This window comes from Halobellus captivus, from assembly GCF_007655485.1.
GTDB classification, from domain to species: domain Archaea; phylum Halobacteriota; class Halobacteria; order Halobacteriales; family Haloferacaceae; genus Haloquadratum; species Haloquadratum captivum.
Genome location: NZ_VJXQ01000001.1, coordinates 842552 through 897904, shown reverse-complemented (window position 1 = coordinate 897904; position 55353 = coordinate 842552). Strand labels below are relative to the sequence as shown.

60 protein-coding genes (2 of these 60 only partly in view) are annotated in these 55353 nt (G+C 67.0%); 23 read left to right on the top strand and 37 right to left on the bottom strand.

The window, feature by feature from the left end; all coding sequences use genetic code 11:
- A protein-coding gene (locus tag FJT57_RS04480; RefSeq protein WP_238993900.1) for a type II/IV secretion system ATPase subunit crosses the window boundary here: on the bottom strand, positions 1–1683 show its 5' portion. 693 nt of this gene lie to the left of the window's left edge; the window shows 1683 of its 2376 coding nt (coding positions 1–1683); the start codon lies at positions 1681–1683; the stop codon falls past the left edge of the window.
- A 187-nt stretch (positions 1684–1870) separates the two neighbouring features.
- Between FJT57_RS04480 and FJT57_RS04475 the strand changes: the two genes are divergently transcribed.
- Positions 1871–2980: a hypothetical protein gene (locus FJT57_RS04475; RefSeq protein ID WP_144902075.1), complete on the top strand. Its 1110-nt coding sequence runs from the start codon at positions 1871–1873 to the stop codon at positions 2978–2980.
- A gap of 34 nt (positions 2981–3014) precedes the next feature.
- Here the strand turns inward: FJT57_RS04475 and FJT57_RS04470 are convergent, their stop codons facing one another.
- From FJT57_RS04470 to dcd, 8 genes are all read right to left on the bottom strand, one after another.
- The gene (locus FJT57_RS04470; protein WP_144902073.1) at positions 3015–3752 is read right to left on the bottom strand and encodes a hypothetical protein; all 738 of its coding nucleotides are present in this window, start codon (positions 3750–3752) and stop codon (positions 3015–3017) included.
- 106 nt (positions 3753–3858) lie between these two features.
- Positions 3859–4413, bottom strand: coding sequence for a hypothetical protein (locus FJT57_RS04465; protein WP_144902071.1), 555 nt, complete (start codon positions 4411–4413; stop codon positions 3859–3861).
- Between the two features lie 2 nt (positions 4414–4415).
- Positions 4416–5189 carry a nucleotide-binding protein gene (locus FJT57_RS04460; protein WP_144902069.1) on the bottom strand — a complete coding sequence of 258 codons (774 nt, stop codon included), beginning with the start codon at positions 5187–5189 and terminating at the stop codon, positions 4416–4418.
- A 78-nt stretch (positions 5190–5267) separates the two neighbouring features.
- Positions 5268–6971, bottom strand: coding sequence for a cobyric acid synthase (locus tag FJT57_RS04455; protein WP_345775900.1), 1704 nt, complete (start codon positions 6969–6971; stop codon positions 5268–5270).
- A 111-nt stretch (positions 6972–7082) separates the two neighbouring features.
- Positions 7083–7787 carry a cob(I)yrinic acid a,c-diamide adenosyltransferase gene (locus FJT57_RS04450; protein ID WP_144902065.1) on the bottom strand — a complete coding sequence of 235 codons (705 nt, stop codon included), beginning with the start codon at positions 7785–7787 and terminating at the stop codon, positions 7083–7085.
- A gap of 139 nt (positions 7788–7926) precedes the next feature.
- The gene (locus FJT57_RS04445) at positions 7927–8922 is read right to left on the bottom strand and encodes a glutathione S-transferase family protein (protein ID WP_144902063.1); all 996 of its coding nucleotides are present in this window, start codon (positions 8920–8922) and stop codon (positions 7927–7929) included.
- A gap of 281 nt (positions 8923–9203) precedes the next feature.
- Positions 9204–10118, bottom strand: a complete 915-nt coding sequence (locus FJT57_RS04440; RefSeq protein WP_144902061.1) for a thiamine-phosphate synthase family protein — start codon at positions 10116–10118, stop codon at positions 9204–9206.
- Complete coding sequence (dcd, locus tag FJT57_RS04435; protein WP_144902058.1) at positions 10115–10750, bottom strand: dCTP deaminase; 636 nt, start codon at positions 10748–10750, stop codon at positions 10115–10117. The genes FJT57_RS04440 and dcd overlap by 4 nt, the downstream gene beginning before the upstream one ends.
- A 166-nt stretch (positions 10751–10916) precedes the next feature.
- On the opposite strand from dcd, the gene FJT57_RS16595 reads away from it, so the two are divergent.
- The gene (locus FJT57_RS16595; RefSeq protein WP_203229088.1) at positions 10917–11093 is read left to right on the top strand and encodes a hypothetical protein; all 177 of its coding nucleotides are present in this window, start codon (positions 10917–10919) and stop codon (positions 11091–11093) included.
- A 119-nt stretch (positions 11094–11212) separates the two neighbouring features.
- Here FJT57_RS16595 and FJT57_RS04430 read toward each other — a convergent pair whose 3' ends face one another.
- Positions 11213–12784 (bottom strand): (R)-citramalate synthase, encoded by a 1572-nt coding sequence (locus FJT57_RS04430; RefSeq protein WP_144902056.1) that lies wholly within the window; start codon positions 12782–12784, stop codon positions 11213–11215.
- Between the two features lie 165 nt (positions 12785–12949).
- A complete protein-coding gene (locus tag FJT57_RS04425) occupies positions 12950–13300 on the bottom strand; it encodes a DUF192 domain-containing protein (protein WP_144902054.1) in 351 nt (116 codons plus the stop codon).
- 103 nt (positions 13301–13403) lie between these two features.
- On the opposite strand from FJT57_RS04425, the gene FJT57_RS04420 reads away from it, so the two are divergent.
- From FJT57_RS04420 to FJT57_RS04410, 3 genes are all read left to right on the top strand, one after another.
- A complete protein-coding gene (locus FJT57_RS04420; RefSeq protein WP_144902052.1) occupies positions 13404–13961 on the top strand; it encodes a DUF7097 family protein in 558 nt (185 codons plus the stop codon).
- A gap of 143 nt (positions 13962–14104) precedes the next feature.
- Positions 14105–14653, top strand: coding sequence for a GMP synthase subunit A (locus FJT57_RS04415; RefSeq protein ID WP_144902050.1), 549 nt, complete (start codon positions 14105–14107; stop codon positions 14651–14653).
- Positions 14654–14692: 39 nt separating this feature from the next.
- Entirely contained in the window at positions 14693–16765 is a 2073-nt protein-coding gene (locus FJT57_RS04410; protein WP_144902048.1) for a DUF2070 family protein, read from the top strand.
- Positions 16766–16819: 54 nt separating this feature from the next.
- Here the strand turns inward: FJT57_RS04410 and FJT57_RS04405 are convergent, their stop codons facing one another.
- The 13 genes from FJT57_RS04405 to FJT57_RS04345 all read right to left on the bottom strand — a co-directional run bounded on the left by FJT57_RS04405 (position 16820) and on the right by FJT57_RS04345 (position 26267).
- A complete protein-coding gene (locus tag FJT57_RS04405) occupies positions 16820–17068 on the bottom strand; it encodes a DUF3194 domain-containing protein (protein ID WP_144902046.1) in 249 nt (82 codons plus the stop codon).
- 4 nt (positions 17069–17072) lie between these two features.
- Entirely contained in the window at positions 17073–17459 is a 387-nt protein-coding gene (locus tag FJT57_RS04400) for a prefoldin subunit beta (RefSeq protein WP_144902044.1), read from the bottom strand.
- A 150-nt stretch (positions 17460–17609) separates the two neighbouring features.
- Complete coding sequence (locus FJT57_RS04395) at positions 17610–17900, bottom strand: KEOPS complex subunit Pcc1 (protein ID WP_144902042.1); 291 nt, start codon at positions 17898–17900, stop codon at positions 17610–17612.
- Positions 17901–17915: 15 nt separating this feature from the next.
- Positions 17916–18050 carry a DNA-directed RNA polymerase subunit P gene (locus FJT57_RS04390; RefSeq protein WP_049986784.1) on the bottom strand — a complete coding sequence of 45 codons (135 nt, stop codon included), beginning with the start codon at positions 18048–18050 and terminating at the stop codon, positions 17916–17918.
- 73 nt (positions 18051–18123) lie between these two features.
- Positions 18124–18396, bottom strand: coding sequence for an eL43 family ribosomal protein (locus FJT57_RS04385; protein ID WP_144902040.1), 273 nt, complete (start codon positions 18394–18396; stop codon positions 18124–18126).
- A gap of 89 nt (positions 18397–18485) precedes the next feature.
- Positions 18486–19817 (bottom strand): cobyrinate a,c-diamide synthase, encoded by a 1332-nt coding sequence (locus FJT57_RS04380; RefSeq protein WP_144902038.1) that lies wholly within the window; start codon positions 19815–19817, stop codon positions 18486–18488.
- Between the two features lie 298 nt (positions 19818–20115).
- Positions 20116–21006 carry an adenosylcobinamide amidohydrolase gene (locus FJT57_RS04375; protein WP_144902036.1) on the bottom strand — a complete coding sequence of 297 codons (891 nt, stop codon included), beginning with the start codon at positions 21004–21006 and terminating at the stop codon, positions 20116–20118.
- Positions 21003–22055, bottom strand: coding sequence for an aminotransferase class I/II-fold pyridoxal phosphate-dependent enzyme (locus FJT57_RS04370; protein WP_144902034.1), 1053 nt, complete (start codon positions 22053–22055; stop codon positions 21003–21005). Before FJT57_RS04370 ends, FJT57_RS04375 begins: the two co-directional genes overlap by 4 nt.
- Positions 22045–23064, bottom strand: a complete 1020-nt coding sequence (locus tag FJT57_RS04365) for a nicotinate-nucleotide--dimethylbenzimidazole phosphoribosyltransferase (protein ID WP_144902032.1) — start codon at positions 23062–23064, stop codon at positions 22045–22047. Before FJT57_RS04365 ends, FJT57_RS04370 begins: the two co-directional genes overlap by 11 nt.
- Positions 23055–23765, bottom strand: coding sequence for an NTP transferase domain-containing protein (locus FJT57_RS04360; RefSeq protein WP_144902574.1), 711 nt, complete (start codon positions 23763–23765; stop codon positions 23055–23057). Before FJT57_RS04360 ends, FJT57_RS04365 begins: the two co-directional genes overlap by 10 nt.
- A complete protein-coding gene (cobS, locus tag FJT57_RS16910; RefSeq protein ID WP_238993899.1) occupies positions 23765–24568 on the bottom strand; it encodes an adenosylcobinamide-GDP ribazoletransferase in 804 nt (267 codons plus the stop codon). Before cobS ends, FJT57_RS04360 begins: the two co-directional genes overlap by 1 nt.
- A complete protein-coding gene (locus FJT57_RS16905; RefSeq protein ID WP_144902030.1) occupies positions 24559–25629 on the bottom strand; it encodes a CobD/CbiB family cobalamin biosynthesis protein in 1071 nt (356 codons plus the stop codon). The genes cobS and FJT57_RS16905 overlap by 10 nt, the downstream gene beginning before the upstream one ends.
- Positions 25620–26267, bottom strand: coding sequence for an HAD family hydrolase (locus tag FJT57_RS04345; RefSeq protein ID WP_144902028.1), 648 nt, complete (start codon positions 26265–26267; stop codon positions 25620–25622). The genes FJT57_RS16905 and FJT57_RS04345 overlap by 10 nt, the downstream gene beginning before the upstream one ends.
- 143 nt (positions 26268–26410) lie before the next feature.
- Here FJT57_RS04345 and FJT57_RS04340 point away from each other — a divergent pair, with 143 nt between their 5' ends.
- From FJT57_RS04340 to ftsZ, 3 genes are all read left to right on the top strand, one after another.
- A complete protein-coding gene (locus FJT57_RS04340; protein WP_144902026.1) occupies positions 26411–27025 on the top strand; it encodes a double zinc ribbon domain-containing protein in 615 nt (204 codons plus the stop codon).
- A 210-nt stretch (positions 27026–27235) separates the two neighbouring features.
- Complete coding sequence (locus tag FJT57_RS04335) at positions 27236–27415, top strand: ribbon-helix-helix domain-containing protein (RefSeq protein WP_049986518.1); 180 nt, start codon at positions 27236–27238, stop codon at positions 27413–27415.
- Positions 27416–27418: 3 nt separating this feature from the next.
- A complete protein-coding gene (gene ftsZ, locus FJT57_RS04330) occupies positions 27419–28618 on the top strand; it encodes a cell division protein FtsZ (protein ID WP_144902024.1) in 1200 nt (399 codons plus the stop codon).
- A 117-nt stretch (positions 28619–28735) separates the two neighbouring features.
- On the opposite strand, the gene ncsA is transcribed toward ftsZ, so the two are convergent.
- Positions 28736–29701: a tRNA 2-thiolation protein NcsA gene (gene ncsA / locus FJT57_RS04325; RefSeq protein ID WP_144902023.1), complete on the bottom strand. Its 966-nt coding sequence runs from the start codon at positions 29699–29701 to the stop codon at positions 28736–28738.
- Positions 29702–30005: 304 nt separating this feature from the next.
- Between ncsA and FJT57_RS04320 the strand changes: the two genes are divergently transcribed.
- Entirely contained in the window at positions 30006–30650 is a 645-nt protein-coding gene (locus FJT57_RS04320; RefSeq protein ID WP_144902022.1) for a DUF7095 family protein, read from the top strand.
- Positions 30651–30795: 145 nt separating this feature from the next.
- On the opposite strand, the gene FJT57_RS04315 is transcribed toward FJT57_RS04320, so the two are convergent.
- The 3 genes from FJT57_RS04315 to FJT57_RS04305 all read right to left on the bottom strand — a co-directional run bounded on the left by FJT57_RS04315 (position 30796) and on the right by FJT57_RS04305 (position 33395).
- Positions 30796–31605, bottom strand: a complete 810-nt coding sequence (locus FJT57_RS04315) for a class I SAM-dependent methyltransferase (protein WP_144902020.1) — start codon at positions 31603–31605, stop codon at positions 30796–30798.
- A 60-nt stretch (positions 31606–31665) separates the two neighbouring features.
- Positions 31666–32496: a deoxyribonuclease IV gene (locus FJT57_RS04310; protein ID WP_144902018.1), complete on the bottom strand. Its 831-nt coding sequence runs from the start codon at positions 32494–32496 to the stop codon at positions 31666–31668.
- A gap of 74 nt (positions 32497–32570) precedes the next feature.
- Positions 32571–33395, bottom strand: a complete 825-nt coding sequence (locus FJT57_RS04305; RefSeq protein WP_144902016.1) for a lipoate--protein ligase family protein — start codon at positions 33393–33395, stop codon at positions 32571–32573.
- Between the two features lie 132 nt (positions 33396–33527).
- Between FJT57_RS04305 and FJT57_RS04300 the strand changes: the two genes are divergently transcribed.
- The 3 genes from FJT57_RS04300 (at position 33528) to FJT57_RS04290 (ending at position 35906) form a co-directional block, all read left to right on the top strand.
- Positions 33528–34436, top strand: a complete 909-nt coding sequence (locus FJT57_RS04300; protein ID WP_144902014.1) for a serine/threonine-protein kinase RIO2 — start codon at positions 33528–33530, stop codon at positions 34434–34436.
- Between the two features lie 323 nt (positions 34437–34759).
- Positions 34760–35230 (top strand): DUF5793 family protein, encoded by a 471-nt coding sequence (locus FJT57_RS04295; RefSeq protein ID WP_144902012.1) that lies wholly within the window; start codon positions 34760–34762, stop codon positions 35228–35230.
- Positions 35231–35276: 46 nt separating this feature from the next.
- Entirely contained in the window at positions 35277–35906 is a 630-nt protein-coding gene (locus FJT57_RS04290; RefSeq protein WP_203229086.1) for a uracil-DNA glycosylase family protein, read from the top strand.
- A 341-nt stretch (positions 35907–36247) separates the two neighbouring features.
- On the opposite strand, the gene FJT57_RS04285 is transcribed toward FJT57_RS04290, so the two are convergent.
- The gene (locus FJT57_RS04285) at positions 36248–37363 is read right to left on the bottom strand and encodes a DnaJ domain-containing protein (protein WP_144902010.1); all 1116 of its coding nucleotides are present in this window, start codon (positions 37361–37363) and stop codon (positions 36248–36250) included.
- 169 nt (positions 37364–37532) lie between these two features.
- Between FJT57_RS04285 and FJT57_RS04280 the strand changes: the two genes are divergently transcribed.
- Positions 37533–38573, top strand: coding sequence for an MBL fold metallo-hydrolase (locus tag FJT57_RS04280; protein WP_144902008.1), 1041 nt, complete (start codon positions 37533–37535; stop codon positions 38571–38573).
- A gap of 26 nt (positions 38574–38599) precedes the next feature.
- Complete coding sequence (locus tag FJT57_RS04275; protein ID WP_144902006.1) at positions 38600–38887, top strand: DNA-directed RNA polymerase subunit L; 288 nt, start codon at positions 38600–38602, stop codon at positions 38885–38887.
- Between the two features lie 57 nt (positions 38888–38944).
- Here the strand turns inward: FJT57_RS04275 and hisF are convergent, their stop codons facing one another.
- The gene (gene hisF / locus FJT57_RS04270; RefSeq protein ID WP_144902004.1) at positions 38945–39757 is read right to left on the bottom strand and encodes an imidazole glycerol phosphate synthase subunit HisF; all 813 of its coding nucleotides are present in this window, start codon (positions 39755–39757) and stop codon (positions 38945–38947) included.
- Positions 39758–40199: 442 nt separating this feature from the next.
- On the opposite strand from hisF, the gene FJT57_RS04265 reads away from it, so the two are divergent.
- On the top strand, positions 40200–40403 hold the full coding sequence (locus FJT57_RS04265; protein ID WP_144902002.1) for a DUF7550 family protein: 204 nt from the start codon (positions 40200–40202) through the stop codon (positions 40401–40403).
- Positions 40404–40482: 79 nt separating this feature from the next.
- Here FJT57_RS04265 and purL read toward each other — a convergent pair whose 3' ends face one another.
- Complete coding sequence (purL, locus tag FJT57_RS04260) at positions 40483–42612, bottom strand: phosphoribosylformylglycinamidine synthase subunit PurL (RefSeq protein ID WP_144902000.1); 2130 nt, start codon at positions 42610–42612, stop codon at positions 40483–40485.
- A gap of 139 nt (positions 42613–42751) precedes the next feature.
- On the opposite strand from purL, the gene FJT57_RS04255 reads away from it, so the two are divergent.
- Both FJT57_RS04255 and FJT57_RS04250 read left to right on the top strand, forming a co-directional pair.
- Positions 42752–43435, top strand: coding sequence for a PHP domain-containing protein (locus tag FJT57_RS04255; protein ID WP_144901998.1), 684 nt, complete (start codon positions 42752–42754; stop codon positions 43433–43435).
- Positions 43436–44623: an asparagine synthase C-terminal domain-containing protein gene (locus tag FJT57_RS04250; protein WP_144901996.1), complete on the top strand. Its 1188-nt coding sequence runs from the start codon at positions 43436–43438 to the stop codon at positions 44621–44623. It begins immediately after the preceding gene.
- An 18-nt stretch (positions 44624–44641) separates the two neighbouring features.
- Here the strand turns inward: FJT57_RS04250 and FJT57_RS04245 are convergent, their stop codons facing one another.
- Positions 44642–45133: an NUDIX hydrolase gene (locus FJT57_RS04245; RefSeq protein ID WP_144901994.1), complete on the bottom strand. Its 492-nt coding sequence runs from the start codon at positions 45131–45133 to the stop codon at positions 44642–44644.
- Positions 45134–45393: 260 nt separating this feature from the next.
- Here FJT57_RS04245 and gatC point away from each other — a divergent pair, with 260 nt between their 5' ends.
- Both gatC and gatA read left to right on the top strand, forming a co-directional pair.
- Complete coding sequence (gatC, locus tag FJT57_RS04240) at positions 45394–45672, top strand: Asp-tRNA(Asn)/Glu-tRNA(Gln) amidotransferase subunit GatC (protein WP_144901992.1); 279 nt, start codon at positions 45394–45396, stop codon at positions 45670–45672.
- Positions 45672–46994, top strand: coding sequence for an Asp-tRNA(Asn)/Glu-tRNA(Gln) amidotransferase subunit GatA (gatA, locus tag FJT57_RS04235; RefSeq protein ID WP_144901990.1), 1323 nt, complete (start codon positions 45672–45674; stop codon positions 46992–46994). The genes gatC and gatA overlap by 1 nt, the downstream gene beginning before the upstream one ends.
- Before the next feature lie 84 nt (positions 46995–47078).
- Here gatA and FJT57_RS04230 read toward each other — a convergent pair whose 3' ends face one another.
- From FJT57_RS04230 to FJT57_RS04220, 3 genes are all read right to left on the bottom strand, one after another.
- Entirely contained in the window at positions 47079–48686 is a 1608-nt protein-coding gene (locus FJT57_RS04230) for a TrkH family potassium uptake protein (RefSeq protein ID WP_144901988.1), read from the bottom strand.
- Positions 48683–50020: a Trk system potassium transporter TrkA gene (trkA, locus tag FJT57_RS04225; RefSeq protein WP_144901986.1), complete on the bottom strand. Its 1338-nt coding sequence runs from the start codon at positions 50018–50020 to the stop codon at positions 48683–48685. Before trkA ends, FJT57_RS04230 begins: the two co-directional genes overlap by 4 nt.
- 195 nt (positions 50021–50215) lie before the next feature.
- On the bottom strand, positions 50216–50749 hold the full coding sequence (locus FJT57_RS04220; RefSeq protein WP_144902566.1) for a type II toxin-antitoxin system RatA family toxin: 534 nt from the start codon (positions 50747–50749) through the stop codon (positions 50216–50218).
- A 124-nt stretch (positions 50750–50873) separates the two neighbouring features.
- Between FJT57_RS04220 and FJT57_RS04215 the strand changes: the two genes are divergently transcribed.
- From FJT57_RS04215 to coaBC, 4 genes are all read left to right on the top strand, one after another.
- Positions 50874–51758 carry a DUF7551 domain-containing protein gene (locus FJT57_RS04215; RefSeq protein ID WP_144901984.1) on the top strand — a complete coding sequence of 295 codons (885 nt, stop codon included), beginning with the start codon at positions 50874–50876 and terminating at the stop codon, positions 51756–51758.
- A gap of 207 nt (positions 51759–51965) precedes the next feature.
- On the top strand, positions 51966–52895 hold the full coding sequence (locus tag FJT57_RS04210) for an FAD-dependent oxidoreductase (protein WP_144901982.1): 930 nt from the start codon (positions 51966–51968) through the stop codon (positions 52893–52895).
- Between the two features lie 228 nt (positions 52896–53123).
- Positions 53124–53372, top strand: a complete 249-nt coding sequence (locus FJT57_RS04205; RefSeq protein ID WP_203229085.1) for a HalOD1 output domain-containing protein — start codon at positions 53124–53126, stop codon at positions 53370–53372.
- A gap of 165 nt (positions 53373–53537) precedes the next feature.
- Positions 53538–54716 (top strand): bifunctional phosphopantothenoylcysteine decarboxylase/phosphopantothenate--cysteine ligase CoaBC, encoded by a 1179-nt coding sequence (coaBC, locus tag FJT57_RS04200; protein WP_144901978.1) that lies wholly within the window; start codon positions 53538–53540, stop codon positions 54714–54716.
- A gap of 107 nt (positions 54717–54823) precedes the next feature.
- On the opposite strand, the gene FJT57_RS04195 is transcribed toward coaBC, so the two are convergent.
- Together FJT57_RS04195 and FJT57_RS04190 are read right to left on the bottom strand one after the other, a co-directional pair.
- On the bottom strand, positions 54824–55093 hold the full coding sequence (locus FJT57_RS04195; protein WP_144901976.1) for a hypothetical protein: 270 nt from the start codon (positions 55091–55093) through the stop codon (positions 54824–54826).
- 79 nt (positions 55094–55172) lie between these two features.
- Positions 55173–55353: the final stretch of an Lrp/AsnC family transcriptional regulator gene (locus FJT57_RS04190; protein ID WP_144901975.1), read on the bottom strand. Its footprint extends 314 nt past the window's final position; only the last 181 of its 495 coding nucleotides appear in the window; its start codon lies beyond the right edge, outside the window; the stop codon is at positions 55173–55175.

Sequence of the window (55353 nt, the reverse complement as noted above, 5' to 3'; positions counted from 1 at the left end):
GAACGTCTCGAACGACTCCGGCGTGTTGACCTCGGCGATGACCTCGACGTCGGGGTTGAGGTAATTCGCCTCCGTCATCAGGTCCGCCATCGTGACGCGCTTGTACTCGTTCTCGTGTTCGCGCGTCGTCAGCGACACGCCCGTCTCGTGCGGCAGGTACACCTCCCTGGATCCCTCGTCGATGCTGATCGGGCGGTGATCGTACGGGATGAACGGCATATGCGCGTTCATCAGCGTCGTCTTCCCGGCCCCTGTCGGCCCCGAGAACAGCACGACGCGGTGGTGTTCGTACAGTAACCACAGCAGCGTCACGAGCTCGGTCGGGATCGAGCCGAATTCGACGAGGTCGATCGGCGTCAGCGGCGACGACGCCTGTTTGCGGATGGAGACGTGCGGTCCGTCCTCCGAGATGACGGGCAGGGCGACGGCGCAGCGGATCGTCTCGCCGTGTCCGGACGCGCCGGGTGCGACACCCTCCGGGCGAAGGTTCACCTTCGCCGACGGCTGGCTCGCGCTGAGTTCGACCCCATCGGCGGCCGCCAGTTGCGTGACGACGTTGACGAAGCTCGTCTCGTCCTCGAACGTGAGGTTGGTCGGGACCCGCTCGCCAGCGCGGACGACGTCCGCGCGTGGGACCACCTTCACGCGCTCGCCGACCCGGTTCGCCTCGACGTCTTCGAGGTGCGGATCGCGAATCGGGACCGTGAGGACGCCCTCGCCGACGTAGTCTCTGAGCACGTAGTAGACGAGGTCGTCGAGGCGGTCCTGCGCGTACCGGCGGTCGACCGGCGGGACGCCGACCCCGTACGCCGAGAGCGCATTGCGGACGCGATAGCGAGTCGCTTCGAGCCACGCGCGGGTGTTGCGAGCGGTGAGCCGCCGCGAGAGGAAGCTCCGCGCCCGCTCGCGGATGAACGTCGTCCGGTCGTCCACCACCTCGTCGACGTTCGCCTCCCAGATCCGCTCTTTGCACTCGGCGATCAGTTCCTCGTCGCCGGGTAGCAGATCGGGTTCGAGCACGGCGTACTTGGCGTCGAAGCGGTCGTCGCCGAGGAGCCGATCGCGGTGGACGACCACGCTGACGTCGAACCCGGCGAAGGTGACGCTGTAATCCCGCAGGCGCTCTCCGGCGACGCGCGTCGCGAACGCGGCGTCGGCGCGGAACTCCGTGACTGCGGGGGCGTAGTCCTCCGTGTGAACGACGAGCGCGCCGTCGGTCTCGCCCTCGACGTCGACCACGTCCACGCGGTCGTCGAGCGCGATCGGTGTCACGGAACTGAGCAGGCGTAGCTCGCACATCGCGTAGTACTCGATCCGACGTCGCGCGGGCGGCGAAACGTCCAACAAGCGGTCGAGCACGCGACGGTACTTCGCGGGGATTCCGGCCGCCGCGCGTTCGGCGGTCCCCTGTCGAGTGAGCGGACGGCGAACCTCAACGTCGGAAAAGTACGCCCGCACCGACGCCAGCGCGCGTTCGGCCGCGGCACCGAGTGCTGGTTCTCGGATCCGATACGCGAATCCGACACCGTCGCTCGCGTCCGCGATCGTCGTGACCACGCCGGGCGTCACTTCGTACTGCGCGCGAACCGTCGGCGCGTACCACGCCTCGGAGCTATCGGGCGTCTCGGGGCTCGGAACGGGCGGAATACCAGACGCGACCTCGGTCGCCTCCGTATCCGACATCATCCGCGCGCCCCGGGTGACCGTCGGTCAATCATACCGTGGCTTCCCTCGTGTTCGTATTTAAAATCTCTCGGTAGTTATCCATCGAGATAATCAGCGGACGGCACGCGGATCCCCACGTGGGGAATTTTCCTATCAAGGTTGTCGATACCACATCGCTTAGGTAGGATGATGGGTACTGTCAATCGTGACACGCGGAAGCCCCGCCCAGTGCGTCGTTCAGTCTCTCGACGCCGACCGTGCGGCCGCTCTCCTCAGTTCCGTACGCGACCACGATCTTCCGCCCGCACTGCACGACCTCGTCGCGGAGTATCAGTCGTTCGACGGCGCTCGGCCCTGGTTCATCTGGCGGTGGGTGCATCGACTCGCTCCGAAGAACACGATGCCCGCCGTCGACGCCGAGCACCGGGAAACGGTCGCGACGAACAAGACCATTCTCGTCCTCTTCATCACGATTCTCGACGACCTCGTCGAGAAGCGGCGGGATTACGAGACGTTCGACGCGATCGTCCGGCTGATTCGTCTCAACGGTGGCGGTGCGACGTCTGGCACCGGGCCGGGTACCCAGTCTCCCGGCGCTGCGGACAACCAGTCTCTCGGCGTTACCGACAACCCGTCTTTCGACGCTAGGTACGGCCCGTCGGTCGACGAGGCGTACGTCGATTTCGCGCGAACGGTCTGGGAAACGCTCTGCGGCAGGCTCGAACGGAGTCCGTCGTACGAACGGTACGCGCCGCTGTTTCGATTCGACGCCAGACAGATCGTGACGGCCATCGAGTACAGCACGCTCGCGATCGACCGTCCGGACTTGGCGACGGAAGCGGATCTCCGCCGCTATGAGACGCACAACATGGGGATGTACAGCTATCTGGACATCGATCTGATGTACGCCACCGCGGATTACACCGGAGATCTCGAAGCGCTTCGGAGCGTTGTCGACCCCGCACAACGGATGGCCCGTATCGGAAACTGGCTCAGCACGTGGGAGCGAGAACTCCGGGAGGGCGACGTCAGTTCCGGCGTCGCCGTCGCCGCGATCGAACGGGGTCTCATCGAGCCGGCGGAGGTGCAGGATCGATGTGATCTGCGAGACGGCGACCACTCGGAGGCCGTCGATCGCGCGATCGAGCGTATCCGCGCGAGCGGCCTCGAAGCGGAGTTCCTCGAGGAGTGGGACGAGGAGTATCGGCGACTCGTCTCCCTGAGCCACCGGACCGACGTGGTCGACCTCGACCCGTTCGTCGAGGGGACGAAAGACGTCCTCAGATACCACTTGGCGAGTCGCGGATTCAAGTAGCGGCCGCGGAATCGATGTAGGCCGTGAAACCGACTCACACGCTGCCAAACCGCTCGCGCTCGCGGCGACACACGCGTTCCCACACCGAGAAGAGCGAACTGTCGAGTCCGTACCGCTCGTCTATCGCGCGGACCCACTCGTCGTCGGTGAAGAGCAGGTACTGGAGGCGGCGCACGGAGGGATCGAGGTCGGCCATCGAGAGTTCGCCGACGTAGTATCCGACCGTCTGTGACCGAGCCTCGGCGATCAGTTCGGGGGGCACGTCGATCCCCACTTCCGTCGCGACGTAATCGAACCACTCCAGATGCAGGACGGCGTCGGCGAAGGCGAATCGATCGGCGAATCCCGACACCGATCCGACCGCTGGCGCGCCGCGCGAGACGACGTCGTCGGGTCGGCTGAACCGCGGCACAGAGAGGTGATCGATCGTCTCGGCGTACTGATCTGCGACGCGCCGGAGTCGCCACTCGGCGTACGCCGTGGGAAGCGTCAGCGGCAGTTCGTACCAGACGGGCGTCCACTCGATGAACGGGAGGCCGAACGCGGCGTCGGCGTACAGGTCGGCGGCGATCAGTCGATTCACCGCGGGCGCGACGTCGGGCCCCGTTCGGCCCGCCCGCATCGCGGTGTCGGCCTCGTCGATAACCCCCGCGAGGTCGCCCGTGTAAAAGCCCATCCCCTCTGCGACCCGCAGGAGGTACGCGCCGCCGGGTTCGAACCAGTCGGCGAAGTCCGCGGGCGTTCGTGCGCGGAGCAGCGAAAACACGCTCACACCCACTTTAGGCCGCCCCACCGTATATATTGTCTCGGATCGATCGAAATCGACTCGGGCACAGAGAACCGCCCGCGTACCCGAACGCGGTCTGGGCCGCCCGCCCTCACTGGCTCTCGTCGAGCTGCTCGTGGAGGCCCCACTCGGAGGCACGCGCCTGTGCCTCCGCGCGCGCTTCCGACCTGATCTCCTCGATCCGGTCCGCGTCCGCGAGGAACTCCTCGACTGCGCTCGTATCGCGCTCGTCGGAGAGTCGGCCCTCGGGTGCGGCCTCGCGGGTCCGGTCCACGAGCGCCTCGTCGTCGGCCAACCGCCTCGCGGGCGCTGTCGGATCGACGCGCAGGTCCACGACCTCGTGTGCCGCCTCCAGCGCGTCGAGCGGCAGTTCGTACACCGCGGCGTGGAAGAGTTGCCCGGAGAGAACATCCAGCGCGCCGTCGCCGCCGGTGTCGCTCGCGGGGTGGTATGCGAGCACGGGGACTCCGTCCTCGAACGTGAGCACCGCGCGCTCGTCGTCGCCGAGGAGGATCGATCCCTGCGGTTCGAAGACGACGTATCCCGTGAGTTCGCGGTCGAGAACGCCCGCGAGCGTGTCGCCGACGTCGGCGTCGGTGCGCGACCGACACAACTCGCCCTCGGGGATCTGGCCGTCGGCGATCATTCTCAGAGCCGATCCGGAACGACGGCGCTCCGGAAGCGATCCGCGACGTCGTCCGCGTCGCCCGTTCGGACGTCGAGGGTCGACGCCGCTTCGTGGAACGCGTCGGCCGCGGGATCGTCCGGCGCGTGCGCGAGCAGCGGTTCTCCGGCGCGACGGGCCGCGCGCACCGCGTCGCTCTCGGGCACGCTCGCCAGGGTTGTCCCGCCGAAGTACCGCGCCGCCTGTTCGGCGATCGTTTCGACGTCCTCGTCGGGTCGGACGCGGTTGAACAGCACGCCCGCGGTCTCGGTGCCGTACGAGCGGGCGTACTCCTGGACCTTCAGACCGTCCGAGAGCGAGGGAACCGTCGGCTGGAGGACGACGACGACGCGGTCAGCGAGGACGACGGGGAGCACCGCGCTCTTCGACCCGAGCGCGGCGGGGGAGTCCAGGAGGAGTACGTCGGTGTCGGCGGCGAGTTCGGCGACGACCTTCCGGAGTCGGCCCGGATCGGCCGCCTCGAACGCCGTGAGGCTCGTCCCGCAGGGGACGACGGACATCCCGAACCGGTCGTACACCGCTTCTTCGACCGGAACGTCGCGCTCGGCGACCAGCAAGTCGTGCAGGGTGACGTCCGCGTCGTCCAACCCGGCGTGAAAGAGGAGGTTCGCCATCCCGGTGTCCGCGTCGATGACGGTGACGTCGTACCGCGCTGCGAGCGCCATCCCGAGCGCCAGCGTGCTCGTCGTTTTCCCGGTGCCGCCCTTGCCGCTGGCGACGGCGAACGCCTCGACCATACCTGAGCATCGCGACACCCCCTCAAAAGTCTTCGACTCCGATTCTCGGGGCTGATTCTATCGAGCGACCAAAACGACTTACGGCGCGTGGGCCGGGCAGAGAACGTCCAGCGGAAGCGATTCGACGAGCGCTGCCGCGTTCGCGTACGGATCGTCCGATTCAGACGCGCTTGCACCGGCTGTCGGCCGCGACACGCCAGCGTGCGCGAAGACGTTGTCGACGAACGCCTCCCGGACCCCGTCGTTCTCGAACAGCCCGTGGAGGTACGTGCCGAGCACTCCCGCCGCCGCCGCGCCGAGCGCCACCGGCTCCCGACCGGGGGCGGAGAACGGCGTCAGAACGGGAGTACTCGCCCGCCCGACGCCGTCGGAAGGGACAACTCGCGTCTCTCCGGCGTGGATTTCGTAGCCCGAGACAGGTCCAGACGCGTCGGACAGGGGTCCGGACCCGTCGAGATCCCATTCCACGGGGGCAACCCGCTTCCGAGGCGAAAACGCGGTTTCGACCGCAAGCAGTCCGATTCCCGGGACCGTCGACGCGTGGCCGCCGCTCTCGCCGCTCTCTGCGGGCTCGACGTCGACATCCTCGACCGCTTCGTTGTCGGTTCCTTTGGTCGCCTCGACGTGGACATCGGCAGCTTCGACATCGGCGTCGACGAGCCGTTCTCCGAGGAGTTGATAGCCGCCGCAGAGCCCGATGACGGGGCCGTCGAACGCGCGGAGTCGCTCGTGGAGGCCCGCCCGACGGACCGCACGCAGGTCGTCGGCGGTGTTCTTCGTCCCCGTGAGGACGACCGCGTCGGCGTCCGATAGCGGCGCGCCGAGGGGGACGAACGCCACGCGGACGCCGGGAACGTCGACGAGCGGGTCGACGTCGGCGGTGTTCGAGGCGCGCGGGAGTCGGGGGACGGCGATCGTCACTGACTGCGAGCCGTCGACGCCGTCGTCGCCCCCGCGGACCTCGCACTCGTCCGCCGCCGGGAGTGACACGCTGTCCTCGTCGGGCAGGCCCGGATCGTCGTAGGGGAGCACCGCGAGCACGGGGACGCCGGTCCGGGATTCGATCTCCTCGATGCCGGGATCGAGCAGCGACCGATCGCCCCGGAATTTCGCGATCGCGACGCCGACGACTCGCTCGCGGACGTCCTCGGGAAGCAGCTCCAGCGTGCCGAGGATCGACGCGAAGACGCCGCCGCGCTCGATGTCGGCGACGAGGAGGATCCGCGCGTCGGCGAACCGCGCGGTCTCGACGTTCGCGAGGTCGCGCTCGTGGAAGTTGATCTCGGCGATCGACCCAGCACCCTCGGCGATGACGACGTCGTGATCGGCGGCGAGGCGCGCGTGGGCCGCTTCGGCCGCGTTTCTCGCCGCTTCCCAGTGGTCGGCGTAGTAGTCGCCCGCCGCGTAGTGACCGACGGCGACGCCGTCGACGACGAGCTGTGATTCCTGGCCGCCGCGCGGTTTCAGGAGCACCGGGTTGTGATCGGTCGTCGGGCGGACGTCGGCGGCGCGCGCTTGCACGTACTGGGAGACGCCGATCTCGCCGAATGCGGAGTCGGTGAGACCCGCTGCGTCCGCGGGAGCCGCGCGGTGGTCCGCGTCGACGCCGCCGACCGCGGCCGGACGAACGACCGCCCGCGCCTCGTTGCTCATATTCTGCGCCTTGAACGGCGCGACGTCGACACCGGCGTCTGCGAGCCGCCGACTCAGTCCGGCGGCGACGGTGCTCTTGCCGACGTGGCTGGCCGTGCCCGCGACGAGGATCGTCTCGGCGGCGGTCAGTTCAGCGGCAGTCTGTTTACCGGTGCCCATATCTGTGAGGAATCGTCTCAGCGGGCGTTCGAACGGAATTCGGGCGGGTATTTGCGTACGGTTCCGATGGCGTAGTCGCCATCAGAACTCCGTTCCCTTCCGCGCTCGAACCCCCTCGTCGAAGGGGTGTTTCACCTTCCGGACCTCGGTCACGAGATCGGTCGCGTCGAGCAGGTACGTCGGCTCGGTGTGGCTCCCGGTCAGGACGAGTTCGAGGTTCGCGGGCTTCACGTCGATCAGATCTAGGACGTCCGATTCGTCGAGGAGTCCCTGATCGACGGCGTAGAGGATCTCGTCGAGGACGAGCAGGTGGACCCCTGAAGCGGGATCCCCGTCGAGGTCGAGCGGCTCGGTCAGATCGACCGCACCCGCGGCGGCGACGAGTTCCTCCGCCCGAGCGAGCGCGCCACGGGCCTTCGCGAGGTGTTCGTCCTCGTCGGACCCGTCCAGCAGGCCGTGCCAGCCGTAGTGCCCGGTGTTCTCGTAGGAGACGCTGGGGACCGCCGCGATGGCGTTGTACTCGCCGCGGACGCTCTCGACGGAGTCAGCGCCGCCCTTCATAAACTGGAGAATGTGCACGCGGTAGCCGTGCCCGGCCGCGCGGAACGCCATCCCGAGCGATGCGGTGGTTTTTCCCTTCCCGTCGCCCCACCACGCCTGCACGAGGCCGAACTCCTCGGGCGCGGCCGGTTCGATGTCGGTCGCTCCGGGGCGGACGCCGCCGCCGGGCGTGGCCCGCCGCGTCTCGGACGGTGTCTGCGCGCTTGCGTCGTCGCCGTTGGTCATAACCGGGGGGTCGCGCCGGGCGGACAAGAAGGCGACGGGACAGTCGGAACGAGAAATCAGTTGTTGGTACGATCAGCCGTCGTTGGCGGAGGAATCTGTCGGTCGTTGCTGGCGATGTCAGTCGTCGTTTGCGGAGGTATCAGTCGTCAGCGGCCGTGGCGTCGGCCCGCAGCGCGGGCGGCAGATCGGCCGGAAGCCGGTCGCGGTTGTGCGGCGCTGAGAAGTCGATGTCGGGGCCCGTCGGAACGAGCCGCTTCGGATTCAGGTCCGCGTGGCTCATGTAGTAGTGACGCGTGATGTGATCGACGTTCACCGTCTCGGCGATGCCCGGGATCTGGTACAGGTCCTTCGTGTAGTTCCAGAGGTTCGGGTACTCGTGGATCGCCTGTCGGTTACACTTGAAGTGGGTGTGATAGACGTGATCGAACCGGATCAGCGTCGCGAACATCGCGACGTCGGCCTCGGTGAGCACGTCGCCGACGAGGAAGCGCCGGTCGTCGAGGACCTCTTCCCAGTGGCCGAGCGCGTCGAAGAGATCCTCGACCGCGTTTTCGTAGGCTTCCTGCGCGTCGGCGAAGCCCGCGCGATAGACGCCGTTGTTGATCGTCTCGTAGATGTCGTCGATCGCCGCGTCGACGTCCTCGCGATAGCCCTCCGGCCAGAGGTCGACGCCGTCCGGCCCCTCGAACTCGGTGTCGAGCATCCGCATTATCTCGCGGGACTCGTTGTTGACGATCGTTTCTCTCTCCTTGTCCCACAGCACGGGGACCGTCACGCGGCCCGTGAATTCGGGGTCCGCGCGGGTGTAGACGTCGCGGAGGTACGGCTCTCCGTAGAGCGGGTCGGGGTACTCCTCGGAGAACTCCCAGCCGTCGTCGTAGCGGACGGGTTCGACGATCGACAGCGAGATGTCGTCTTCGAGGCCCTTCAGTCGGCGCGTCATCGCCACTCGGTGCGCCCACGGGCAGGCCCGCGAGATGTACACGTGGTAGCGTCCAGAGTCGGCGGGGAATTCGGCGTCCGGGTCGTCCTGGATCCAGTCGCGGAACGACGTCTCGTCCCTGTCGAACTCTCCGTCTTCGTTCGTCGCCTGATAGGCGTCGGTCCGCCACTCGCCGTCGACGAGCATATTCATCGGACGTCACCTCGGCGGACGTCCATCGGTGCAGTCGCCGTTACGGCGTCGCTGCGTGTACGCGGGGTCATCACTAATAAAAAGGATCTGAGAGGGCTAAATCGTTCTGCATTCTCCCGTCGTCGGCACACGACCGCGTTTTCTGATCGAAGCTCGCGACCGTGCCTTCTGATCGAAGCACACGACGGTGCCGCCTGACCGACGCCGATGGCGGTAGCGACTGCGCCGCCCTGACTGACCGGACCGCGATACCGACACCCGAAGCCGGTCGCGGGGTTCGCTTACCGTCCGAGCAGCGTTTTGACCGCCGTCACGACGGCGTCGGCGTCGGGGCCGAGTACGTAGGTGATCGGTTCGATGCCGAACCCACCCGTCTGATAGCAGACGAACGTCGATGAGAGCGAGTCGGGACCGCGCTCCTCGATCGCCTCCCGGATCGGATCGGTCGGGGCGTCGGGATCGAACTCGACGGCGTCGTATCCCGCGGATTCGAGGTCCGCGACGATCTGCTGGTCGTACCGGACGTTGAGCGCGGCGCGAACGTCCGAATCTGCCTTACGCGCCGACAGGAGTACGGACGCGACGTGCTCGCTGACGCCGAACTCCGGGTCGCCCGGAACCGTCGCGCGTCCCTTGACGTCGACGATGCGACCCGGGACGCCCGCGACGTCGTCGACGGAGGTCGCCTCCGGGAGGCACTCGACGAGGTTCGAGCCGACGTTTGGGATGAGTCCGGCGAACCCGCTGGCGTTCGTGAGTCGGCGGAGCGCCTGCCGCAGCGACGATCGGACCTGTTCGCTCGTTCGAAGCCCGCTCTCGGGGTCGTGGATTCGCGCGTAGCCGTCGTACGCTGCGAGCTCGGGCATCGATTCCTCGTGTAACTGGGCGAGGAGATCGCCCTGCTCTAACCGACGCACGAGCACCTCCGCCTCGACGAGCGCCTGGACGCGGCTCATATCGCCGGTCGCGAGGCCGTCGGCGACGCGCTCGACGAGTTCGACGACGCGCTCGTCGTCGAGCACTTCCCCGCGCCGTGCGACCTCGCCGTGCGCGTATTTCGAGACGGCGCTCTGGCTGATTCCCAGCGCTTCGGCCACTTCGTGCTGCGTCAATCCGCGGTCGCGGAGCGCCTCCGCCAGCATCGACCTGAAGGTCGGGAGGAACTCCTCGACGACGACCTCTTCGATGAACTTCATTCGTCTGTGTCCGTTCCGTCGACCCCGTCGACGGCGGTCTCCTCACTGGGAGTCCCAGCGAACTCGGGATCGGCCCCGATTCGGGAGGCCTGCGGCCCCTTCTGGTTCTGGTACTTCGAACCGCGTTCGGCGCCGTAGGGGCGCGACGACGGTCGCGTCAGCTCGGTAAACACCAGCTGCGAGACGCGCATACCGGGCGTGAGCGCGACCGGCGCGGTGCCGAGGTTCGACAGTTCGAGTGTGATCTGCCCTTTATAGCCGGGATCGACGATGCCCGCCGTCGCGTGGATGACGACCGCGAGGCGGCCGAGCGAGGAGCGCCCCTCGACCGTCGCTAGGAGGTCTGCGGGGATTTCCACGCGCTCTTTGGTCGTTCCGAGGACGAAATCGCCGGGGTGGAGGATGAACTCCTCGCCCTCCGGGACGTGCGTCTCGGTCACGTAGTCGGAGACTTCCGATTCCCTGTTCGGGTGGATACAGGAGATGTTCGTCCGCTGGAACTCCAGAAACTCCTCGCCGAGCCGGAGGTCCAGACTCGCGGGCTGGACCTGCATATCGAGGTCGTCGATGGGTTCGACGACGAGGTCGCCGGTTTCGAGACGAGCGAGGATGTCGTCGTCCGAGAGTATCATCGTTCGGGTGAGTGTGACCGAGCGACGTAAAGCCCTCCGTTCGAGCGGTATCCCGGATCACCGACGCTGAATCTATGCTTCGACCCCGAGGGCGACGCTGTGATTCGGTTTTTACTTTCACTCTACTAGGATCGCTTACATACCAATCCGATCCGATAGCAGAGGTATGCACGCGACGGCATCCGAACGCTCGACGACGAATCGAAATCAAGAGGCCCGACGGATCGACGTCACGGACGTCAAAACCGCGCGGGTCGCTGAGTTCGCCGAAACCCGGTCATCCGACGGCGACGTCCGATTCGAGCGCCGCGGTGGCTGGACGTACCTCGTCGAGGATCGCTGAGCGCGAGTGCGCTGCTTTTGAGGTCGACGCGACACTGGCCGAGAGAGACACGTCTCCGCGACTGCAAGAGACGTCTAAAAGACGTCTAAAAGATGTCTCAGTGACGAAAGACGCTCGCCTCAGTCGTCAGCGAGGGTCGCGTCTTCGGCCTGGGCGTCGCGCTCGACGGCCTCGCTTCCGAGCAGGCGGTCGAGCGCTTCGACCATCGCTTCGACGCTGCAGCGAGTGATGTCCGAGTCCGAGGTGGCGACGGTGACCGTCCGGTCGCCCTTGGACATCTCCACCTCGACGGTGACGACGGCGTCGGTGCCGCCGGTGATCGCGTCGACGTGGTACGATTCCAGCTGCGCGTCGGCGTCGGATCCAAGTGCGGCCTTGACGGCCTTGACGGCGGCGTCGACCGGGCCGCTCCCGGTGCCGGAGGCGACGCGCTCTCGATCGCCGACGCGGAGTCGAACCGAGGCGGTGGGCGTCCCGCCGCCCGAGGCGGCAGTGAGATCCAGCAGTTCGACGTGGCGGTCGCGCTCGCGACCTTGGACGTCTTCGGCGATCGCCAGCAGATCCGCGTCGGTGACGCGCTTGTCGCGGTCGCCGAGTCGCTTCACGCGCTCGACGACCGCGGCGAGCTCTTCCTCGGAGACCTCGACGTCGTGCTCATCCAGCGCGGCGCGGACGCCAGCGCGCCCGGCGTGCTTGCCGAGGACGAGTCGACGCTCTCGACCGACCAGTTCCGGCGGGTAGGGCTCGTACATCGTGTCGTCCTTGAGCGTGCCGTCGGTGTGGATGCCGCTCTCGTGCGTGAAGGCGTTCTCGCCGACGACCGCCTTGTTCGGCGGGAGCGGAACGCCCGTGGCGTGTGAGACCTGCTGAGCGAGATCGTAGAGATCCTCCAGCTTAGCGGTCTCGACGCCGTATCCGTGTGCGAGCGCGATCGCGACCTCTTCGAGCGCGACGTTTCCGGCGCGCTCGCCGATGCCGTTGATCGTGCCGTGGACGAGGTCCGCACCGGCCGCGAGGCTGGCCCAGACGTTCGTCATCCCCAGTCCGAGGTCGTCGTGGGTGTGCGTCGATACCGGGCCGAGCTCCGCCAATCGGGAGACGTACTCGTAGGCCGTCTCCGGCGTCGCGTGCCCGACGGTGTCGGCGAAGCACGACCGGTCGGCTCCGGCGTCGAGCGCCTCGCGCATCAGCCGTTCGAGGAAGTCGAGGTCGGCGCGGGAGCCGTCCTCGCCGATGACCTCGACCCAGAGGCCGTGGTCCTTCGCGTAGGCGACGAGGTCGGCGGTCTTCTCGACCACCTCGTCGTGAGTCGTTCCGACCTTCCGTTCGATGTGCTTGTCGCTGGCGGGGACGACGATCGTCACGCCGTCGACGTCGCAGTCGAGGGCGAGGTCGATGTCGTTCTGGACGCCGCGGGCGAAGCTCGTCACCGTCGCGTCGAGGTCGAGCGCGGTGACCTGCCTGATCGTCTCGCGCTCGCCCTCGCCGGTGCAGGCGCTGCCGGCCTCGATGAACTCGATGTTCGCCCCGTCGAGCGATCGAGCGATGTCGGCCTTCTGATCGGGCGTCAGCGAGACACCCGGCGCTTGCTCGCCGTCGCGCAGCGTCGTATCTAGTAGCTGTACAGAGTCGTCAGAATCCACGGTGGATGCAAAGGGGTTGTTGGGGTTACCCCCGAATAAATCGACCACGAGTCATGTGCTCACACGGGTTGTGGTCGTGCAGATATATAAATTGACGCTTCTCGCGGTGTGGTGGGACGGCACGCCCCGACGGGTGTCGGCCGGTTCTTCCGATGACGACACTCCGCTTCACTCGACGTATCCTCGCTCGACCCACCTTCACCCCACGTACTCTCACTCGACGATCCGAACCGTATCTCCGACGTCGAGGCCGTCCGCCGCTCCGGCCGGGAGTTCGATGATCGTGTCCGCGGTGGCGGCACCGAATCCGCGCCACGCGCGCAGTCGCTTCTTCTCTCGTACTTCGCCGTCGACGAGCCACAGCGCGTCGAGGTCGAACGGCACGAACACCATGTGGAGGTTGCGCTCGGCGGCCTCTCCGAACGTGAACACCATCGCGTAGTCGTCTGGGATCGACTCTCTGAACATCAGCCCCCGCGCCCGCGAGAGAAACGTATCCGCGACGTCGACATCGCTTGCGAGCGTCCGAGCGCTCCCGTCTCCGTCGTCGTGTTCGATTCGCACAGGTTCCGCTCTGTGTCCGAGTGTATAAAACGCCCGGCGCGATGCGGTCCGAACGACGTTTCCGACCGTCGGATTCAATTCCGTCGCGGGCGACCGCTCGCGTATGGAGGAGACGCCAACCGGGACGCCAGTCGGCGTCGACGACCCCTACGAGCACGCTGGCGTCTGCGATCACCTCACCGGCGACGGGCGCTGTCGCTTCGCGCTCAACCACGCGGGCCGCGACCCCGAGTTTTCGGCCGCTCGACGCGCCGCGGGGTACGACTGCGTCGCGGCCGATGACGAGGGGGAGTTCCGCGACTGCCCGCACTACCGCTCGACGACGGACGCCCGCGAGTGCGTCCGCTGCGGCCTCGAGGCGGTTCGGATCGCCCACGACGACTCCCGTTCCCTGCTCGAAGAGCACCACCTCTCGTACGGAGAAAGCGGTCAGCGAAGCGCCCGCGACGACGCGGGAGTCGGTCGGGAGATTTCCCACGAGATCACTGTTGCGCTCTGCCGGTGGTGTCACGCGAAGATCCACCGGTCGTTCGCCCGGATTGACGACGACGTCGAACCCGATCCGGAAGCGTTCGCCGCGCGGGAGGCGCGCCGCTCGAAGGAGCACTCGGAGTTCGGATTCGACACCGCGCGCGAACGGCGCGACTCTGACGCGCAGTGAGTCCAACGCGCAGAGATCCCAACGCACGGTGATCTCTCCACACGGCGATCCCAACGCACGGTGATCCGATCTCCGAAGTGGTTGAGGGCCTCGTTCGCAGACCGGGCGCTTTTTGGCTCTCTTCCCTGTAGGGACTGCAACTGATGACTCGCATCGTCGTCATCGACAACCACGGCCAGTTCACCCACCTCGAACGCCGCGCGCTCCGCGACGTCGACGTCGACGTCGACTTACTCGACAACGCGACTCCCGCGTCCGAGATCGACGCCGACGGGATCGTCCTCTCGGGCGGCCCCGATATGGACCGCATCGGAAACTGCCCCGACTACCTCGACCTCGACGTCCCGGTCTTCGGGATCTGTCTCGGAATGCAGATCCTCGCGGCGGAACTCGGCGGTTCGGTCAGTTCAGGCGACTACGGCGGCTACGCCGACGTCGACGTCGAGATCCTCGACGCCGAGGACCCGCTCGTCGGTTCGCTCGCCCCGAAGACGCGCGTATGGGCCAGCCACGCCGACGAGGTGAAGGAAGTGCCCGACGGCTTCACCCGCACGGCGACCTCCGACGTCTGCCCCGTCGAGGCGATGAGCGACACCGACCGCGATCTCTACGGCGTCCAGTGGCACCCCGAGGTCGCCCACACCGAGCGCGGCGAGGAAGTGTTCCGCAACTTCGTCTCGATCTGCGAGTAGTTCGTTTTCGATCCGCCAGCTCCCGCACCCGATCTCACGATGACCGCAACACAAAGCGACCTGGCAAGCCTGTCCCGGTTCATCTTCCGCGCGCCGAACTGGTACGTCAGCCTCACGTTCGCCCTCCTGCTCGCGGCGCTCGCGGGCGTCGCCGCGTTCGATTCGGGGGCCTACGCGCGAACGTGGCGCGGGCTGTTCTTCCTCGGGCGCGACGCCTGGGAGGGGATCTTCTTCATCGGGATTCCGACCGTCGTCGCCGCGTTCGGCACGACCGGTGTCGACCGGCTGGTCGGCGGGAAGCTGACGCACAACCGATCGTCGCTGCTCGCGCTGGTCTCGGAGATCATCGTGGTGGCGATCGTCACCGGCGCGGCCATCGTCTCGGTGTTCACGGGGCTCGGCCAGCGCTTCGTCTTCGACGCGCTCGTCGTCGCGCTCGCGTCCGTATTCGCGTTTCGGCTCCTCGTCGTGATGGCCGTGTCCGGTTCGTCCGTGCTCGCCGCGTCGATTCCGGCGAGCATCCAGACCCTCGCCGCGGCCGTGCTGTTGTTCGTCTACGGCGGGACGCTCCGACTGCTGACGGTCGGCGGGCCCGTCGTCGACGCGTATCTGACGGAACTGCTCGCGCGCTCCGAGAGCGCGCCCGCCGAGTTCTCGGCCATCTCCGCGGAGCACTTCTACCTCCTCGCGATCACCTGCGGCATCTACGCGCTGGGCGTCTACGTGTTCATCGTCGCCGTCGACCGACCGTGGAAGCGGAGCCTCGGCGTCTCGCTCTTGGACTTCCTCCGGGGCTTCGTCGGCCACGTCGCCGAGGGCTCCCGCGAACTGGAGGAGTTCTTCCAGCAGCTCGGCGAGGAAGCGATCATTCCCGTCTCGGTGCTCTCGTTTCGCCGACTCGACGCGGACGGGAATGAACGAGACGTCGCGGACGAGAACGGACGAGATGTCGCCGACGACGGCGGCACAAAGGGGGAAGGGGCCAACGAGCGCGCGGAGAAAGCCCGCTTCGTCCTCCCGATGATCCACCCCGGTCCGATGGGCGAAATCGGCGGCGGTAACTTCCCCGAGCGCGTCGCCGACGACTGCACGGGGCTCGTCTTCCCGCCGCACGCCACCGCGGGTCACGACTTCAACCTCGTGACCGAGCGGGAGGTGGACACGATTCTCGACGCCGCCCGGAGGGCGGCCGACCGGATCGTCTACGACGCCGAGGCGACCCCGAGCGTCCGCGTCAAATCCGGAGAGGCGTCGATGCTGGGGCAGGCGTTCGGCGATGACGCGCTCCTCGTCAACACGTTCGCGCCAGGTTTCGCCGACGACGTGGAGTACGGCGTCGGGCTCTCCGCGGCCGCGGAGGCCCGAACCAGCGACTTGGATCACGTGCTCCTCGCGGACGCGCACAACTCGAACGACGGCCTGAGCGGACCGGATCTCGGACACGTCACGCCGGGCTCCCAGCGCGCGTTCGATATGATCGGCGCGGCCGGAATCTCCGGACAGCGGCTCTCCGCGGCCGGTCGGCGCGACCTCGAACTCGGCGTCGCGTGGGACGAAACGCCGTGGACGCCGACGGAGGGAATCGGCCCGCTCGGCATCCGTGTTGCGGTCACTGCCGTCGGCGGGCAGGAGACGGCGTACGTGCTGATCGACGGTAACAATATGGAACCCGGGCTCCGCGGCGAACTCGTCTCGGCGCTCGTCGACGGCGAAACTCCGGACGAGTCCCGAGCGGCTGGCGGATCCGGCGCCGATGGTTCCGACGACGATGATCCCGACGACGACGACGGTACCGTCGACGAGGCGGAGGTGATGACGACCGACACGCATATCGTCAACACCGTCGACGCCGACAACCAGGTCGGGGCGGCCATCGATTGGGGCGAACTCCGGGCGCTCGTCTGCGACCTCCTCGAGGCCGCCCGCGCGGATCTCGAACCCGTCGAGGCAGGCGTCGCCGTCGAGCGCGCGGAGGTAACGGTCTTCGGCAACGATCGGACTGAGACGCTGGCCAGCCACGCGAACGCTGTCGTCGCGATGGGCGGGGTCTTCGCCGTCTCGATCATCCTCGCAGCCGTCGCTGTCAGCGTCCTGATCTTCCTGTTCGCGTGAAAAGGAATCGCGTCCCCGACGAGGCTGTCCCGCGCGTTTCGGCAGACGGGCCGTCTAGGCGTCGTCGTCGGCGAACAACTCGTCGACGGCGTCTCCGGCAGCGCGCGCCGCCTCGTCGGCGACGTCTTCCGCGTTCGCGTCGGCGTCGTCGGGCGCGTTGACGTAGACGTCGACGTCGAGAACGCCCTCCTCGAACGTGACGGTCACGTCGAAATCTTTCAGCGCCGACTGTTTGTAGTGGGCGAAGATCACGCCCTCTGCGGCCTCGGCGGCCGTCTGGACGACCTTCTCGTCTGTCGGCATCGGCTTATGCGCCGGCGCCGCCGGGGCCCATCGGACCGCCGCCCGCGCCGCCCTGGAGCATCTGCTGGAGCTCTTCCTGCAGGCTCTCGAACTGCTCTTCGACGCGCTGCTCTTGCTTTTTCAGCTGCTCGACGCGGATCTCGAGCGTGTCGACCTTCTCCGAGAGGCTCTCGTAGGCCTCGTCGTAGTCGGCCTCGACGAGCAGTTCGCCGACCTCGCGGTACATCGTCGTGTCCTCGTCGATGTCCTCGAGCGCCTCGAGCGCCGTCTGCGATTCGGTGAGCGTCGATTCGGCTCCTTCCTTTTGGGCGGCCACCTTCTGGGCGGTCTCCTGAAGGTCCTGCAGTTCTTCGAGTTTCTCCTGTGCTTCCGGCGGTAGATTGCCCTGCATACCCGTGGCGAAGTGACCCGGACGGAAAAAGACCCGTATTCTCCGCGCAGCGATTGGGACTCCTCTACGAACCACTGTCAAGGCCACTCATCAGCGGGCGGTCCGCTCATCTCCACCACCCGAACCAGACGAGCCACGCCGTCGACAGCGCTACCGGTCAACGAGTCGCCGCCCGATCGATTCGACGTCCTCTGCGACTTCCAACAGCCTGATCCAGGTGTTTTGCGCCGCTCGAAGCGCGGTCAGGTCAGCCGCTTCCACGGTCACGCGCACGACGCGTCCGTCGCGTGCGGCGTCTGCGCGCGAGCGGTCGTCCGCGATCTCGTCGACCTCGACGCGAACGCTCTCGAACACCGCGCGAGCGGTCCGCTCCTCGTCGTACGTGAATTCGAATTCGGCCGTGTGTGCGGCCCCGACGGCGGGCGTCTCTCGACTCGCCATCGATTTCGAAAAGGGTTATTCGACCGGGACTTCCTTGACGTCCGGCGCGCGCTCCTTCAGCAGGATGCGGTGGCCGCAGTACGGGCAGCGGACGCCGCCGTACTCGTCAAGTTCGACGTCTCGCTTGCACCGAGAACACTTGTAGCTCATTAGTGGGTACGTTGGGTGTGGGTGTGTTGGCTCTTTCGTGTGGGAGCGTCTGATTCGGCGTCGCGCTCGGCGACTACTCCTCGCCGTCGCCGGAGAGCGCGGCGCGGATCGAGCGACGGACCTGCGTTCCACCGGGCGTCTGCGGTCGGTAGGTGCCGCCGGTGAAGATCTCGCCGGTCTCGTCGTTCTGCCAGATGCCGGGCTCGAGACGGGTGACGCTGTCCTCGTCGACCGTCGCGTTCCGCATCTCCGCTTCGATTTCCTTCACGCGTCGACGAGCGACACGCCCGTATCGCGCACCGAATCGACCGGCGCTGCCGGTCTTTCGTGCCTTCTGTTCGGCCATAGTATCGCGTGATACCCCCGGCGGAGCCATAAACCCTGCGAGATGGGTTCGGGACCGCGAGCACCGAGAAGGGAACCCAATCGACCGTATCAGACCGTCTCCAGCAGATAGTCGAACGCTTCCGATCCGACGTGAACGTGCGCGTACGTCGCGAGCGTCCGGTACTCCCGAAGGCCGTCGTTCGCCCCGTCGATGCCAGCGCCGCGCACCATCTCGAGGGCGAACCGGGCGTCCGGTGCGGCCGTCGCGGAGGAGTAATGGAACTCGTGTCCACGGCGTGTTTCGCCCTCCGGGGCGATCAGACAGTCCTCGCGGGCGCGGACCCCGATGTGATCGAGCGCGACGGGCCCGTCGGTCATCCGGGTCTCGACCGGGAGCACGCCAGCCATCGCGTGCTCGTCGCCGTCGGCCGTCGTCAACGACTCCCCGAGAGCCATCAGTCCCCCGCACTCGCCGAATACCGGTAGGCCATCGGCCGCGCGTTCGGCGATCTCATCGAGCGTCCCCGACTCCGCGAGCGCGGCCGCGTGCCGCTCAGGGTAGCCGCCGGGGAGGTAGACGACGTCGCAGTCGGGAACCGGGTCGCCAGCGACGGGCGAAAAGGGTTCGACCGAGCCGCGGACGGCGAGTCGCTCCCGCGTGCTCGGGTAGACGAACCGAAACGCGTCGTCGGCGGCGAGCGCGACCCGCACGCCGGTCTCGTCGTCTGCACGGAGCGAGGGTGCGGTGTCGAGCCGCGGTCGACGCGCGAGGTCGACTACCGCGTCGGCGTCGACCTGTCGGGCCGCGGAATCGAGCGCCTCGTCTTCGACCGGCGATTCGTCGCCGAAGTGGAGGCCGAGGTGCCGATCCGGAATGTCGAGGCCGTCGAGCGACGGCGTACGGCCGACGTACCGGAGTCCCTCGACGGCGTCGCGAATCCCTCGCTCGTGTCGCCCCCCGTGGGCGCGGGCGGCGAGCAGGCCGACGACGTCGATGTCGTAGCCCGCCCGATCGGCGTACTGCTGGAACCCCAGCGCCGTGGCCGCGACGCTCTCCATCCCCCCCGCCGCGTCGACGACGAGGACCACGGGGAGATCGAGCGCCTCCGCGACCGCGGCGGTGCTCACGTCGCCGTCGTACAGCCCCATCATCCCCTCGACGACGCAGATATCGCCGTCGTTCGCCCCGCGGGCGTACGCGCGCCTGATCCCGGTCTCGCCCGACAGCCACGGATCGAGCGTTCGAGACGGCCGTCCGAGTACGGCGGCGTGGTGACTCGGATCGATGAAGTCGGGTCCGGCCTTCGCGGCCACCGGAGTCTGTCCGGCGCGTTCGAGGGCGCGACAGACCGCGAGCGTCGCGACGGTCTTCCCGACGCCCGAAGCCGTCCCCGCGAGGACGACGCCCGGAAGGTCAGAGGGCACCGCATCGGTGGTCATCGACGGACCCTCGTCGACGCAATCGGTTAAGTGATTCCGTCATCCGACGTCTTCGAGTCCGTTTCGGCCGTAGGTTTATACCTGAACCCGCGGCCAGACGGCCCGTGATCTGAGATCCACCCCGCGTCGGGCCGCGGTTGCTCGGCACGTCGGCGCGGGAACCGACGTCGACGACGGTAGAGCGAGGAACGTCGTCGACGGTAGGTGCCGACTGTTCGCTATCAGCGCACGAGTCGTCGCTTCGCCATCAGAGCGCACCAGCCGCCGCTTCGCCATCAGCGCACGAGTCGCCAGTAGGTCACTCACGCGCGTGACCGCTGCTGTCGACCCGACGGACGCGAGCGCGTTCGTCCGTCACAACGCCGTACTCGGCCTGTTCGACCGAATTCGGTGGACTCTCTTCGGCGTAGCGCGAGTCGAGGGACGCGAGGAGTGCGTCGCGAACGCAGGCGCGCGCGGCCGACCCGACAGCCGTCGCGCTCCCCGAGAACGCCGCCGCCTCGCCGTCGGGGTCGCAGCCGACGAGCACGGCGTCGGAGGTCGTTCCCGGAAAGCCCGTCAGCGCGAGGAGCGTCGCCGTTTTCGCCTCCGCGGCGACGGCGACGAGGTTCGCGAGCGCTCCCGGCGCGAGCGACCGCGTCGTCCCGACGACGACGTTGACGGTTCCGGTGGGTGGTCGATCGTCGTCTGGATCGTGTGTCGTCGCTTCGTCGGCGTCCTGGCCTGTCGCTCTCACGACGTTCTGTGCCCTCGCTCCCACAGCGTCGTGCGCCGGTGGCTCGGCCGTCGCTCCGACTGCACCCGACGGCGACTCCACCGCCGTGAGCGGCAGCGCTGCCGGGTTGTTCACGCCCGCGGTGACGACCGCCTCGACGGGACCGAGGCGCGCGCGGCGCGCGTGCCGCATCGAGACGCCAGTCAGCAGCGTCGGCGCGGATTCGACCGGTTGATCCGAATCCCTGAACCCCGCCTCACGGCGACGGCGCGCGGTGTACGCGGACACGTCCACGTCGTCCCAGCCCTCGGGCACCGACACGAGGTACGCACAGTCGCCGACGGACTCGCCGCCGTCGTAGCCCGTCGAGAGCCACCGCGTTCCGGGTCGGCGGAGCCGACAAACCCCGTCTCGGACCGTCGCCTCGAAGACCGTCGTCCCCGGTCGCTCCGGCCCTTCCGCGTCGTCGCTCATCGACTCCCCGTCGTCGCGCATCGGTCCAACAGCGCGTCGAGCAACAGGTCGTTCTCGCGCGGGCGGCGCACCGCCACGCGCACGTGCGAATCCAACCGAGCGAAGGTCCGTGCGTCCCGGACAGCCACGCCGCCTCGGCTCGCCCGTTCGACCACCGAATCGACGGGTTCCTCGCCGACGTCGACGAGCATGAAGGGCGCGTCCGACGGCGCGACGTCGTACCTCGTCGAAAGCGCCTCATACATTCGGGTGCGTTCGCTCGCGACCCGCTCGCGCGTGCGCTCGACGAACTCCGCCTGTCGCAGGCAGTGCGTTCCCACCGCCGTCGCGGGCGTCGACAGTCCCCACGTCGGACGGGCGGTCCGGAGCCGCTCGCCGAGTCGGCCGGTCGCGACGGCGAAGCCCGCGCGGATACCGGGCAGGCCGAACATCTTGGTCAGCGAACGAGCGACGATCGCACCGGCCGCTCCGGCCAGACTCAGCGCGTCGGTGAAGTCGAGGAACGCCTCGTCGACGACGAGCGTCGTGTCGGATTCGCGGCACGCGTCCAGGAACGACCGAAGCGCCGACGTATCGGCGAGTTCGCCAGTCGGGTTGTTCGGCGTGCAGACGACGGCGGCGGCGTAGTCTCCGGGATCGCGGTCGAGCAGTTCGTCGTGCGCGACGCCGACGGGCTCGCCGCCCTGGAGCCGGGTCTCGCGGGCGTATTCGCCGAAGCTCGGTTCGGGGACGAGCACGCGGTCGCCCGGAGCCACGCTGACACCGAACGCGAGCCGAAGCGCCGCGAGGCCCCCGGCGGTCGGAACGACATCGGCGGCGCTGCAGGTTCCGATGGCGTCGAAACCGCAGTCGACGTAATCGGCGGCGGCCGCTCGGAAGTCGTCGAATCCGTCGGCGTAGCGCGTCGCATCGGCGAGGGCTCCCTCGTACACGTCGGCAATCCCGTCGGGTCGCACCGGGTTCGTGTTCGCGCTAAAATCGATCAGTTCGGTGTCGTCACTGCCGCCGTGCGGGACGCGTTCAACCTCGTCGACGCTCTCAGGGTCCATCCGCGGTCGGTCCCTCCTGCCCGCCCGTCGTCACTCGTTCCAGAACGGTCCGAGTCGCCCCGGTCACCTCGTCGAGCCGACCGGCCTCCTCGGCGAGTTCCAGCGCACCGCCCATCGCCGCGCCTTCCTTGCCGACGCCGTCGGCGTACGCCGACAGCGGTCCCGCGCCCTCGGCGTCGAAGCCCGGATCCGACACTCGGAGATCGAGACCGAGCGCGTCGGCCGCATCGCCGAGCTCCGGAACGTCGGCCGCGAGATACGACGTCGTCGCGAGCGTCGCCCGAGCGGGGACGCCAGCGTGGCGAACGAGCGCGGCGACAGCGAGTAACTGCGTGCCGCCGCCCAGGACCACCTCAGTACCGGATTCGAGCGCACCGGCAGTGAGCCCCGCAGCGACGGCCAAGACCGGGTCACCGACGAACCGAACGGCGAGTTCGGGCGTGTGCGCCGCGCGCCCGGCCTCGAGATCGGACGGCTCGAAGGCCTCCTCGACCACGCGCGATTTCAGGTCGAGCGGGTTCTCCGGCAGCGACGACGACGTCGACTCGATCACGTCCTCTCCGAGCGCGCGGAGTGTCGCCATCGCCGTCGTCGTCCCGCCGGGGATCGTCTCGCCGACGACGACTCGGTCGTCCGGCAGCCCGCGTCCGAACTCCCGTGCGGCCGCGAACGCGCCGGGCGCGGTCTGGACGGGGTCCGCCTCTCGGATGTCGCGACCAGGCCGCGCCCCGACCGAGACGGTCGGTGCACCGGTCGGCCGCGCGAGGCCGCCGTCGACGACGGTGACGTCGAATCCGAGGAGCTCCCGAACCGCGCGCGTCACGACCGCGGGCGTCGGACAGCCCGTCGGACTCACCGGCGTCACGGGCGCGCGGACCGTATCGCCGTACGCGAGGATCTCCGCGTCGGCGCTCGGCGTGTGCAAGAGCAGGTCGCGGGTGGCACCCGCGGCGCTGATGCCGTCGATCTCGGCCGTGCGGGTCGTCCCCGCGACGAGAATCACTCGCACAGCGCCTCCGCGAGCGCTCTGTCTTCGGGTCGATTCACGTTGACCGCGAGGCGGGCGTCGTACGTCAACGCCACGGTGTCGTCGTCACCCGCCACGACGTTCAGCCCCACGGGTTCGACTGCCCGCCCCTCGTGTTCGAAGGACGCATCCACTGACGCGCCGAGGCGGCGCTTCAGCGCGACGGGAACGCAGACGGTGAGGGAGGTCGCCGGAGGAACCGTAGCGGTCGCTCCTGTCCCTTCGGCCTCAAACGTTCGATCGGGCGAGCCGTCGGCTGCAAACGCCTGTGCGCCCTCCCCTTCGGCGGCAAACGCTCGGTCGATCGCGTCGTCGACGTGCTCGGGCGCGAGTAACGGCAGGTCCGCCGGAACGGTGAGAACGGGACGGTTCTCGGATCCGGATCGATCGATTGTTTCGAGTGCGGCGCGCAGGTCACTCACGTAGCCCCCGCCGGGCGTCTCGATGACCGAGAGCGACCGCTTTCTCGCGCGTGCGGCCGTCGCGGGCGTGTACGGCGAGACGACGGCGTGAATCGTTCCGTCCGCTTCCGATCCGGATCCTCCGACCCGACTCGCGGTGAGCGCGTCGACGACGCGATCGAGCATCGGCTCGCCGTCGATCTCGACGAGCGGCTTTTCGCGGTCGGCTGTGCTCTCGGTGTCGTCCGCACCTCGAAGCCGCGTCCCGCGCCCGCCGCACATCACCAGAGCGTCCACGCGATCACCCCCGCGTGGACGCCCGCGACGCGCCCGAGTTCGTTGGCCGCGCCGAGGACGTCACCGGTGACGCCGCCGAGCGCATTGCCCGCCCAGCGGCCGAGGAGCCACGCCGTGACCACTGGGGCGACGAGCGCGCCGAGTGCACCGATTACGACCGCGTACCCGGCTCCCGCCAGCCACGCGACCCCGACCACCGGAAGTACGGCGACAGTGACGGAGAGCAGCTCCGTCGGCGTCGCTGACTCGGTCAACGCGGAGCCGAGTCCGTCGTGAGCGGCCGCGCGCGTGCAGACGAGCAGCGCCATTCCGGCTTTGGCACCGACCTCCGCCGCGAGTGCGAGTGCAAACGCGACGCGTGGGTCCGTTCCGGCCAGACTCAGCACCCCGAGGGCGAGGGTTACGAACGCGAGCGAGACCGCCAGCGCGCCCCCGACGCCGACCTGCGAGTCCTTGAGCACTTCGCGCCTGCGCGCTTCGTCGACGCCGCCGTGCACCGCCGCCGCGTCGCCGAGATCGGCCAACCCGTCGGCGTGGGTGACGCCGGTCAGGAGCACGAGCGCGACGAGGTAGAGCGCGGCCGCACTCGGCCCCGGGAGCGGGAGGGCGAGCGCGAGGAAGAGGGGAAGCGCCGCGAGCGCGCCGACGACGTAGCCGACGAGCGGGATCGAAACGGGCGTTATGCGGAACGCGTTCCAGGAGTCCTCGTCGCCGCCGAGGGGAAGTCGAGTGAGGAAGCCAAGCGCGCCCCGGAGCGCGGACAGTGCCGTTCGGACACTCAGTACCACGCGATCACCCCCGCGAGCGCGAACGCGAGCGTCCCGGCGCCTCGCGTGATCCGGACTGCTCGGGTCGCGCTGGCGACGTCGGGAAGCGTCGCGGATCCGCTTCGTGCTGGATCGAGCTCGTACGCGCCGGGTTTGCGCAACCGCGCGGGAAGCAGTGCTGCCATCGTCGCCATCGGCCACCCGGAGTTCGGCGACGAGGGCTGCCGCGCGAGCGTCCGAATCTGTGCGTCGAACGGGAGCGTTGGAGCCCCGGCGACGACGGCGAGGAGCAGCGCCGTGAGGCGTGCAGGGAGCCACATCACGAGGTCGTCGAGGCGGGCCGGTGCCCACCCGATCGGTACCGAGCGGTAGCCTACCATCGAATCCAACGTGTTGACGGCTTTCACCCACGCGGCCGCCCCCGCACCCGCGACGAGCGGCAGGGTGTCTGTCGCTCCCGCCGGTGCTGTCGGGACGAGTGTGTCCACCGCTCCCGACGCTGTCGTCGGAGCGAGTGCGCCCGCCGCTTCCGTCGTCGCGATCGGACCGTTCGCGCTCGCCGCCGCGGCGGCGAGCGCGAACGCGAAGAGCGGTGCGACGAGGCCGTCGGCGAGGTTCTCCGCGAGGCTCTCGACCGCGGCCGACCGCACGTGTCCCGCGTCCAGCGAGTCGGGATCGCGCCCCGCCAACGCCGGGAGGTCCCCTCGCGCGGCGTCGAGGTCGGCGTCGCTCTCGTCGATCACCGTCCGGGCGCTGTCGAGCAGCAGCCGCAGGCTCGTCGTCGAGAAGAGCGCGCCCGCGGCCAGGAGCGTTGCGACCCACGGCGCGTCCGTCGCGGCGGCTCCGATCCAGACCAGCCCTGCCGCGGCGGCGGCGAACCCGAGCGGAATACAGAGCGCCGCCAGGATCCCGACGGTTCGGGGGGACACCCGTCCGTATGCCGTCCATCCGTCGGACTGGCGCTCGACTCGGGTGACGACGCGACCGAGCAGCGCGACCGGGTGGATTCGAGCGGGCGGTTCCGCGACGAGCGCGTCAAGCGCGGCGGCGACGACGACCGCCGCGGTTGCCGTCACCGGCACGGCGAACCCCCTTCCGGATCCCCGTCTCGAAACCGCTTCGCGAGCGACGGAAGCTCCGTTTCGGTGACGTCGACGAACGTCCCACCCACGTCTCGCACGCTGCCGTCAGTCGCCTCCTCGTCGCCGATGTGGATGAGCGAGCCCGGTCCAGTATCCAGTCGATCGGCGATTGTCTCGAACGCCGCCGGGTGCGGTTTCCGCCACCCGCAGCCGACGCTCGTCACGACGGCGTCGAACGCGGTCCGATCGATCGCCGAGCGGATCAGCGCCCGCGAGGCGAGCTCCGGAACCGAGCAGTTCGAGAGGACGCCCACCGGACCGCACGCGGCGGCGGCTTCGACGGCGTCGACCGCGCCCGCACGGGTTCGGACGGTGGGGTCGAACGCGGCGACGACGGCGCGACGGGCGGCGTTGTTCGGCGCGTCGACGTCGCGGGAACGCAGCGCGGCCGCGACGTGTGCCGGTAACGGGACCTCCGTGCCGCTCGGCGCGTCGACGTGCCGTTCGGCGTAGGCTTTCTCCCAGTCGTCCGGAACGGGTACATCGCGCGCGCGGAGTTCCGCTGCGACCGCGGCGGCCGGATCCTCGGATGCGTCGACCGCGACGAGCGTCCCGAAGAGATCGAACGTGACTGCCACTACAGTTGGAACGATGAAACTCGACTTGAATTTGCCGGAGAGAAGCGACGGTGGTGAATGCGAGGGGTGCGTATGACACGCAACGGCTGACAACCGTCAGACACGAGGATAGATTAAAATACTCCGTTGGTAATATGGAACTGATGAGTAAAATCACGTTCCGCGCCGACGACGACCTCGTCGAGCGGTTGGAGGCGCTCGAAACCTCCAAGAGCGAGGCGATGCGCGAGGCGTTGCGCACGTACCTCGACGGCGTGGACCGTGATACGGACGTCGCGGAGCCTCGCTCTGGCAAACGCAACGACGTGGTTACCGTGCACGACGGTAGCGGGTCCGTCGATGACGTGATCCGCGAACGCGTCGACGAACTGGTCGCCGAACGCGTCGACGAAGCGTTCGCCGGACGTCTCCCGCGCCGAGACCGCACCCGCGATCTCAACGTCAACGTGACAGTCGACGGCGCCCGGACGGTCGAGTCCGACGCACCGGCGGAATCGTCGGCTGTGCGGACCGACCACTCGGCGGGCGAATCCGAACGTAAGACATCTTCCGACGACGACGTACGTGACGTGGGCTCGAAGGCCTGCGAAAAATGCGGCGAGCACGTCGACACCGACCACGTGTACTGCCCGAACTGCGGCGAGAAAGCGTCTCACCGCGTGTTCTGTGAATGCGGTGATGAACTCAGATCCGACTGGGCGTTCTGCCCGGGCTGCGGCCGTCGGACGTCGGCGGCAGACGTGCTCGAACGCACGTAAACGATCTGGTGCGGGTGTATACGGCACTTCCGGTGGTGTTGTCTTACATTCGTCGTTACATTTATATGATGTCGCTCTGTGGTAACTGCCGCGTAAGACGGTTGTCTTACAGTCCGGCTCGGGGGGAGGGACCGTCCCTCTGTCACCCGATTTCGGACGTGTAAGACGTTCGCACGGGGTGTGCGCGCCGTCTTACCGGGGGAATGTAACATGGAGCGTGTGACACTACGAATTCCGAAGCAGCAGATCGAGGAGGTCGAACAGATGGTCGAAACCGGGGAGTTTCCGAACCGGTCAGAGGCGATCCGCTCGGCTGTTCGTGAGATGATTAACGAACAACAGGCCGATGGACGCGAGTCACCGACCAAACACACATGGGCCAAGGTGTAATCAATGCAAGATATTGTTAGAGAGGCTATGCAGCGCGATGAGCAAGAGCGTGAACAGGCCGCCGAGGCCCCGGACGACGACGAATTCGGAAATCCCCGAATCGTCATCGTCGGCTGTGGCGGTGCCGGTAACAACACGGTAAACCGTCTGTACAACATCGGCGTCGACGGTGCTGACACGGTCGCGATCAACACCGACAAACAGCACCTCAAGATGATTGAGGCCGACACGAAGATCCTCGTCGGCAAGTCGCTGACGCAGGGTCTCGGTGCCGGTGGCGACCCCTCGATGGGGGAGCGAGCGACCGAAATGGCGCAGGGGACGATCAAGGAAGTCCTCGGCGAGGCCGACCTCGTCTTCGTCACGGCGGGGATGGGCGGCGGGACCGGTACCGGTGCCGCCCCGGTCGTCTCGAAGATCGCCAAAGAGCAGGGTGCGATCGTCGTCGGGATGGTCTCGACGCCGTTCAACGTCGAGCGCGCGCGGACCGTGAAGGCCGAGGAGGGGCTCGAAAAGCTCCGCAACGAGGCCGATTCGATCATCGTCCTCGACAACAACCGCCTGCTCGACTACGTCCCGAACCTCCCGATCGGCAAGGCGTTCTCGGTGATGGACCAGATCATCGCCGAGACGGTCAAGGGAATCTCCGAGACCATCACGCAGCCGTCGCTGATCAATCTGGACTACGCGGATATGTCCACGATTATGGATCAGGGCGGCGTCGCGGTGATGCTCGTCGGTCAGACGCAGGATAAGAACAAGACCCAGGAGGTCGTCAACGACGCGATGAACCACCCGCTCTTGGACGTGGATTACCGGGGCGCATCCGGTGGTCTGGTCCACATCACGGGCGGTCCGGACCTCACGCTGAAGGAGGCCGAGGGCATCGCGAACAACATCACGGAGCGACTGGAAGCCCGCGCGAACGTCATCTGGGGCGCGCGCATCCGCGACGAGTACAAGGGGAAAGTCCGCGTGATGGCCATTATGACGGGCGTCCAGTCCGCCCAGGTCCTCGGCCCGTCGACGCAGAAGCAGGCCGACAAGTCCCGACAGAGCATCGAAACGACGGACTTCGACGCCAGCGAGAACAGACCGCCCTCTCAGAGCCACAACGGCTCGACCGCGACAGGCGGTTCCTGGCAGTCCGACGGCGGTCAAGAGCAGCGCGAACGGCAGAACGGCCTCGACGTCATCCGATAGCCGTCGAAAAAACTCCGCGAATCGCGTCGATCTGACCACCGACGCGCAGTCGTTGTCTCCAGTTCGTTCGTTTTTTCGACCGGCCGATGGCAGAGTCACTACTGACTCAGTCCGATCTCACACGGCCGCCAGCGACTCCAACAGTCGGCACTTCCGACAGACCTCACGCGTGGTTTTCGAGCCGCATCGCTCGCATTCGCGCATCTCGGCGGTCGATTCCCCGCGGTAGCGGTCGGCCGCCAGCGACGCGATTTCCTCGTAGCCGGAGAGGATCGAGTGCCTCGTCCCGGGGTGGTTCTCCTCCAGTTTCAAGAGGAGTTCTTGGATCTCGCCGCGGAACGCCTCCGAGGCGTGCGGACATTCGGTGATGTGCGCCGGGAGATCCCGCAGGTGCGCGTACAGCGCGACCTCCTTCTCGGGGATGTCCCGAAGCGGCTTCGCCCGCGGCACGAAGTGCGGCGACTCCGTTCGCTCGTCGAACGGACCGAGACTCGCATCGAAGTGCTTCGCCATCTGTTCGACGTCACCCTCGAAGACGTTCATCAGCGCCGTTTGGGCCTCGTCGTCGAGGTTGTGTCCGGTCAGGAGGATATCGGCATCGAACTCCGCCGCATACGTCTCCAGCAGGTCCCGGCGAAAGACGCCGCAGTACGCACACGGCGCCATCCCTTCGGGATCGTCCTCGACGACGTCGTCCATCCGAACGCCGAACTCGTCCTCGTATGACACGAGTTCGTGGCGCAGATCGAGTTTCTCGGCCAGTTCGACGCAGGCGTCGACGCTCGCGTCGCGGTATCCCTCGATCCCCTCGTGGATCGTCAGCGCGAGGACCTCGATGCGCGGATCCCGTCCGAACGTGTCGTCGAGGATCTGTGCGAGCACGACGCTGTCCTTGCCGCCCGAAAGCCCCAGCACCCACCGCTCGGGGTCGTCCGGAGTGGCCTCTCTGGGAACGAGATTGTCGCGGCGAATCCGGCGTCTGACCCGCTTCTCGACTGAGGCACAAAAGTGCTTCTCACACAGGTGCCCACCGGAGTATCCGGCGTGCATCACGGCGTCGCGCTCGCACTTGTCGCACTCCATCGCTCCGGCGTTGGCGACGCGAGCGGATACGGGTTTCGTCTCCGTCGGAGACGCAAAAACGGGGGAACGCGTGATCGAGGGAGAGGGGGATGGGGGAAGGCACCCCGAGGTAGCGTTACCCCGAGTGATCACCGTGACGGTGATCGATCGATCGACACCCCCGAGGTGCCGCCCGTACGTACGGACACCGTACTGAAAGTTCCTCCGAAACCGCAGTGCGGGGTGGAGTTGAACGTTCAGTGACAAGTCTGAGGGGGCGACCATCCGTCGAAACGCATTCGGCGGCCGAGCACCTTGCCAGGGTATGAGACGTTCGCGGGCGGTATCTCGGCTCGAATCGATCTTGGCTCTCGTCGAGTCGGATACCCTTCCGGTTCCGATTCGCGAGCTGTGGGTGTACGGCGACGTCGCGCTCGGGTTAGACCCGATCGAGCGACTCAACGTGTACGTGACGAAGGATCTGCTCCTCCGCGGCGATGCCGACGCGGCCGACGCGTTCGAGGCGACCCACGGCGTCAAGGGCGTCGGAAAGACGATTTCGGCGGAGTGGGCCGAAGCGAACCCCGAGCTCGTGCGGACGAACGCCAGCGGGTACGCCGCTCCCGAGAAGTGTCTCGCGGCGCAGTTGCTCCCGGCGGACGAACCCGCCCACCTCGAAGTGTGTAACGCCCCGTTCGAGGACAACGTCCGGCAGCGGTTGAAGGGCGCACTCGCCCGCGACGCCTACGAGGAGATCCTCGACCCGCGCGGCGTCTGTCTGTACGCCGAGGGGCAGCGCTCGGATTCGGCCCTCGAAAAACTCCGCGACGGCAACCTCGCGTTCCCGACGCTCACGGAGTCGCTGTCGATGCTTGGCCTCGATGAAGACACCGCCGAGAAGGCCGCCGCTGCGGTCTCGCAGTACCGTTCCTCACAGTCGGGGCGCACCGTCCGCGGCGACGTCGTTTGACACGTCGGTTCGGATATTCTCGGTGACGCCGGTCACACAGCCGTGTCGATATCCGCTGTACAGTTGCGTCGACACCCGTCACACAGTCGTATCGGCACCCGTCACACAGTCGTGTCGGCACCCGCCACATTCTCGGCGAGATCACTCACACTGCATCGGTGACCCGCCCGACGACGACGTCGAACGGGACGACTTCGGCGCGGCGGTACGTCCCCTCGCGCATCGCTTCGATGACGTCTCTGCCCATCTCGCGCCACTCGCTGCGGAGCGCGTCGTATTCGTCCCCCGAGAGCGTCCCCCGCAGTTCCCGTTCGTGCTGTGAGAGCGCTCCCCCGCTGGCCTTCCGTGCCGCGTCCGACAGCGACCCTTCGCCGTACGGCGGCTCGATCACTTTCCGGTGGTAGTACCGCCGGGTGCGAACGTCCGAGAGTCCGGATTCGCGAAACAACGACACGAGTCGGTCGCCCATCGATACGTCGGTCTCGACGCCCTCGATGTACGCAGCGCGGACCCGCTTCTCGAGTTCGACCTCCCGTTCGACGGTCGAGTCGACGCCGACGTCGCCGTTATCGGGTTCGATCACCGCCACGAGATCGGTCGAGAGGTCCGAGAAGGCTCGAACCGCAGCTGCGGGATCGGGGAGATTGACGAGCAGCGCCTGACAGACGACCAGATCGAACGATCGGTCGACGAACGGCGGGCGCGTCGCGTCGCCGACGACGGCTTCGAGACCGGTGTCCGCGCGCGCGACCCCGAGGAGTTCCGGGTCGGCGTCCAGACAGACCACCGCTCCCGGCGACTCCGCGTCGAGAACGCGCGCGAGTTCGCCCGTGCCCGCCCCGGCGTCGAGGATCCGCTCTCGGTCCCCGAGCGAGAGCGGCGAGAGCGCCTCGCGGGAGTCTTCCCACATTCCCTCGCGCGTCCGACGCAGATACTCCGGGGAGAACTTTCGCACGGCGCGCCGTACCGTCGGCGTCCTAAAAAGCGGGTCGGTTACGGTTCAGCGGCGGCGTTCTCAGGCTTCGCGGAGTTCGCGCACTCGGTCGATGTTCCACGCGAAGCCCTTTCCGTCCTCGTTCGGCGTCTCCAAGACGAGAGGCACCTCGGCCAGGTCGGGATGGTTGATGAACGCTCGCATTCCGTCCTCGCCGATCAGCCCCTCCCCGATGTGGGCGTGCTCGTCCTTGTTGGTCCCGCACTCGTGTTTCGAGTCGTTCAGGTGGACGCACGCGAGGTTGTCGAGGCCGACGTCCGAATCCAACGCCTCGACCGTCTCCTCGACCCCCTCGGGCGTCGAGAGGTCGTACCCCGCGGCGAACGCGTGGGCCGTATCGAGACAGATTTCGAGGTCCTGCGCGCTCTCTTCGAGCACGTATCCCAGGTGGCCGAAGTCGTCGCCCATCTTCGTCCCGGATCCGGCGTCTGACTCGACGAGGACGGTAACCCCGTCGGGGACGTCCAGTTCGTCGAGCGCGGAGACGGCGTTTTCGAGCCCCTGCTGCTCGCCTGCGCCGGTGTGCGCGCCGAGGTGGACGTTCACGTAGGGGACCTCAAGCAGCGCCGCGGCGTCGACTTCCCGCTGCATCGAGTCGATGGATTTCTCGCGGAGGTCGTCTTTCGGCGTGCAGAGGTTCACCAGGTACGACGAGTGAATCACCCACGGGCCGACGTCGTGCTCGCTCGACCGATCGCGAAACGCCGCGGCGTCGTCGTCGTCGATATCTGGATTCTGCCACACCTGTGGCGAGTGGGTGAAGATCTGTCCGCAGTTACCGCCGTCCTCGAGTTGTCGGTCGACAGCGTTGGCGACGCCACCGGCAATCGACTCGTGTGCTCCTACTCGCATACGCCTGTGCTGTCGCTCGGGGAGTAAAGCCACTTCGGAGTACTGTCGCGGGTGGGCCGGGTCCGTCCGTCGAATCAGGACCGTTCGTCGGGGCGACGCCGGACCCACTCGTCGTTCCCGTATTTCTCCTCGACCCGCGTTCGCGCGCGTTCGAGTTCCTCGTCGGTCCACGTTCCGACGTGGGCATCCGTCCACGTCGAAAGCGACTCCTCGACTGCGGTGACCATCTCTCCCCTGGTCGCGTCGGTCAGTTCGTCGACGCCGACGACGCGCTCGCTGAACTGCTCGGCGGGTACGTCGTGACCCGAAAAGACGTCGAGATGCTCGGTCGCGAGAGCGGAATAGGTGAGCGATCCGTGCTGAACGACGGCGTCGCGGCGGCGGTACTGGGCGTTGCCGCTGATCTTTCGACCGGACGCGACGATGTCGTGTGCCGGATGCAGTTTGCGGAGATAGCAGGCGGGCCGCCAGATCTCGGGCACGGGTTCGTCCACGTAGTCGGCGTCGATTCCCAACCGCTCGAAGGCATCCAAAACCGGCTCACAGAGCAGGTGATACGCGTCCATCAGATCGCCCGGTAGCTCTGATTTCGGCGCGGTGATCGAGTAGGAGACGTCGCCGTCGGTGTCGTGGTAGATGCCACCCCCACCGGTCTGTCTCCGCGTCACGGAGACCCCTTCCGTGTCGCAGTGCGTCCAATCCACCGTGTCCGGGTCCTGTCCGTATCCGAGCGAGAGCGTGCTCGGCGACCACCGGTACACCCGAACCGTGCGCGGGCCGCCAGCGGCGGCCGTTTCGGCCGCGATCTCGTCGAGCGCCATCTGCATCGGGCCGTCGCGCGCCTCTTCCTCGATCAGCCGCCACTCGGAATCGGCCAGCGGCCCCCTGTTCGCGGTCATACCGTGTGCTACGCTCGGTGAGGGAAAGCAATTTCGTCGCGATCCAGACCGAATTTGATATATCGTAATATGGTATATTTGATCGGACAGCGGACTCGCGGACCTTTTAGGTATCGCCCGCTCAGTGGGTGTATGGTGCGGAACGTCGCCGGATTGATGGTCGAACTCGAACCCGAGGATTTCTATCTGCTCTCCGGCGTCGAGCAGGGGATGCGCTTTTCAGAGTGGGTCAACCGTAAGAAGCTCCCGTCGTTTTCGAACCTGACGGCCGAGGAGGTCGACTACCGACTCGACCGCTGTGCAACCAGGGAGTTGATCGAGCGAAAGACCATCCAGTATGAGGGCTACACCCTCACGGCGGAAGGATACGATGCGCTCGCGCTGCGGGCGTTCGCTCAGCGCGATACGATCGAAGGCGTGGGCGCGCCGCTCGGCGTCGGCAAGGAAAGCGACGTCCTCGAAGTGCAGTCCTACCGGCCGCTGGCACTGAAGTTCCACCGCGAGGGCTACACGAACTTCCGCGAGGTGATGCGCGAGCGCGATTACACGTCCGAAAACAGACACGTGTCGTGGCTCTACACCGCGCGTAAGGCTGCAGAACGGGAGTATGAGACGCTAGAATCGCTTTTTCCGGCAGTTTCGGTCCCCCGTCCGATCGATCAGAACCGTCACGCCATCGTGATGGAGAAGTTCGAGGGGATCGAACTCCACCGCGCGAAACTCCCCGACGAACAGGCCGTCGGCGTTCTCGATCTGATTCTTCGTGAGATTGCCGCGGCCTACGACGCCGGGTACGTCCACGCCGATATGAGTGAGTACAACGTGGCAGTCAGCGAATCCGGGGTGACGATCTTCGATTGGCCCCAGGCGGTCCCGACGGATCACGAAAACGCCCGGGAACTCGTCGAGCGGGATCTCGAGAATCTCCTGTCGTATTTCGACCGGAAGTATCCGGGATCCATCCCCGAACTCGACGTCGACGCGCTCACAACGAGCGTCGCGGCCGACGACTTTCAGACGGTCCGCGCGCACGCGGTGTAATACTCGGTCACCGTTGCGCAGTATTACTCGGTACCGTTACGTAGTATTCCCGTCACCGTTCCGCTGATTTCCTCGGCGTCGCTCTGCTCGTCCCTCGAATCGGTGTTTTCACCGTAATTGGCTCTTCGAGTTGGTTCTCTCCGCTCTTAATCGCGCAGTCTCTCGACCTGATAAACTGTATATGGCAATACCAATATGGTTTCCTTCGCCAAGGCCCCGGTGACAGGGGCTGCCGCAATCTGACCGGCTTCGTCCCAGATGAGGGCGGTGTCTGACACGGGCGTTACGTTCATACGCGATGGCGTCTAACTCGACTATACGGAATGAGGCGGGATTACTTCGAGCTAGACGTCGAAAACGTCTCGTGGGTTGACGACGGCGACGACCCCAAGAAGCCACAGGTACGGATCGATTTCCACGGTCCGCGGGAGGTCCTTGAGGGGCGCCTTTCGGATCCGACGGGTGGCTATCTAGACGCGAGCGAGACTGACGTCGCGTTCCGACTTCAGGAACCGCTCGACGATCCCGACGCGGCTGGCGTCGTGAGCGTCACGAACCGGATTACCGGGGATTTCATCCTGGAACTCAACGAGTCCGCCGCCGACGTGCTCACCTTCATTCGAGCCGCACGCGAGTACGGCCGCAACGCGGACGACGACGGGCGATACCGCGTCGAAGTCCACATCGACGGCGAGGAGGCTGTCGTCTACGAGAAGCAGACGTTCCTGGTGTACGATGCCGACGGAAATCTGCTCCGCTCACACAGCTTGATTCCCTCGGGCGTCGAACTGTAGAACTGAATCGGATCAATTTTACCGATCTCACCGCTACCTTGCCAGCGTGGAGAACGTCACCGATCGAATCCGCAACCCGTTCGATATGCGTCCGCCGTGTGAGCGCTTCGTCCCCGGATACGGCGACGCCAACGCGGATTTTCACGTCATTGGGGACCACCCGGGAGTTCACGGCGGCCTCGATACCGGCGTTCCGTTCACCAACGAACCCGGACGTCGGTTACAAGCGGCGCTGCGAGCGGCGGGACTGCTGCGAACGACGGGGGACAGCCCTGAACCCGCGGGGACGTTCTTCTCGTACCTCCACCTGTGCGCTCCCGAGGGCGAGGAACCCACACAGTCGTCCTACGACGATTTAGAGCGTTTTTTCGACGCCGAGCTGCGCGCGATCGCCGCACACGTGCTCTTGCCGGTCGGCGCGCGGGCCACCGCTCACGTACTCGAGACGTATACGGCCCAGGCGTGGAAGACAGAAATCGATATGGAGGCCTTACACGCGACGGAGGTTCGGGGAAGCGGCTTTCTGGTCGTTCCCATCAGAGAGCCGGGCGAGTGGGACGAGACACACCACGATCGACTCGTCGACGGCCTCGACACGCTTCGATCGACGGATTTCCGGCGCGAAGCCGACCTCGGTCGGTTCAGCGCCGACGGGGACCCGTACTTGGTCCGGTGAACATCCGGTCAGATTTCCAACTTTTTATCAAGATAGTTCAGGAACGTCCGCGGATGACCGCTGAATCCGACTGAATCTTTGATTATGGGTCAAAAAAGCCCTAAAAATGGACTATTTAGTTGGAATCTCGAACGATCTGGGTGGAAATTAGTTCTATCATAGCACTTTTCACGACAAACAGAAAATACTACCCTGACGCGCGTGGTCGAACGCAACCGGGCGCGTCAGGTAAGGAGCTGCGAGACTGGTGCTCTTCGCAGTGGCTTGGTCAGTCAGGGGCCCGCCTGATGCGGCCCCGCTTCCTTTCATCGATACGTGTCTCCGCGAGTCGAACGAGTCGATTAGGACCCCCCCGAGCGACGCCCGAAGGCGACGCGGCCGACGTCGAGGAGGAAGCCCGCGGTCGCAACGACCGGACAGAGTCCGACGAGCACGAGGACGAGGCCGTCGGGAAGCGACAGTACTGTGCCGACTGCGAGGCCCGCGACCGGTGCAACTCCACCGACCGCGTACAGATAGGCGAATCCGCGTCCGAAGGCGGCGACGACACCCACGAGCGCGAGTGCGAGCGCGACGACGCCGATCGGAAACAACAGCGAGATCGGGGTCTCGACGGACGCGCCGAGCGCGAACTGTCCGGGTCCGACGAGAGCGTATGTGGAGAGCAGCGCCCCGGGGTCGGCGGGCGCAGCGCGGCCGAGCGACGAGATCGCCTCCGCGTTCGCTCGGAGATACTGCCAGAGGCCAGCGAGATAGGCGATTCCAGCGAGCAACACCGCGCTCCACCCGTACAACAGCGGCGAAGCCCGTCGACGAGAGTGTCGCGCGCCGACGGACGTGCCCTCGGACGCCGAATCGTTCCGATTCGAACGACCGGCATCGACGCGGTGTTCCTCCCCGCTCGTCGCAGTCGAAGCGCGTTGTCGCGACTGTGTTCCGGTCGCAGTAGTCCGATTCGACTGTGACTTACCCGTTGTTTTCTGTGAGCTCTTCTCTCTCGCCGTTCGCTGGGATTGCGCTCCACTCGTTTCCGCTCGCGTGGTCCGCCCCGCGCCGCGTCCGGCGTTCGCAGAGCGGTCCGATCCGTTCGCTCGATCGGCGCGCTTTCCGGCCGAACGCGCGCCCGATTCGTGGTGCCCGTCCGACCGGTCGCTGTCGCCGGTGTCGGTCGTCGTGCCGGAGTCCGATTCGGTCCCTGCCGTGCGGAACGGACGTGTCGGCAGCCCGTCGAGTCGTTGGTTCACGTATTTCCGATGTCCCAATCGGTCGTACGCGGCTCGTTCCGTCTCGTCGGAGAGGACCTCGTGGGCTTTCTTGAGCGTCTTGAACTGCGCGTTCGCTCGCGCGTCGTCGTTGACGTCGGGGTGGTACCGCCGCACTTTCCGTCGCCACGCGCGATTGATCTCCTCGGTCGAGGCGTCCCCAGACACCTCCAGCAGGTCGTAGAAATCTTCCATCCCCTGCCAGCGCGGTTTGACACCGACCGAATTGAATGTACCGACCCGCAAATCGCGTTGCGGCGTCGTCGGGAGGAGCGCGTTCGCATTGGGCTCGGCGACCTTTCCGGGACCCAGCGAAACACGCAAGGATGGTAACCCTCATAGTCGTTCGAACGGTTCTCGCCGTATGGACGTTACCCGCCTCCCGCTCGGGAACACGGTCTTCGAGGGGCAGAACAACGCGTATCTGATCGACGGGGATGTGACGACGCTGATCGACGTCGGCATCGCGATGGCCGACGTGCGCGCCGATCTGCTCGACGGGCTCTCCGCTGCCGGTGTCTCTCTCGCCGATCTCGATCAGATTCTGCTGACGCACTGGCACCCCGATCACAGCGGTCTCGCGGGAGAAATCCAAGCAGAGTCTGGAGCGACGGTATACGCACACGAGGACGACCTCCCGCTCGTCGCCGGTGACGAGGACGCCGCTGCGGACCTCCGCGAACTCCGGGAGCGGCGCTTCGACGAGTGGGGAATCTCCGACGCGAAGCGCGCGGAGTTGGAAGGCATACAAGCCGATTTCGAGGCGGTCGCGGGCGAGCCGAGCGACACGCGGGCGCTTTCGGACGGCGATCGAATCGCCGCTGGCGACGGAGAGCTGTCGGTGTGGCACCTCCCGGGACACGCCGCCGGACACGTCGCCTTCGCGTACGAGACGGAGGACGGCGGGAGCGTGCCGACAAACGGCGCGACCGACGCGGACGCGGTCGACGAACCGCTCTCGGTGGCGTTCGTCGGCGACGTGATTCTTCCCGTGTACACCCCCAACGTGGGTGGTGCGGACCTCCGACTCGAACGGCCGCTTCAGCGGTACGTCGACAGTCTCGACCGACTCATCGACCGCGACCTCGACTTCGCGTGGCCGGGGCACCGCGATCCGATCACGGACCCGTCGGAGCGCGCCCGCGTGATCCGGTCGCACCACGTCGAGCGGACGCAGCGGGTCATCGACGTCCTCGGGGAACACGGCCCCGCGGACGCGTGGACAGTGAGCGCCCACCTCTTCGGCGAACTCGAAGACATCCACATTCTTCACGGTCCGGGCGAGGCGTTCGCGCACTTGGATCACCTCGAACACGCCGGTGCGGTCGAACGCGACGGCACGGCCTACCGATTGGTCGACTCTGACCCGGATGTCTCGGCGCTGTTCTCGAAGACGAAATACTGAAACGCTGTGACCGGTAAGGAAGCCGTATGGAACTGCGGGTCATCGACAAGACGGAAGAGGAACTCCGCATCGAGGTCGCCGGTGAGGATCACACCTTTATGAACGTGATCAAGGGCGCGCTCTTGGAGACCGACGGGGTCGCGGCCGCGACCTACGATGTGAACCCCGAGCAGTCGGGCGGTCAGACCGAGCCGATCCTCTCGATCAAGACCGAATCCGGGGTCGACCCGCTCGACGCCCTCGCGGAGGCGTCTCAGGACGTCCAGAACATGGTCGATACCTTCTCCTCGGAGTTCGAGGCGGCCGCGCCGTAGGTCTTCGCTCTCGCGACGCTGGCACCTAATATCGAAGTCTCTGGCGTCGGAACCGTGTTACAGTCGAACGGGAACGCCGCGCTCGTCGAGGTACTCCTTCGTCTCCCGGATGCTGTAGTCGCCGAAGTGGAAAATCGACGCCGCGAGCCCGGCGTCGGCACCCGCGTCGGTGAACACTTCGTACATATCCTCAGGACCGCCGCAGCCGGAGGAGGCGATGACAGGCGTCGACACCGCGTCGCAGACGGCCTTCGTCAGCGGGATATCGTAGCCGTCTTTGGTCCCGTCGGCGTCGATAGAGTTCACGAACAGTTCGCCCGCGCCGCGCGATTCGGCCTCGCGGGCCCACTCGACGACGTCGACGCCGGTTCCCTCGCGGCCGCCCTTCACCGTGCACTCGAACCAGCAGGACTCGCCGTCGACGTCGACGTAGTGCTCGCCGCGCTCGTCGAAGCGCCGCCGCGCGTCGACTGAGATAACGATGCACTGCGAGCCGAACGCCCGCGCGCCCTCGGCGATCAGGTCCGGGTTCTCCAGTGCGGCCGTGTTGATCGAGACTTTGTCCGCGCCAGCGCGGAGCGTCTCTTTGATGTCGTCTGTACTCCGAATGCCGCCGCCGACGGTGAGCGGAATGAACACCTCGTCGGCGACCCGCGAGACGGTATCGAGCATCGTCTCCCGACCCGACGCGGAGGCGGTGATGTCGAGGAAGACGAACTCGTCGGCCCCGGCCTCGTTGTACAGCTTGGCCATCTCGACCGGATCGCCGGTGTACTGCAGGTCCTCGAAGTTGACGCCGGTGTAGACGGCGGGGTTCCCGTCGTCGTCGAGGTCGACGTCGATGCAGGGGATGATCCGCTTCGTGAGCATTTGTTATCTCATCATTCGCGGATCGGCCGCTTGACGGTTTCGACTACGACGCCGATCCGACTTCCGAAGGCCGCACCCACTGATTCATCCAGCCGTCCACCCACTGATTCATCCAGCCGTCCACCCACCCGCTCCCCAACCCATCCACCCCTCAATGTATCCACTTACTCCCCAACCCATCCACTCCGCGTGCGGGAATTTATATATCGAGACGCGGCCAGACGGCGTGTGTGCTGAGACCGACCGCGACGCGGACGCGGGTGTGCGACACGGCGCGTCGCGGGTTGGAGCGAGTGCGAGCATCGACGGGTTCTCCGCTGATCTCGTCGATGCAGCGGCAACGCGCTCTGCGGCGTGTCGCCTGTTCGCCCTCTCGAAAGGAATCAGCGCCGCGAGTGGCGATTCGGGAGCGTTTTAGTAGTCGGCGTCCCACGCTTCGCGTATGAGCGACCACGACGAGCACGGTGACGATCACGGATACGACGAACACGGCGACGGCCACGGTCCCGACGAACACGGGAGCGAGCTGGTGGAAACGCGCGTCACCTCGCCGATGCAGGAATACGGGATGGGCCGAGTGACGACGGGGCTGATCGTCCTCGCCATCGGCCTCGTTGTCGTCTTCGGCATCCCGCTTCTCGTCTGAAATACGGTTCCTTCCTCTCGAATCTCGATCGAACAGCGGCTGCTATCTCCAGTCGGGTCGGCCCGCTCGACGAGCCGATTCAGTCCAGTTCGGCGGCGAGGACGTCGCGGAGCGACGCGATCGTCTCGGCGTCGACCGCGAGAGTCTCGCCAGCCACCGAGACCGACAGCGTTCCGTCGGTCGTCGCCTCGCCCAGCGTCGTCACCGGCGCGACACCGTCGAACGCGTCGGCGACGGCGTCGGGATCGATCGTCTCGACGACCGCGCGACCGGGCGTCTCCTCGAAGAGCGCCGCGAGGTCGTCGACCGCGAGGTCAGCGCCCGCGTCGGACGTCACCATCTCCGCGAGCGCCACCGCCAGCCCGCCGTTGCTGACGTCGTGGACGGCGAGCGTCGATTCGGCGTCCGCGACGTCCGCGAGCGTCGCGACGGCCTCGCTCGCGTTCTCCGGAAGCGTCGGGAAGCGATCCGAACCGCCCAGTTGCGCGAGTAGTTCTGAGCCGCCGAGCGCGTCGCTTCCCTCGCCGACGAGGAGCACGGATCCGTCACCGTCGAACGCCGCGGGCGGGGCGTCGTAGCCAGCCTTCGCCCCGACCATCGCGAGCGTCGGCGTCGGGGGGATCGGCCCCGCGACCGAGTCGTTGTACAGCGAGACGTTGCCGCCGACGACCGGGACCGAGAGGTCGCGGCACATATCGGCGAGGCCGTCGACGACGGCCTTGAAGCCGCCGTAGACGTCGGGTTTCTCGGGATTACCGCCGTTGAGACAGTCGACCGCGGCCAGTGGCGTCGCTCCCTTCGCGGCGAGGTTCGTCGCGTTCTCTAACGCGACCGCGCGGGCACCGTCGTAGGGCGCGCACGCGGTCCACGCGGGAACCGCTCCCGCCGAGATCGCGAGGCCCGTCCCGGCCTCGCGGATCGCGAGCACCGCGGCGTCGTCGCCCGGGAGCAACGCCGTCCGCGCGCCGACCTCGTGATCGTACTGGCGGTAGACCCAACGCTTCGAGGACGTGTTGGGCGCGCTCACGACCGCCTCGAACGCCGATTCGAGGTCGATCTCCGGCCGGTCCCGGTCGGGTTCTGTCGGTTCCACGCTGTCGAGATCGTTCATCGGCGCGCCGTCGGCGAGGAACTCCGGCGGTACGTCGACGACCGTCTCGCCGTCGAACGTACAGACGTAGTTCCCCTCGGCGACCTCGCCGATGACCGAGCAGCCGAGGTCGTAGCGCTCGGCGATATCGGCGACTGCGTCGACGTCCTCGGGCCGGACCTCATAGCACATCCGCTCTTGGGACTCGGCGAGGACGATCTCCAACGGGTTCATATTCGGCTCGCGCTGGTGGACGCGATCGAGGGCGATCCGCGCGCCGAACCCACCCTTCGCGACGAGTTCGGAGGACGCGCCGCCGAGACCCGCCGCGCCGAGGTCGCGGGCGGACTGGATCAGATCGGCGGCGATCAGGTCCTCGTTGGCCTCGATGAGCAATTTCTCCGAGTAGGGATCGCCGACCTGTACGGCGGGCCGATCCTCGGTCTCTGCATCCTCCGCGAGGTCCTCGCTCGCGAACGACGCGCCGCCGAGGCCGTCTCGACCCGTCGCGTTGCCGACGAGGACGAGTTTGTTCCCCGCATTCTGCGCCTCGGCGGTCACGAGGCGCTCCTCGTCGAGGAGCCCGACGCAGGCGACGTTGACCAGCGGGTTTCCCTCGTACCCGTCGTGGAACTCGACGCTGCCTCCCACAGTGGGAACGCCGATCGCGTTGCCGTAATCGGCGATTCCCTCGACGACGCCGTCGAGGAGGTACCGGGTGTGTTCGCGGTCGAAGCCGCCGAAGTAGAGGCTGTCCGTCAGCGCGACGGGATACGCGCCCATCGAGAGCGTGTCGCGGACGATGCCGCCGACGCCCGTCGCCGCACCGTCGTAGGGGTCGACGTAGGAGGGGTGGTTGTGGCTCTCGATACCCATCGTGATGTACGTCTCCCCGTCGGATTCGCCGCCGTTGTCCGGGAGTCGAACCACGGCGGCGTCGTCGCCGGGGCCGACGACGACCTGCTCGCCCTCCGAATCGAACGCGGAGAGGAGCGGCCGTGACGAGCGGTACGCACAGTGTTCGCTCCAGAGGTTCTCGAACAGTGCGGCCTCCGTCGGAGTGGGGTCGCGGCCGAGTTCGGCCGTTACGAGTTCGCGGTCAGCGTCCGGCAGGCTCATTCACTTCCCTGTTCAAGAAGAGCGAATTAATGCTTTTCTGTGTGCACGTACGTGCATTGATCGGTCGCGACCGGGCGGCACCGCCGGGACCGGCGATCGGATCGGGCCGCTTTTTTAATCGCGGCGACTACCCACTTCCGTGCTATCGGTCGAGCTGCACTCGCACTCGTCGCTGTCGTACGACGGCCGCGACCCCGTCGAACTGCTCTTAGCGCAGGCGCAGGCCGTCGGCCTCGACGCGCTCGCGATCACGGACCACGACGAGATCGACGCCAGCCTCGAAGCCGCCGAGTTGGCTTCGGAGTACGATCTCGTCGGCATCACCGGGATGGAGGTGACGTCGGCGGCCGGACACGTCCTCGCGTTCGGTATCGACGAACTCGTCCCCGCGGGACTCTCCTACGACGAAACGCTCGATCGGATTCACGAACAAGGCGGCATCGCCGTCGTTCCGCACCCGTTTCAGTCCTCTCGACACGGCGTCGCCGCACACATCACCGGCGACCAACTCGCCGCGGCCGACGCCATCGAGGTGTACAACTCGCGACTGTTCACCGGCTTGGCGAACCGGAAGGCCGACCGCTTCGCGACCGCTCGCGGGATGCCGAAAACGGCCGGGAGCGACGCCCACATCAGCGAGATGGTCGGACAGGCCGTGACCGACGTGGCGACCGACGACCGCTCGGCGTCCGGGATTCTGGATGCGATCGCCGCGGGCGAGACGACGGTCGTCGGCAGCCGGACCCCGTGGCGCATCTCCTTCCGGCAGTTCGGCGGCGGCGTCAAGCGCCGGATCAAGCGCACCATCTCGGACCTGGTGTAGATGGCCGCCCCCGTTGATTCGCCGGACGACGTCGTCGATGGGGCCGATCCTGCGACCGTTCGACGCGCGATCGAAACGGGCGAGGCGCTGCCGGGGACCGCGGGATTCGCGGGCGTCGTCGACGGAACGATCGTTCGCGACGTGCTCGGCCGTCGACCGCTCTTCGTCGATACCGATGACCCTTCAGCGTGGGCGTTCGACCGACGGGACCTCTCGGATCCGGTCTCCGTCTCGGCGGGGACAGTCGCGACTCTCGGCGAGCACTTCCGTGAGGCCGATCGAGACAGGCCGCGCTGGACGCTCCCCGACTTCGACCCGGTCGATGGCGACGATCGAGCTCTCCAACGGGTGCGGGATGCGGTACTCGCCCGAACGCGAGCGGTCGGCGCGAGCGACGACGCGTCCGCCGACGATGTCGCCGTCGCGTTTTCCGGCGGCGTCGATAGCGCTGTCGTCGCCGCGGGCGTCCCGGACGCACCCTGTTACGTCGCGGGCTTCGAGGGGAGTCACGACGTCGGGGCCGCTCGGGACGCAGCGGCGAGGATGGATCGAGAGCTCCGCGTGGTCGAACTCGCCCACGACGACCTCCTCGACGCGATTCCGACGCTCGTCGACGCGCTCGGTCGAACGAACCCGATGGATCTCTCGATCGCACTTCCCCTCTATCTCGTCGCCGAGCGCGTCGCGGCAGACGGCTTCGACCGCCTCGCGCTCGGGCAGGGCGCGGACGAACTGTTCGGCGGCTACGCGAAGGTGGCGAAGGCCCCCGGGGACCCGCGGGTCGAGGCCGACACCGTTCGCGGGGCGCGCCGGGAGCTGCTGGCCACGGTTCCCGCACAGGCCGAACGCGACGTGCTCGCGATCCGGGCGGCGAGCGTCGAACCGGTCACGCCGCTGCTGCACGACGACGTCGTCGAGGCGGCGCTGGGGCTCCCCGGACACCTCCTCGTCGACGGCGACCGGCGGAAGGTCGCGCTGCGGGAGGCCGCCCGCGGCGCCGTCCCTGATTCGGTTCGAAGAGCGGACAAGAAGGCCGTCCAGTACGGGACGTACGTCTCTCGGGAACTGGATCGGTTGGCCCGACAGGCCGGGTACAAACGCCGGATGGAGAACCACGTCGAACGGTACGTCCGCGCGCTCGTTGACGACGGACCCGTCCGCCCGCCCGACGAAGACGACGGGGCATAGTCGCGTCGCCTGGGGGCGCTACTCCGCTGCGGTGGATGCGACGTTTTCGGCGGCCTCGATCGCTTCCAGCGAGAACTGCACGGTGTCGGGATCGACGTCGCTCTCGCGGAGTTCGGTCTCGTCGTACCACTCCCACGCCTCGGTATCGGCCTCGTCGTCGCCCGCGGGGTCGATCTCGCGGGAATCCACGCGGGCGTAGTAGACGTGATCGATGTGCTGGTGCCCGGCAGTGCCGTCCGGGTGGACGTTGATGTCGTAGAGCATCTGGTGTCGCGGTCGCGGCAGCACCCGTCCGGCGGGGGCGTCGACGTCGTCGGTACCATCCAAAAGTTCCGCGTCGAGCCCGGTCTCCTCCCGGACTTCCCGCAGTCCCGCCTCGTGCGGGAGTTCGTCGCGGTCGACGTGCCCGCCCGGCGGCACGCGGATCCCGAGGCGCTCGTGGTGATGCAGCGCGACGGCCCCGCTCTCGACGATGTAGACCGTCGCGGTGAAGTGCCGTGTCGTCTCCATACGCGGCGATGCGCCGGAGCGTAGGTGGCTTTTACTGTTCGGGCTCAGCGACGGCGATCAACCGGCGGACGCGATCGCCGAAACGCCGCGACGACTCCCCACGTCCGGCGTTCGAGTGCCAGCCGCGGCCCGTTGGGTGGGAGTGGAAGGGGCAGGGGCGTCCGAGTTGTTGACAACGGCGATTCCTGTCGTCTCCCACTCTCCGACTCCGTATAACGCGCACCGAAACTCTTACTCCCGGGCCACGGTTCCTCTCGGATATGAGCGAGACGCCCGTCGACGCCGAGGACGTCGAACACGTCGCGGAGTTAGCCCGCGTCGATCTCGACGCCGAGGAGGTCGATGCGTTCACGGCGCAGTTCGCGGAGATCCTCGAGTACTTCGAGGCCCTCGATGAAGTGCCCGAAGTCGAGAGCGAGGCCGACCTGGTGAACGTGATGCGTTCCGACGAGGTTCGAGCGAGCCTCTCCCAGGAGGAGGCGCTCGGGAACGCCGCGGAGACCGAAGACGGCTTCTTCAAGGGGCCGCGGGTGTCCTAATGAGTCTGAACGCGTTCATCACCGAGGAGACGATCGAGGGCGACGGTGACGGCCCGCTCGCGGATATGACGGTGGCCGTCAAGGACAACATCAGCACCGAGGGCGTGCGGACGACCTGCGGTTCCGCGATGCTGGAGACGTACGTGCCCCCCTACGACGCGACCGTCGTCGAGCGGCTGAAAGGAGCTGGAGCGACGATCATCGGAAAGGCGAATATGGACGAGTTCGGGATGGGCGGCACAACCGAGACGTCGGCGTACGGGGCCACGAAGAACCCCGTCGACGAGGGACACGTCCCCGGCGGCTCCTCCGGCGGCTCGGCGGCCGCGGTCGCCGCTGGCGAGGCCGACCTCGCGCTCGGTTCCGACACGGGCGGCTCCGTTCGGAACCCGGCGGCGTTCTGCGGGGTCGTCGGCATCAAGCCGACCTACGGGCTCGTCTCGCGATATGGGCTCGTCGCGTACGCGAATTCCCTCGAACAGATCGGCCCGATCGCCCGGAACGTCGAGGACGCGGCCGCGCTCTTGGACGTGATTTCGGGACCCGACCCCCGCGATTCGACGACGCGGTTCGACGTCGGCGGCGAGGGTTCGGGCGCAGCTGCGACCGCTGACGACACCCACCCCGCGACCGACTCGGAGTACGCCGCCGCAGCCGACGGCGACGTCGACAGCACGACGATCGGCGTCGTCACCGACTTACTGGACGGCGCGGACGACCGCGTCGTCGAGCGCTTCGAGGCCGCGATCGACGACCTACGCGCGCAGGGCGCGGAGACCGTCGACGTCTCGCTCGAATCGGTCGAGCACGCGGTGCAGGCGTACTACGTCATCGCGATGTCGGAGGCCTCCTCGAACCTGGCGCGCTTCGACGGCGTTCGGTACGGGAAGTCCGGCGGCTACGAGGGCAACTGGAACGACGCCTTCGCCAGCGCCCGCGAGGAAGGCTTCGGCGAGGAAGTGAAGCGTCGGATCCTGCTCGGCACGTTCGCGCTGTCCGCGGGCTACCACGACAAGTACTACAAGAAGGCGCAGGACGCCCGCGCGTGGGTAAAACACGACTTCGACGACGCCTTCGAGCGCGCGGACGTGCTCGCGACGCCGACGATGCCCGTCCTCCCGCCCGCGCTCGGCGAGAGTCTCGACGATCCCCTTCAGCTCTACCTGATGGACGCCAACACCGTGCCGGTGAACCTCGCGAACCTCCCGGCGATCTCGGTGCCCGCTGGCGAGGCAGACGGCCTGCCGGTCGGGCTACAGCTGATCGGTCCGAAGTTCGGCGAGGAAGCGATCATCCGGGCGGCATCGGCCGTCGAGAACTGACGCGACTCCGCTTTGCGGCGGACCGCCGTTTTTCGTTCCCGACGCGGATTCGTCTCTTTTCGACCCTCTCGACAGGCTCTGTCGCTACCGCTGCCAGTACTCCGGCATCAAGAGCACGAGCACCGGGAGGATCTCCAGCCGACCGATCCACATCAGGAAGACGAAGAGCAGTTTACTCGGCTCCGAGAGCGATAGGTACCCGCCCATCGGTCCGAACTGTCCGAACGCCGGGCCGACGTTGCCGATGGCGGTCGCGGACACAGAGACGACTTCCAACACGGTGACGCTGAGTCCGACACGGTGGGCGTCGAGGAAGAACAGCACTGCCGCCAGTACGAAGAGTGCGAGATAGAGGGACGTGAAGGCGTAAATCCCGCGAAGCGCGCGCTCGTCGATCGGGTTGCCGCCGAGTCGAACCGGCCGGACGGCTTCCGGGTGGGCGGTCGTAAATAGCTCTCGGCGAACGGCCTTGAGAATCACGTACCACCGGACGATCTTCACCGCACCGCCGGTCGATCCCGCCGAACCGCCGACGAAGATCCCGAAGAGGAGGATCCCCTTCCCGGCGGGGCCCCACGCGTTGAAGTCCATACTCGCGTACCCGGTGGTCGTCACGATCGCTGCCGCCTGGAACAGCGCGTGTCGGATCGCGGGTTCGGCCTGCCCGGCGATTGCCGCGCTCACGCCGTCGAGATACACGGCGTCGTACGTCCCGCCCGCGGGTGCTGTCGCGGCGAAGCCGCCGGTGAAGAGCACCCCGGCCAAGAGCGCGGTGAACGTCCCCAGCACGCCGAGGTAAAACTTGAACTCCGCGTCACGGAACAGCCGCGTCGAGTCGCCGGACAGCACGTGCCAGAACAGCGCGAAGTTCGTCCCGGCGGCGATCATGAACGGAATGATGATCCACTGTGCCGCAGCGCTGAACGCCTCGATGCTCCGTGCCTCGGGTGAGAACCCGCCGGTCGGCATCGTCGTCAGCCCGTGGGCGACCGCGTTGTACAGCGTCATCCCGTCGTCGATCCCGGCGACCGACAGCGAGTACAGGAGGAGAATTTCGAGGAGGGTCAATCCGAGGTACGCCCCCCACAGCGCTCGCGCCGTTTCGGCGATCCGGGGCGTGAGCTTCTCGATTCCCGGGCCGGGCGCTTCCGCGTCCATCAGCTGCGCGCCGCCGACGGAGAGCTCCGGCAGGATCGCGACCGCGAGGACGACGATCCCCATTCCGCCGAGCCACTGCGTGAGCTGTCGCCAGAGCATAACCGAGCGCGTGTGCGACTCGAAGGAGATGTCGCCGAGGACGGTCGCCCCCGTCGTGGTGAATCCGCTCATCGCCTCGAACAGCGCGTTCTCGGGGTTCGCAAGCGTCGACCCCGGATGGGTCGCAGCGATCAGCGGCGGCAGGCCGTGCGCCTCGATCAGGTACGGGACCGCGCCGATGAGAGCGACGGTGAGCCAGGTGAGTGCCACCATCAGGAACCCCTCGCGGGCGCGCAGGTCCGGGTCGCGATGGAGGCGTTCGAGTCCGACGCCGACGGCGACGGTGAGCGCGATGGTCGCGACGAACGGGACGACGGTCTCACCGTAGTACAGCGCCACGACCAACGGGAGACACAGCGGAACGGCGAGATATTTCAGGACGGAACCGACGAGGCTCAGGCTGGCCCGCACGTCGACGCGAAGCTGGACGCTCATAACTGGGCGGTCACGTCATCCACGACGTCGATATCGGCGAAGACGACGACGTGATCGCCGACCTTGATGACGGTGTCTCCGCGAGGGGTGATGAACTCGCGCTCGCGCGTGATTGCGCCGATGACGACGCCCGGGGGGAGGTCCCGAGCGGACTCCTGGATCGGTCGCCCCGCGAGCACGCTCTCGGCGTCGATCTCGATTTCGAGGACCTCGGCCTTGTCGGACTCGATGAGCGCGACGTTTTCGGCGTCGCCGTCGAGCGTAAATCGGGAGATCTCCTCGGCGACGACGCCCCGCGGGCTGACGCCGACGTCGACGCCGACGGTCTCGAAGAGGTCTACGTACTCGGCCGCGTCGATGATCGCGATCGTCCGCTCGACGCCCATCCGCGCGGCGAGTAGTGAGACGAGGAGGTTCTTCTCGTCGGAGTCGAGCGCGGACACGACGGCGTCGGCGTCGCCGATGTGCTCGCGTTCGAGGAACTCGATGTCTGTCGCGTCCGATTCCATCACGACCGTTTTCGGGAGCCGCTCTGCGAGCTCGCGAGCGCGCTCGCCGTCGCGCTCGATGAGACGGGGGGTGAAGTCGCGCTCTTCGAGCAGCCGTGCGACGTGATAGCCGATCTCGGAACCGCCGACGATGACGACCTCCTCTGCGGTGCCGGGCGATTCGTTGGGAGCGACCGATCGGGCGAACTCCTGGACGCTCTCGGGAGATCCGATCACCACGACGCGGTCGTCGGGCTCGATCACCGTCTCCCCGCGGACGATCTCGACGCAGCCGTTTCGGAGGATCGCGACGAACGTCAGCGAGTCGAAGCGGTCGGCCTCGGCGACGGTCTGGTTCGCGACCGGACTGTCGGCGTCGACCTCGAACTCGGCCATCTGTACCTGCCCGCCCGCGAACGGGTCGACGTCGCGCGCGGCGGGGAGGCCGATCATCCGGACGATCGACTCCGCGGCCAGGAGGTTCGTACAGACCATAAAGTCGACGCCGAAGGCGCGTTTCGAACGCTCCCACGTCCGGAGATACTCCGTGTTCTTCACTCGGGCGATGGTGAACGCATCGGAAACCGCTTTCACCGTCGAGCAGACGACGATATTGGTCTCGTCGTCGTCGGTCGAGGCGATCACCATATCGACGTCCTCGATTCCGGCCTCTTCGAGTGTGGACACGGAGGTCCCGTCGCCGGTCACGCCGAGGACGTCGAGCGAGTAGTTCAACTCCTCAACGCGATCTGCGTCGCAGTCGACGACGATCACCTCGTGCGTGCCCGCGAGGTCGGCCGCGATGCTCGATCCGACCTGCCCCGCTCCGACGATCACGACGCGCACGGGGAGTCACCCGGATTCATTCTCTCAGAGAGTGTCCGACGAGGACGTATTTCTCTTTCGGCATCGGTCTGAATCGACTAGAACGCCGTATTCGACGCCGACGCGCCCGCTTACTTCGATTCCCTTCCGATTCAATACTGATCTGCTTTCGAGTGTCTTTCCATTCCCTTCCGATTCGGATTCGGTTTCTTTCGATCAGGTTCGCCGCTCGACGGTGAGATCGACCGGACGCGGTTCGCCTTCGAGGTCGGCGACGATTCGTTCGACGATCCGCTGGGCCTCACTCGCGATCGCGGGCTTGAGTCGATCGACCACCCAACCCAGCGAAACGAACCGCGGCAGGTCGATGCCGCCCTCGTTCGCCGAGGTGGGGTCGTACGACACCTCGAAGGAGACGCGAGAGGCGGTGTTCGCCCAGTCGGGGGCACCATCGGGGAGTTCGTCGAGTTCCTCGATGCGCCAGCGGCCGCTTGCGTTGAGGTTCCGTACGACTCGCCACTCGATGCGCTCCGGCGGATCGACTTCCGTGACCTCCGACTCGACGGTGTAGGTGAGTTTCCACCAGGCGAACCGCAGCGCGTAGCGGGTTCCCGGGCCGCCGTCGCCGCGTCGCCTGACGACGTCGCGGAGGTGGTCGGCGTACGCCTCGTATCGGGGGAAGTCGACGAGGAGATCGTACGCCTCTTCGGGCGGAGCGTAGACCACGGTGCTGACGACGAGTTCGTCCACGCCGGTCGGTTGGCGGGAGAGACAGAAAGCGTTGTGGGCGGCGAGAGCCGGACCGGTGTCCCTCGTTCGCACGCCCATCGCTGGATCGGAACGCACTTGTTGTCGAACGGTCATATTTGACACGATGGTCGGGGCGACCCTCCGAGATATCAGCCGACACGTCGATTGCCTTTCGGCCCCGGGCGGCCCGTACGCGGTCGTCTGCGGGCGCACCGGCTGTGAACCACATCCGGTATCGGGTCGCCGCTTCGATGACAGAGACACCGCCGCGGAGGCCGCGGAGGCCGCCGCGGAGTACCGCGCGACGCTTCGCCAGTACGACCCACAGGTCCCGTTCTACGAGCCGCTCGTTCACGACGTTGAGGACACGCCGCCCGGCGTCGCGACGACCGGGGATGCGGATCCGCGGTTTCGGTACCTCGAGTTCTGTCACAACGTCGCAGGAGCGACCTTCGAGGCGCTCTCGGACGCATCGTTGCGCGAGGTCGAGACCGCGGCGATGGAGACGTACCTGACGCTCGCGGAGGTCGTCGAGGACCGCGATGACTTCTGTCTCACGATGCTGTGGAGCGTCACGAGCGAACTCGCGCTCCGCGCGGACCGGAACCAACGGGCCCACGTCGTCGACGCGGCCGCTGCGGCGCTCCGCGGGCCGAACGCGCCGTCGACGGTCGGTCCCGACGAGGCGCTGCGCGCGACGATCGAGACGCTCGAACGCGTCGGGTTCGTCGACGCGAACTCCGTTGCCGTCGGCGCCGGATCGGATCGCTGGCGCGTGACGTTCGGCGACTACGCCCTCGCCGAGCGGACCGGTCGACTGCCGACGCTCCCGCTCTCGGTCGCGCTCGCGAAGCGGCTCCCGCAGACGAACTTTAGCTTCACGGCGGCGACGCCGGTCGGCGAGGGGCGCTGGCAACTCGCCGTCGAACTCGACGAGACGCCTGACGGACTCGTTTCCGTCGACGCGACCGACGACGCGCGACTGTACGAGACTGACTCGACCTACTGAGTGACCCGTTCGAAGTCCTCCTGATTTGACTCGACACACTGGCTGGGACCGCTTCGACGCCACTGATCCGGTCCGACGCCCTCACTGATTCGCTTCGGCGAACTCCCACAACTCGGCGAACTCCCACAACTCGGCGTACTCTCCACTGTCTCGCGCTCGTTGGCATCGACCGTGAGACTCATCGGCAACGGTCGCCTTCCGGCGCGTATGACGGAGCAACAGACCGACACCAGTACTGTGGGTGACTGCGACACTGACGCGGATAGCGCGAGCGACACGGATAGCGCGAGCGACGCGGACGCGGCACGCGTCGTCATCGTCGGTGGCGGCGTCGCGGGGTTGACGGCGGCGACGTTCACCGCGCGCGCCGGACTCGACACCCTCGTCGTCGACACCGTGGGAGGAAGCCCCGCAGGCGGGCGGACGGAATCAGGCGACGCCGATCCCTCGGGCGATCGGAGGGCGTCCGGCGACCTTGACGAGAGCATCCTCGCGCGGAACGCCCACTTGGAGAACGTCCCCGGATTCCCCGGCGGCATCAACGCTCGGCAGTTCCTGGACCTCCTCGCCGAGCAGGCCGAGGAAAACGGCGCCCGTCGGCGGACCGGACGCGTCGCCGATATTGTACGGGGGAATAACGGATTCGAGGTTCGCGCGGTCGCACGGGACGACGACACGCGCCGGTTCCGGGCCGACGCCGTCGTCGCCGCGTCGTGGTCGGACGCGTCCTACTTGCACGGTCTCGGCGTCGAAACGCGCGAGGCGGGTTCGAAAGAGTACGTCGTCGTCGACGAGGTGGGTCGAACGAACGTCGACGGCGTCTACGCGGCCGGGCGCATCGCCGAGAAGTACCACCAGGCGATCGTCGCCGCGGGCCACGGCGCGGAGGTCGGCCTGACGGTCGTCCACGACTCCGACGTCCCGTACTACCACGACTGGGTCACGCCGGAAGGGTACTTCACCGACCGCGGACGCGAGGTCCCGCCCGGCTGCGAGGAGATCGACGCCGACGAACGCGCGCGCCGACACGCCGCTGGCCGAGAGCGGATGCGCGAGGCGCTCGCCGACCCGCATCCGGAGCCGCAGCGGACTCACCCCAGCCTCGTCGACGACGAACTGGGTCGACTCAACGAATAGCGTGGTCGGGTGAGCACCCAGCGAGACGACTGCCGTATCAGTGAGACGATTGCCACCCTCGACGGGGTCGTTTCTTCGCTCGAAACGCCTGAAGGATTGAATTGACCACTGCTGAAGTGATCAATTGTGACATTCAGTGACCACTTGCCGTCGGTTAGTTATGAAAATAATTCTCAGAAAGAAGTCTACGAGTAATTCTTTTATTTCAGTCACCCCTCCGAGTCTATGATGAGTCCTAACTCTGAATATCACCCGATCTCTCTCCAAATCATTGACACTGTTGCTGCGGCGAAGGGCGTCTCTCCGATGGAACTGACGCCGCTCGCGGACGTTATCGACCCGGATGCGCTCGATTCGCTGTATTCTCCGGCCACGGCGACCACAGTCACGCTTCGATTCGAGTACGAAGGATACAGCGTTCGAATCGACGATGACGGAAGCGTCACTCTTAGTGAGAGCGACGCCCCGACGCGGTGAGTGACGCCGTGACGCGATGAGTGATGCACCGACGCGATGATCGAGCATCAATCCGGTGACTGATCTGTTGGGCTGTGAGGCGACGCGGCCGGGAGCGAACACCAGCGCAAGGCCGCGTCCGACAGAACAGGGGCTTTTACACTCGTGCCGTCGAATCGTCGAGCGATGTTAGACGGGGTCAACGTCGCACTCGGCGTTTCGGGGAGCATCGCGGCCGTGAAGGTCGTCGAGCTCGCCCACGAGTTGCGGCGACAGGGAGCGGCGGTCCGCGGGGTGATGACCGAGAGCGCACGGGGGATTATCCACCCGTGGGCCGTCGAGTTCGCGACGGGAACCGACGTCGTGACCGAACTCACGGGGCGCGTCGAACACGTCGAACTCTGCGGACGCGAGGGCTGGGCCGACGTGCTACTGCTCGCGCCCGCGACGGCCAACACCGTCGGCAAGATCGCGAGCGCCGTCGACGACACGCCCGTCACGACGTGTGCGACGACCGCGCTCGGCGCTGACGTCCCGGTCGTCGTCGCGCCCGCGATGCACGAGCCGATGTACGACCACCCCGGCGTCCTCGACGCCATCGAGCGCGTCGAGTCGTGGGGCGTCGACTTCGTCGACCCACGGATCGAGGAGGGGAAAGCGAAGATCGCGACCGAGGAGGCGATCGTGACCGCCGTTTCGCGCGCGACGACCGAACAGACGCTCGCCGGGCGACACATCGTCGTCACCGCGGGGGCGACGGCCGAAGCTATCGACCCCGTCCGGATCCTCACGAACCGCGCCTCCGGGAAGACAGGACGCGCGGTCGCTCGCGCGTGTCACGTCCGCGGAGCCGACGTCACGCTCGTCCACGACGGCGCCGACGTCCACTACGCGGACACGGTGACGGTCGAATCCGCGGCCGAGATGCGAAAAGCGGTGCTGGATGCTATTGGGACTGATGACAGCGACGCGGAGTCGGCAGCGGCCGACGCACTCGTTTCCGCGGCCGCCATCTCCGATTACACCGTCTCGACCGCCGACGAGAAGCTTCGATCCGGCGAGCCGCGGACCCTCGATCTCGAACCGACCCCGAAGCTCATCGACGACGTCCGAGACGCGCGTTCGACGCTCCCGATCGTGGGATTCAAAGCCGAGACGTCCGGGGACGACGAGAAGATGATCGAGGCCGCGCGCGGCATTCTTGAGCGGTCCGATCTGGCGTTCGTCGTCGCCAACGACGCCTCGGTGATGGGCGACGACGAGACGCGGACGCTGTTCGTCGACGCCGACGACGTCTCGGAGTTCAGGGGAACGAAGACCGCGCTCGGCGCGGAGATCGCCGCGCGCCTCGCGTCGAGGCTTTGAGCCTGATCAGGCGGATCGAATTCGGAGTTCGCCCGCTCGACGTCGAAATCCGCTTGCGTATCGCTGCGTGGCTGTCGACTACTCATCGACGGTGGCACTCGACTTGATCAACGCTGTGCGACCTCGTTGGCGTCGGCGATGACCTTGTACACGACGCCGACTAATCCACCCAGGGCCGCGACGATCCCGGCCAGGAGGAAGACCGCCGCCAGCAGTTGTCCGACGGTGCCGCCTCCGCCGCCGCGGAGCGCCCACCCCGACGCGAACCAGCCGCCGAGAAGCGTCGCCACGTAGCCGACCAGTACGACTGCGTACAGCAGAATCATCTCCCGCCCGAGCGCGTACGCGAGCGCTTGCTTCGCGGTAATCGCTGTCATTCCTCACCCATACCGGCGACGTCTCCGTGAATGTATCGGACGAACGGTCCCACAGCCCCTCATCACCGGGCGCGTCGGCTCAGCGTTCCGGCGTTTCGTCGTCGTCGGAGAGACACGTTCCGAACTCGCTGTAGGGGTTCGAGTACTCGTTCCGGATAATCTCCTCTTCGACGATCTCGAACCCGAGCGAACTGAGCTCTCTGCCGATTCGGCTCAGGTCGTCGCTGTCGCGACCGACGGCCGTGATGTGGACGTTCTCC

Excerpts from the sequence above, each read along its gene's own strand:
- FJT57_RS04465 (WP_144902071.1), bottom strand. The coding sequence starts at position 4,413 with ATGATCGCCGACGGCCAGATCCCCGAGGGCGAGTTGTGTCGGTCGCGC.
- FJT57_RS04460 (WP_144902069.1), bottom strand. The coding sequence starts at position 5,189 with ATGGTCGAGGCGTTCGCCGTCGCCAGCGGCAAGGGCGGCACCGGGAAA.
- FJT57_RS04450 (WP_144902065.1), bottom strand. The coding sequence starts at position 7,787 with ATGACCAACGGCGACGACGCAAGCGCGCAGACACCGTCCGAGACGCGG.
- FJT57_RS04445 (WP_144902063.1), bottom strand. The coding sequence starts at position 8,922 with ATGAATATGCTCGTCGACGGCGAGTGGCGGACCGACGCCTATCAGGCG.
- FJT57_RS04440 (WP_144902061.1), bottom strand. The coding sequence starts at position 10,118 with ATGAAGTTCATCGAAGAGGTCGTCGTCGAGGAGTTCCTCCCGACCTTC.
- dcd (WP_144902058.1), bottom strand. The coding sequence starts at position 10,750 with ATGATACTCTCGGACGACGACATCCTCGCTCGTCTCGAAACCGGCGAC.
- FJT57_RS16595 (WP_203229088.1), top strand. The coding sequence starts at position 10,917 with ATGCACGCGACGGCATCCGAACGCTCGACGACGAATCGAAATCAAGAG.
- FJT57_RS04420 (WP_144902052.1), top strand. The coding sequence starts at position 13,404 with ATGGAGGAGACGCCAACCGGGACGCCAGTCGGCGTCGACGACCCCTAC.
- FJT57_RS04415 (WP_144902050.1), top strand. The coding sequence starts at position 14,105 with ATGACTCGCATCGTCGTCATCGACAACCACGGCCAGTTCACCCACCTC.
- FJT57_RS04410 (WP_144902048.1), top strand. The coding sequence starts at position 14,693 with ATGACCGCAACACAAAGCGACCTGGCAAGCCTGTCCCGGTTCATCTTC.
- FJT57_RS04405 (WP_144902046.1), bottom strand. The coding sequence starts at position 17,068 with ATGCCGACAGACGAGAAGGTCGTCCAGACGGCCGCCGAGGCCGCAGAG.
- FJT57_RS04400 (WP_144902044.1), bottom strand. The coding sequence starts at position 17,459 with ATGCAGGGCAATCTACCGCCGGAAGCACAGGAGAAACTCGAAGAACTG.
- FJT57_RS04395 (WP_144902042.1), bottom strand. The coding sequence starts at position 17,900 with ATGGCGAGTCGAGAGACGCCCGCCGTCGGGGCCGCACACACGGCCGAA.
- FJT57_RS04390 (WP_049986784.1), bottom strand. The coding sequence starts at position 18,050 with ATGAGCTACAAGTGTTCTCGGTGCAAGCGAGACGTCGAACTTGACGAG.
- FJT57_RS04385 (WP_144902040.1), bottom strand. The coding sequence starts at position 18,396 with ATGGCCGAACAGAAGGCACGAAAGACCGGCAGCGCCGGTCGATTCGGT.
- FJT57_RS04380 (WP_144902038.1), bottom strand. The coding sequence starts at position 19,817 with ATGACCACCGATGCGGTGCCCTCTGACCTTCCGGGCGTCGTCCTCGCG.
- FJT57_RS04375 (WP_144902036.1), bottom strand. The coding sequence starts at position 21,006 with ATGAGCGACGACGCGGAAGGGCCGGAGCGACCGGGGACGACGGTCTTC.
- FJT57_RS04370 (WP_144902034.1), bottom strand. The coding sequence starts at position 22,055 with ATGGACCCTGAGAGCGTCGACGAGGTTGAACGCGTCCCGCACGGCGGC.
- FJT57_RS04360 (WP_144902574.1), bottom strand. The coding sequence starts at position 23,765 with ATGTGCGGCGGGCGCGGGACGCGGCTTCGAGGTGCGGACGACACCGAG.
- FJT57_RS04340 (WP_144902026.1), top strand. The coding sequence starts at position 26,411 with ATGAGTAAAATCACGTTCCGCGCCGACGACGACCTCGTCGAGCGGTTG.
- FJT57_RS04335 (WP_049986518.1), top strand. The coding sequence starts at position 27,236 with ATGGAGCGTGTGACACTACGAATTCCGAAGCAGCAGATCGAGGAGGTC.
- ftsZ (WP_144902024.1), top strand. The coding sequence starts at position 27,419 with ATGCAAGATATTGTTAGAGAGGCTATGCAGCGCGATGAGCAAGAGCGT.
- ncsA (WP_144902023.1), bottom strand. The coding sequence starts at position 29,701 with ATGGAGTGCGACAAGTGCGAGCGCGACGCCGTGATGCACGCCGGATAC.
- FJT57_RS04320 (WP_144902022.1), top strand. The coding sequence starts at position 30,006 with ATGAGACGTTCGCGGGCGGTATCTCGGCTCGAATCGATCTTGGCTCTC.
- FJT57_RS04310 (WP_144902018.1), bottom strand. The coding sequence starts at position 32,496 with ATGCGAGTAGGAGCACACGAGTCGATTGCCGGTGGCGTCGCCAACGCT.
- FJT57_RS04305 (WP_144902016.1), bottom strand. The coding sequence starts at position 33,395 with ATGACCGCGAACAGGGGGCCGCTGGCCGATTCCGAGTGGCGGCTGATC.
- FJT57_RS04300 (WP_144902014.1), top strand. The coding sequence starts at position 33,528 with ATGGTGCGGAACGTCGCCGGATTGATGGTCGAACTCGAACCCGAGGAT.
- FJT57_RS04295 (WP_144902012.1), top strand. The coding sequence starts at position 34,760 with ATGAGGCGGGATTACTTCGAGCTAGACGTCGAAAACGTCTCGTGGGTT.
- FJT57_RS04285 (WP_144902010.1), bottom strand. The coding sequence starts at position 37,363 with ATGGAAGATTTCTACGACCTGCTGGAGGTGTCTGGGGACGCCTCGACC.
- FJT57_RS04280 (WP_144902008.1), top strand. The coding sequence starts at position 37,533 with ATGGACGTTACCCGCCTCCCGCTCGGGAACACGGTCTTCGAGGGGCAG.
- FJT57_RS04275 (WP_144902006.1), top strand. The coding sequence starts at position 38,600 with ATGGAACTGCGGGTCATCGACAAGACGGAAGAGGAACTCCGCATCGAG.
- hisF (WP_144902004.1), bottom strand. The coding sequence starts at position 39,757 with ATGCTCACGAAGCGGATCATCCCCTGCATCGACGTCGACCTCGACGAC.
- FJT57_RS04265 (WP_144902002.1), top strand. The coding sequence starts at position 40,200 with ATGAGCGACCACGACGAGCACGGTGACGATCACGGATACGACGAACAC.
- purL (WP_144902000.1), bottom strand. The coding sequence starts at position 42,612 with ATGAGCCTGCCGGACGCTGACCGCGAACTCGTAACGGCCGAACTCGGC.
- FJT57_RS04250 (WP_144901996.1), top strand. The coding sequence starts at position 43,436 with ATGGCCGCCCCCGTTGATTCGCCGGACGACGTCGTCGATGGGGCCGAT.
- FJT57_RS04245 (WP_144901994.1), bottom strand. The coding sequence starts at position 45,133 with ATGGAGACGACACGGCACTTCACCGCGACGGTCTACATCGTCGAGAGC.
- gatC (WP_144901992.1), top strand. The coding sequence starts at position 45,394 with ATGAGCGAGACGCCCGTCGACGCCGAGGACGTCGAACACGTCGCGGAG.
- gatA (WP_144901990.1), top strand. The coding sequence starts at position 45,672 with ATGAGTCTGAACGCGTTCATCACCGAGGAGACGATCGAGGGCGACGGT.
- FJT57_RS04230 (WP_144901988.1), bottom strand. The coding sequence starts at position 48,686 with ATGAGCGTCCAGCTTCGCGTCGACGTGCGGGCCAGCCTGAGCCTCGTC.
- FJT57_RS04215 (WP_144901984.1), top strand. The coding sequence starts at position 50,874 with ATGGTCGGGGCGACCCTCCGAGATATCAGCCGACACGTCGATTGCCTT.
- FJT57_RS04210 (WP_144901982.1), top strand. The coding sequence starts at position 51,966 with ATGACGGAGCAACAGACCGACACCAGTACTGTGGGTGACTGCGACACT.
- FJT57_RS04205 (WP_203229085.1), top strand. The coding sequence starts at position 53,124 with ATGAGTCCTAACTCTGAATATCACCCGATCTCTCTCCAAATCATTGAC.
- coaBC (WP_144901978.1), top strand. The coding sequence starts at position 53,538 with ATGTTAGACGGGGTCAACGTCGCACTCGGCGTTTCGGGGAGCATCGCG.
- FJT57_RS04195 (WP_144901976.1), bottom strand. The coding sequence starts at position 55,093 with ATGACAGCGATTACCGCGAAGCAAGCGCTCGCGTACGCGCTCGGGCGG.